General features: G+C 64.8%; 56 protein-coding genes (2 of these 56 running past the window's edge). 21 read left to right on the top strand and 35 right to left on the bottom strand.

Annotation, left to right across the window (positions count from 1 at the left end; genetic code table 11):
- Together CSW57_RS02545 and CSW57_RS02540 are read right to left on the bottom strand one after the other, a co-directional pair.
- A protein-coding gene (locus tag CSW57_RS02545; RefSeq protein ID WP_099381990.1) for a RecQ family ATP-dependent DNA helicase crosses the window boundary here: on the bottom strand, positions 1–692 show its start. It extends 1411 nt beyond the left edge of the window; 692 of the gene's 2103 nt are visible here — the first part of the coding sequence; its start codon is at positions 690–692; its stop codon lies beyond the left edge, outside the window.
- A gap of 54 nt (positions 693–746) precedes the next feature.
- The gene (locus tag CSW57_RS02540; RefSeq protein WP_099381311.1) at positions 747–959 is read right to left on the bottom strand and encodes a hypothetical protein; all 213 of its coding nucleotides are present in this window, start codon (positions 957–959) and stop codon (positions 747–749) included.
- 95 nt (positions 960–1054) lie between these two features.
- Between CSW57_RS02540 and CSW57_RS02535 the strand changes: the two genes are divergently transcribed.
- Positions 1055–1840: a DUF559 domain-containing protein gene (locus CSW57_RS02535; protein WP_189339112.1), complete on the top strand. Its 786-nt coding sequence runs from the start codon at positions 1055–1057 to the stop codon at positions 1838–1840.
- A gap of 128 nt (positions 1841–1968) precedes the next feature.
- Here the strand turns inward: CSW57_RS02535 and CSW57_RS02525 are convergent, their stop codons facing one another.
- The 3 genes from CSW57_RS02525 to CSW57_RS24380 form a co-directional block, all read right to left on the bottom strand.
- The gene (locus CSW57_RS02525) at positions 1969–2877 is read right to left on the bottom strand and encodes a DNA-3-methyladenine glycosylase family protein (protein WP_099381308.1); all 909 of its coding nucleotides are present in this window, start codon (positions 2875–2877) and stop codon (positions 1969–1971) included.
- Between the two features lie 7 nt (positions 2878–2884).
- Entirely contained in the window at positions 2885–4270 is a 1386-nt protein-coding gene (gene lpdA, locus CSW57_RS02520) for a dihydrolipoyl dehydrogenase (RefSeq protein WP_099381989.1), read from the bottom strand.
- A gap of 99 nt (positions 4271–4369) precedes the next feature.
- Entirely contained in the window at positions 4370–4534 is a 165-nt protein-coding gene (locus tag CSW57_RS24380; RefSeq protein WP_189339111.1) for a hypothetical protein, read from the bottom strand.
- 181 nt (positions 4535–4715) lie between these two features.
- Here CSW57_RS24380 and CSW57_RS02515 point away from each other — a divergent pair, with 181 nt between their 5' ends.
- Positions 4716–5918, top strand: coding sequence for an NADH:flavin oxidoreductase (locus CSW57_RS02515; RefSeq protein WP_099381307.1), 1203 nt, complete (start codon positions 4716–4718; stop codon positions 5916–5918).
- A 28-nt stretch (positions 5919–5946) separates the two neighbouring features.
- Positions 5947–8028: a prolyl oligopeptidase family serine peptidase gene (locus CSW57_RS02510; protein WP_099381306.1), complete on the top strand. Its 2082-nt coding sequence runs from the start codon at positions 5947–5949 to the stop codon at positions 8026–8028.
- Between the two features lie 15 nt (positions 8029–8043).
- Here CSW57_RS02510 and CSW57_RS02505 read toward each other — a convergent pair whose 3' ends face one another.
- The 5 genes from CSW57_RS02505 to CSW57_RS02485 form a co-directional block, all read right to left on the bottom strand.
- Positions 8044–9564, bottom strand: a complete 1521-nt coding sequence (locus CSW57_RS02505) for a DUF2079 domain-containing protein (RefSeq protein ID WP_099381305.1) — start codon at positions 9562–9564, stop codon at positions 8044–8046.
- Positions 9565–9660: 96 nt separating this feature from the next.
- The gene (dinB, locus tag CSW57_RS02500; RefSeq protein WP_099381304.1) at positions 9661–10872 is read right to left on the bottom strand and encodes a DNA polymerase IV; all 1212 of its coding nucleotides are present in this window, start codon (positions 10870–10872) and stop codon (positions 9661–9663) included.
- A gap of 54 nt (positions 10873–10926) precedes the next feature.
- Positions 10927–11751, bottom strand: a complete 825-nt coding sequence (locus CSW57_RS02495; protein ID WP_099381303.1) for a hypothetical protein — start codon at positions 11749–11751, stop codon at positions 10927–10929.
- 84 nt (positions 11752–11835) lie between these two features.
- Complete coding sequence (gene ppk2 / locus CSW57_RS02490; protein ID WP_189339110.1) at positions 11836–12804, bottom strand: polyphosphate kinase 2; 969 nt, start codon at positions 12802–12804, stop codon at positions 11836–11838.
- Between the two features lie 181 nt (positions 12805–12985).
- On the bottom strand, positions 12986–13504 hold the full coding sequence (locus CSW57_RS02485; RefSeq protein WP_223248994.1) for a DUF6764 family protein: 519 nt from the start codon (positions 13502–13504) through the stop codon (positions 12986–12988).
- A 286-nt stretch (positions 13505–13790) separates the two neighbouring features.
- Here CSW57_RS02485 and CSW57_RS02480 point away from each other — a divergent pair, with 286 nt between their 5' ends.
- Complete coding sequence (locus CSW57_RS02480; RefSeq protein WP_099381302.1) at positions 13791–14228, top strand: SRPBCC family protein; 438 nt, start codon at positions 13791–13793, stop codon at positions 14226–14228.
- Positions 14229–14239: 11 nt separating this feature from the next.
- Here CSW57_RS02480 and CSW57_RS02475 read toward each other — a convergent pair whose 3' ends face one another.
- Complete coding sequence (locus tag CSW57_RS02475) at positions 14240–14671, bottom strand: PPOX class F420-dependent oxidoreductase (RefSeq protein ID WP_099381301.1); 432 nt, start codon at positions 14669–14671, stop codon at positions 14240–14242.
- 174 nt (positions 14672–14845) lie between these two features.
- Between CSW57_RS02475 and CSW57_RS02470 the strand changes: the two genes are divergently transcribed.
- Complete coding sequence (locus CSW57_RS02470; RefSeq protein WP_099381300.1) at positions 14846–16438, top strand: FAD-dependent oxidoreductase; 1593 nt, start codon at positions 14846–14848, stop codon at positions 16436–16438.
- A complete protein-coding gene (locus CSW57_RS02465; RefSeq protein WP_099381299.1) occupies positions 16435–16782 on the top strand; it encodes a 4Fe-4S dicluster domain-containing protein in 348 nt (115 codons plus the stop codon). The genes CSW57_RS02470 and CSW57_RS02465 overlap by 4 nt, the downstream gene beginning before the upstream one ends.
- A 34-nt stretch (positions 16783–16816) precedes the next feature.
- On the opposite strand, the gene CSW57_RS02460 is transcribed toward CSW57_RS02465, so the two are convergent.
- From CSW57_RS02460 to CSW57_RS02450, 3 genes are all read right to left on the bottom strand, one after another.
- Positions 16817–17698 carry an aldo/keto reductase gene (locus tag CSW57_RS02460; protein WP_099381298.1) on the bottom strand — a complete coding sequence of 294 codons (882 nt, stop codon included), beginning with the start codon at positions 17696–17698 and terminating at the stop codon, positions 16817–16819.
- Between the two features lie 52 nt (positions 17699–17750).
- Positions 17751–18044, bottom strand: a complete 294-nt coding sequence (locus CSW57_RS02455) for a WhiB family transcriptional regulator (protein ID WP_223248993.1) — start codon at positions 18042–18044, stop codon at positions 17751–17753.
- Positions 18045–18158: 114 nt separating this feature from the next.
- Positions 18159–18425, bottom strand: a complete 267-nt coding sequence (locus CSW57_RS02450) for a hypothetical protein (protein WP_143696456.1) — start codon at positions 18423–18425, stop codon at positions 18159–18161.
- Positions 18426–18600: 175 nt separating this feature from the next.
- Between CSW57_RS02450 and CSW57_RS02445 the strand changes: the two genes are divergently transcribed.
- Positions 18601–19821, top strand: a complete 1221-nt coding sequence (locus CSW57_RS02445) for an LLM class flavin-dependent oxidoreductase (protein WP_099381296.1) — start codon at positions 18601–18603, stop codon at positions 19819–19821.
- Entirely contained in the window at positions 19818–21158 is a 1341-nt protein-coding gene (locus CSW57_RS02440) for an NtaA/DmoA family FMN-dependent monooxygenase (protein ID WP_099381295.1), read from the top strand. Before CSW57_RS02445 ends, CSW57_RS02440 begins: the two co-directional genes overlap by 4 nt.
- An 11-nt stretch (positions 21159–21169) precedes the next feature.
- Here the strand turns inward: CSW57_RS02440 and CSW57_RS02435 are convergent, their stop codons facing one another.
- Positions 21170–21841 (bottom strand): DUF4166 domain-containing protein, encoded by a 672-nt coding sequence (locus tag CSW57_RS02435; RefSeq protein WP_023957576.1) that lies wholly within the window; start codon positions 21839–21841, stop codon positions 21170–21172.
- A 145-nt stretch (positions 21842–21986) separates the two neighbouring features.
- Between CSW57_RS02435 and htpG the strand changes: the two genes are divergently transcribed.
- Both htpG and CSW57_RS02425 read left to right on the top strand, forming a co-directional pair.
- Positions 21987–23966 carry a molecular chaperone HtpG gene (htpG, locus tag CSW57_RS02430; protein WP_099381294.1) on the top strand — a complete coding sequence of 660 codons (1980 nt, stop codon included), beginning with the start codon at positions 21987–21989 and terminating at the stop codon, positions 23964–23966.
- 239 nt (positions 23967–24205) lie between these two features.
- Positions 24206–25369, top strand: coding sequence for an LLM class flavin-dependent oxidoreductase (locus tag CSW57_RS02425; RefSeq protein ID WP_099381293.1), 1164 nt, complete (start codon positions 24206–24208; stop codon positions 25367–25369).
- Between the two features lie 114 nt (positions 25370–25483).
- Here CSW57_RS02425 and CSW57_RS02420 read toward each other — a convergent pair whose 3' ends face one another.
- From CSW57_RS02420 to CSW57_RS02410, 3 genes are all read right to left on the bottom strand, one after another.
- On the bottom strand, positions 25484–26149 hold the full coding sequence (locus CSW57_RS02420; RefSeq protein ID WP_099381292.1) for a DsbA family oxidoreductase: 666 nt from the start codon (positions 26147–26149) through the stop codon (positions 25484–25486).
- A 57-nt stretch (positions 26150–26206) separates the two neighbouring features.
- The gene (locus tag CSW57_RS02415) at positions 26207–26602 is read right to left on the bottom strand and encodes a hypothetical protein (protein WP_099381291.1); all 396 of its coding nucleotides are present in this window, start codon (positions 26600–26602) and stop codon (positions 26207–26209) included.
- A gap of 113 nt (positions 26603–26715) precedes the next feature.
- Positions 26716–27612, bottom strand: coding sequence for an MSMEG_6728 family protein (locus CSW57_RS02410; RefSeq protein WP_099381290.1), 897 nt, complete (start codon positions 27610–27612; stop codon positions 26716–26718).
- A 224-nt stretch (positions 27613–27836) separates the two neighbouring features.
- Here CSW57_RS02410 and CSW57_RS02405 point away from each other — a divergent pair, with 224 nt between their 5' ends.
- Positions 27837–28661, top strand: a complete 825-nt coding sequence (locus CSW57_RS02405; protein WP_099381289.1) for a DUF559 domain-containing protein — start codon at positions 27837–27839, stop codon at positions 28659–28661.
- 232 nt (positions 28662–28893) lie between these two features.
- Here CSW57_RS02405 and groL read toward each other — a convergent pair whose 3' ends face one another.
- The 3 genes from groL to CSW57_RS02390 all read right to left on the bottom strand — a co-directional run bounded on the left by groL (position 28894) and on the right by CSW57_RS02390 (position 33427).
- A complete protein-coding gene (gene groL, locus CSW57_RS02400; protein ID WP_099381288.1) occupies positions 28894–30519 on the bottom strand; it encodes a chaperonin GroEL in 1626 nt (541 codons plus the stop codon).
- Positions 30520–30729: 210 nt separating this feature from the next.
- Positions 30730–32679: an acyl-CoA thioesterase/BAAT N-terminal domain-containing protein gene (locus CSW57_RS02395; protein ID WP_099381287.1), complete on the bottom strand. Its 1950-nt coding sequence runs from the start codon at positions 32677–32679 to the stop codon at positions 30730–30732.
- 175 nt (positions 32680–32854) lie between these two features.
- Positions 32855–33427 carry a TetR/AcrR family transcriptional regulator gene (locus tag CSW57_RS02390; RefSeq protein WP_099381286.1) on the bottom strand — a complete coding sequence of 191 codons (573 nt, stop codon included), beginning with the start codon at positions 33425–33427 and terminating at the stop codon, positions 32855–32857.
- 94 nt (positions 33428–33521) lie between these two features.
- Here CSW57_RS02390 and CSW57_RS02385 point away from each other — a divergent pair, with 94 nt between their 5' ends.
- On the top strand, positions 33522–34799 hold the full coding sequence (locus tag CSW57_RS02385; protein ID WP_099381285.1) for an MFS transporter: 1278 nt from the start codon (positions 33522–33524) through the stop codon (positions 34797–34799).
- Here CSW57_RS02385 and CSW57_RS02380 read toward each other — a convergent pair.
- Complete coding sequence (locus CSW57_RS02380; RefSeq protein ID WP_099381985.1) at positions 34762–35544, bottom strand: DNA-formamidopyrimidine glycosylase family protein; 783 nt, start codon at positions 35542–35544, stop codon at positions 34762–34764. The two genes, CSW57_RS02385 and CSW57_RS02380, sit on opposite strands and share 38 nt — an antisense overlap.
- Positions 35545–35668: 124 nt before the next feature.
- Here CSW57_RS02380 and CSW57_RS02375 point away from each other — a divergent pair, with 124 nt between their 5' ends.
- On the top strand, positions 35669–36838 hold the full coding sequence (locus CSW57_RS02375) for a benzoate/H(+) symporter BenE family transporter (RefSeq protein ID WP_099381284.1): 1170 nt from the start codon (positions 35669–35671) through the stop codon (positions 36836–36838).
- A gap of 128 nt (positions 36839–36966) precedes the next feature.
- On the opposite strand, the gene CSW57_RS02370 is transcribed toward CSW57_RS02375, so the two are convergent.
- The 4 genes from CSW57_RS02370 to CSW57_RS02355 form a co-directional block, all read right to left on the bottom strand.
- Positions 36967–37179 carry a heavy-metal-associated domain-containing protein gene (locus tag CSW57_RS02370; protein ID WP_099381283.1) on the bottom strand — a complete coding sequence of 71 codons (213 nt, stop codon included), beginning with the start codon at positions 37177–37179 and terminating at the stop codon, positions 36967–36969.
- Between the two features lie 164 nt (positions 37180–37343).
- Complete coding sequence (locus CSW57_RS02365; protein WP_099381282.1) at positions 37344–39695, bottom strand: heavy metal translocating P-type ATPase; 2352 nt, start codon at positions 39693–39695, stop codon at positions 37344–37346.
- Positions 39696–39728: 33 nt separating this feature from the next.
- A complete protein-coding gene (locus tag CSW57_RS02360; RefSeq protein WP_189339109.1) occupies positions 39729–40709 on the bottom strand; it encodes a hypothetical protein in 981 nt (326 codons plus the stop codon).
- 113 nt (positions 40710–40822) lie between these two features.
- A complete protein-coding gene (locus CSW57_RS02355) occupies positions 40823–41134 on the bottom strand; it encodes a metal-sensitive transcriptional regulator (protein ID WP_099381281.1) in 312 nt (103 codons plus the stop codon).
- A gap of 194 nt (positions 41135–41328) precedes the next feature.
- Here CSW57_RS02355 and CSW57_RS02350 point away from each other — a divergent pair, with 194 nt between their 5' ends.
- Together CSW57_RS02350 and CSW57_RS02345 are read left to right on the top strand one after the other, a co-directional pair.
- On the top strand, positions 41329–42777 hold the full coding sequence (locus CSW57_RS02350) for an MFS transporter (protein WP_099381280.1): 1449 nt from the start codon (positions 41329–41331) through the stop codon (positions 42775–42777).
- Positions 42778–43162: 385 nt separating this feature from the next.
- The gene (locus CSW57_RS02345) at positions 43163–43558 is read left to right on the top strand and encodes a hypothetical protein (RefSeq protein ID WP_143696455.1); all 396 of its coding nucleotides are present in this window, start codon (positions 43163–43165) and stop codon (positions 43556–43558) included.
- A gap of 63 nt (positions 43559–43621) precedes the next feature.
- On the opposite strand, the gene CSW57_RS02340 is transcribed toward CSW57_RS02345, so the two are convergent.
- Positions 43622–45220 (bottom strand): ABC-F family ATP-binding cassette domain-containing protein, encoded by a 1599-nt coding sequence (locus tag CSW57_RS02340; protein WP_099381278.1) that lies wholly within the window; start codon positions 45218–45220, stop codon positions 43622–43624.
- 211 nt (positions 45221–45431) lie between these two features.
- Between CSW57_RS02340 and CSW57_RS02335 the strand changes: the two genes are divergently transcribed.
- Positions 45432–45878 (top strand): GNAT family N-acetyltransferase, encoded by a 447-nt coding sequence (locus CSW57_RS02335; protein ID WP_099381277.1) that lies wholly within the window; start codon positions 45432–45434, stop codon positions 45876–45878.
- A 51-nt stretch (positions 45879–45929) separates the two neighbouring features.
- On the top strand, positions 45930–46256 hold the full coding sequence (locus tag CSW57_RS02330; RefSeq protein ID WP_099381276.1) for an HPr family phosphocarrier protein: 327 nt from the start codon (positions 45930–45932) through the stop codon (positions 46254–46256).
- A 50-nt stretch (positions 46257–46306) separates the two neighbouring features.
- Here CSW57_RS02330 and CSW57_RS02325 read toward each other — a convergent pair whose 3' ends face one another.
- The 7 genes from CSW57_RS02325 to CSW57_RS02295 form a co-directional block, all read right to left on the bottom strand.
- Positions 46307–47380 carry an MSMEG_0565 family glycosyltransferase gene (locus tag CSW57_RS02325; protein WP_223248992.1) on the bottom strand — a complete coding sequence of 358 codons (1074 nt, stop codon included), beginning with the start codon at positions 47378–47380 and terminating at the stop codon, positions 46307–46309.
- Between the two features lie 41 nt (positions 47381–47421).
- Complete coding sequence (locus CSW57_RS02320; protein WP_099381274.1) at positions 47422–48258, bottom strand: carbon-nitrogen hydrolase family protein; 837 nt, start codon at positions 48256–48258, stop codon at positions 47422–47424.
- 50 nt (positions 48259–48308) lie between these two features.
- Positions 48309–48620 (bottom strand): MSMEG_0570 family nitrogen starvation response protein, encoded by a 312-nt coding sequence (locus CSW57_RS02315; protein ID WP_099381273.1) that lies wholly within the window; start codon positions 48618–48620, stop codon positions 48309–48311.
- Between the two features lie 44 nt (positions 48621–48664).
- On the bottom strand, positions 48665–50074 hold the full coding sequence (locus CSW57_RS02310) for an MSMEG_0567/sll0787 family protein (protein ID WP_099381272.1): 1410 nt from the start codon (positions 50072–50074) through the stop codon (positions 48665–48667).
- Positions 50075–50076: 2 nt separating this feature from the next.
- Positions 50077–51132, bottom strand: a complete 1056-nt coding sequence (locus tag CSW57_RS02305; protein WP_099381271.1) for an MSMEG_0568 family radical SAM protein — start codon at positions 51130–51132, stop codon at positions 50077–50079.
- Positions 51133–51228: 96 nt separating this feature from the next.
- Positions 51229–51753: an MSMEG_0572/Sll0783 family nitrogen starvation response protein gene (locus CSW57_RS02300; protein WP_099381270.1), complete on the bottom strand. Its 525-nt coding sequence runs from the start codon at positions 51751–51753 to the stop codon at positions 51229–51231.
- A 271-nt stretch (positions 51754–52024) separates the two neighbouring features.
- Positions 52025–52705, bottom strand: coding sequence for a TetR/AcrR family transcriptional regulator (locus CSW57_RS02295; RefSeq protein ID WP_099381269.1), 681 nt, complete (start codon positions 52703–52705; stop codon positions 52025–52027).
- A gap of 188 nt (positions 52706–52893) precedes the next feature.
- Between CSW57_RS02295 and CSW57_RS02290 the strand changes: the two genes are divergently transcribed.
- The 3 genes from CSW57_RS02290 to CSW57_RS02280 all read left to right on the top strand — a co-directional run bounded on the left by CSW57_RS02290 (position 52894) and on the right by CSW57_RS02280 (position 55774).
- Positions 52894–54066 carry an acyl-CoA dehydrogenase family protein gene (locus CSW57_RS02290; protein WP_030169363.1) on the top strand — a complete coding sequence of 391 codons (1173 nt, stop codon included), beginning with the start codon at positions 52894–52896 and terminating at the stop codon, positions 54064–54066.
- Positions 54067–54149: 83 nt separating this feature from the next.
- A complete protein-coding gene (locus tag CSW57_RS02285; RefSeq protein WP_099381268.1) occupies positions 54150–55292 on the top strand; it encodes an acyl-CoA dehydrogenase family protein in 1143 nt (380 codons plus the stop codon).
- Between the two features lie 26 nt (positions 55293–55318).
- Entirely contained in the window at positions 55319–55774 is a 456-nt protein-coding gene (locus CSW57_RS02280) for an SRPBCC family protein (RefSeq protein ID WP_023957098.1), read from the top strand.
- Positions 55775–55778: 4 nt separating this feature from the next.
- On the opposite strand, the gene CSW57_RS02275 is transcribed toward CSW57_RS02280, so the two are convergent.
- Entirely contained in the window at positions 55779–56567 is a 789-nt protein-coding gene (locus CSW57_RS02275; RefSeq protein WP_099381267.1) for an HAD-IIA family hydrolase, read from the bottom strand.
- A 137-nt stretch (positions 56568–56704) separates the two neighbouring features.
- Here CSW57_RS02275 and CSW57_RS02270 point away from each other — a divergent pair, with 137 nt between their 5' ends.
- Positions 56705–57147: the start of a dipeptidase gene (locus CSW57_RS02270; protein WP_099381984.1), read on the top strand. Its footprint extends 919 nt past the window's final position; only the first 443 of its 1362 coding nucleotides appear in the window; the start codon lies at positions 56705–56707; its stop codon lies off the right edge, out of view.

The following is a 57147-nucleotide window of genomic DNA, read 5'->3' as shown; positions in this document are numbered from 1 at the left end:
GAGACCTTCACCACCGACAGGTGCAGCGACTCGCGGTCGAGGCCACCACGCAGCACCAGCGTGTCGCCGCCACCCACCCCGAGCTGGGCGGCCACGTCGTCGACCACCCGGTCGTTGGCGGTCGCGGTGGTGGCGAGCACCGGCACATCCGTACCCAGTTCGGCAACCAGTGTGCGGATCCGCCGGTAGTCAGGCCGGAAGTCGTGGCCCCAGTCCGACACACAATGCGCCTCGTCCACCACCACGAGCCCGGCATCGGCGGCGAGAGACGGGAGCACGTTGTCGCGGAAGTCCGGGTTGTTCAAGCGCTCCGGACTCACGAGGAGGACGTCGAGGTCACCCTCGGCCACCCGCTGGTGGATGTCGTCCCACTCGGTGACATTGCCCGAGTTGATGGTCGCGGCCTTGACGCCGGCCCGCTCTGCCGACGCGACCTGGTTGCGCATCAGAGCCAGCAGCGGCGAGACGATCACCGTGGCGCCCCGGCCCTCGGCGCGCAGAAGCTTGGCCGCGATGAAGTAGACAGCGGATTTTCCCCAGCCCGTGCGTTGCACCACAAGCGCGCGTCGCCGCTGCACGACCAGCGCCTCGATCGCGGTCCACTGGTCGTCGCGCAACGTCGCGGCCGAGCCTGCCAGTTGCTCGAGGATCTCTTGGGCCTGCGCACGCGTGGCTGTGGTTCCGGTTCCCATGGTCATCGCCCCATCGTGCCCTGGTTCTACGACAACGTCGCCATCGGCGCCAGATCATCCGCCGACCGGGCCGAAACGCCCGCCGACCGGGCCCAAAACACCGTCGACCGTGCCCAAACGCCCGTCGACCGGGCCGAAATTGCTGTTGACCGTGCCGAAACGCCCGTTGACCGGGCCCAAGGTCGCATCTAATGGTGACTCCTGAGCGATAGCCCGGAAGTCGTCACGGCATATCGAAGGAACCAGCACGCCGGCGATGACGTCCATGCGTAATGACACTCGGAGATCGACCATTCTGGGGACCGGATGCCGCTCGTGCGGGCGGGATCTCGAAGGCCCTCGTAGACAGAGAGTTTCGGCGGATGCATCGCGGTGTCCGGATCAGTCCGGCCAAGAAGATGGGCCCTTTGGACGGCATTCAGGGGGCGGTCCTTCGCGCAGGTCCAGGGGCCGTGGTCTTCGGTTTGTCGGCAGCATTTCTGCACGGCGTCACCTGGTACGACGACGAATCGCCGATCGAGATCTGCAGGAACTCGACCGGACAGGGACGTCATCGAGGTGGTGTTCGCGTACATCGCTCCGATCTGGCGCCCACCGACGTCACCACGATCGACGGACTGAGGGTTACTAACCCGATCCGGACTGCGTACGACCTGGGCCGACGGCCACCTAGATGGCGAGCCCTCGGCCATCTCGACGACATGGTCCAGTCAACCGGTCTCGACGTGAAGGCCCTGTGGCGTTACGTGGTCGACCATCCCGACACCCGAGGTATCCGACAGATTCGTGCGTTGATCCCACATATCGATCCGGCGTCCGAGTCACCTCCTGAGAGCTGGATGCGATTGCTCATCGTCGAAGGAGGATTGCCGCGGCCAGAATCGCAAATCGTCGTACACGACTCGGACGGGGTGGAGTTCGCACGTCTTGACCTGGGATATCGCCGATTCAAGCTCGGCATAGAGTTCGACGGCGCCGAGTTCCACAGTTCGGCCGAGCAGAAGCACCACGACGAACAGCGGGACCGCCGACTGGCCAGGTTGGGATGGACGATCATCCGGGTCACGGCAGAACGTCTACGCGAGTATCCCCAGGATCTCGTTGGTGAGATCGAAACCGCACTGCGTGCCTGCGGTGCTTACCGCTGACGGGAGCATCGGCACGGTCGACGGCAGTTTCGGCCCGGTCGACGGCAGTTTCGGCCCGGTCGACGGGAGTATCGGCACGGTCGACGGAAGTATCGGCACGGTCAACGGGAGTTTCGGCACGGTCGGGGCTACATGTTGCGGTAATCGCGTGTGTACATCCGCGGACCGCGACGGGCGGGCATCGGCATGTACAGCTCGATGAGCCGGATCACCCGGTAGCGATGTCCCGCATAGGGTTCGAGTAGTTCCAGCATGCGGTCGTCGTCGATCGCCGCACCGATGAGCGTGTGGCCGACCTGGGAGGGGATGTGATAGTCCCCGACCGGCACCGCGTCCGCGTCACCGACCGCGCGAACCCTCGTTTCGGCGGCCGTCCACGGCCCGACCCCTTGGAGCAGGTGGAGTTTGTCGGCCTTGCGTTCCACGTCATAACCTGCGGCCCGGACGATGGTCTTGCGCCGGGCCGGTTCGGCACCGCTGGCGTGCCACTCCCATTGTGGGATCTCGCGCCACACCTGCTGCGGCGGCGGCACCTTCATGCTCGGCGAGCCGGGCGCGGGTTCGCCGTACTTGCGCACGATGTACCGCCAGGCCCGCCAGGCTTCGCGGCCGGTCACCTTCTGCTCCAGAACGGCTGCGGCCAGCGCCTCCCACACCCGGTCGGTGCGGCCGATGCGCAGCCCCTGACCCTGATGTGCCAGCCCGGCGATCACATCGTGATGCGCGACGAACTCGTCGGCGTTGTCCTCGCTGCCCAGCATCTGGGGCATCTGGTCGAGCAACCACTCCGCGCCGGGTCCCCACGCTCTGCCCAATACCGAATTGCCCGACCGCGACACGGCCAGTGTGCCGGGCCCATCGGGCGTGTGAATCGCCCGCCAGATCGACCCGTTCGGCGCGTACTTGAACGACGGATCACTGCTACCGCGACGATGCAGACTCAACGTCGCACGAATGTTCAACGGCCCCCGCGGAATCCACTCGCGAGACAAATGCGTGGGGCCCGGCGAGATCTCGCCGGGCCCTACGATCGACATGAGATGTCTAGAGGTTGATCATGTGCCCGATGGCACCGTGGAAGGTTTCCTGCATCGCCTCGGACATCGTCGGGTGGGTGTGCACGTTCCGCGCCAACTCGGTCGCCGTCAGATCCCACTTCTGGGCCAGCGTGAGCTCGGGCAGCATCTCGGAGACGTTGTCGCCCACGAGGTGCCCGCCGATCAGCTCACCGTGGGTGTTGTCGGTGATGAGCTTGACGAAGCCGGTCGGCTCGCCGAGCCCCTGCGCCTTGCCGTTTGCCGTGAACGGGAAGGTGGACACCTTGACGTCGTAGCCTTCTTCTTTCGCCTGGTCCTCGGTCAGTCCGAACGACGCGACCTGCGGCTGGCAGAAGGTGGCGCGCGGCATCATCCGGTAGTCGTCGATGATCATCGTCTCGGCATCGCCGATGGTCTCTGCGGCCACGACACCCTGCGCTTCGGCGACATGCGCCAGCATCAGCTTGCCGGTGACGTCACCGATGGCGTAGATGCCGTCGACGTTGGTCCGCATGTGATCATCGATCGCGATGGCGCCGCGATCGGTCGTCTCAACCCCGGTCTTGTCGAGGCCGTAGCCGTCCAGACGGGGCGCGAAGCCCACCGACATCAGTACCTTGTCGACGGTGAGTTCTCCGTCTTTGTCCTTGGCGTCGGTGTACTTGACGACCACCTGCGAGCCCTGGTCGTCGATCGACTGCACCCGGGTGGAGGTGAGGATCTTGACACCGAGTTTCTTGTACGCCTTCGCCAGTTCCTTCGACGAGTCCTTGTCCTCGTTCGGCAGGACGCGGTCGAGGAACTCGACGATGGTGACGTCGACCCCGTAGTTCGCCATCACGTAGCCGAACTCCATACCGATGGCGCCGGCGCCGACGATGACGATCGAGTCGGGCAGCTCACGGGTGAGGATCTGGTCTTCGTAGGTGACCACGTTCTCCGACAGCTCGACGCCGGGAAGGAGTTTCACGGTGGCGCCCACCGAGATGATCACATTGTCGAACGTGATCTCACGGTCGCCGACCTTGATGGTCTTCGCGTCGGTGAACTCGCCGAACCCGTCGATCTCGGTGATCTTGTTCTTCTTCATCAAGAAGTGAACGCCCTTGACCATCTTGTCCGCGACCTGGCGGCTGCGGTCGAACGCAGCGCCGAAATCGAAGGTGACGTCGCCGGAGATCCCGAAGGTCTTGGCCTGATAATTGAAGACGTGCGCGAGCTCTGCGTTACGCAGCAACGCCTTGGATGGGATGCATCCGACGTTGAGGCACACCCCGCCCCAATATTTCTCTTCGATTACTGCGGTCTTCTGTCCGAGTTGCGCCAGCCGGATCGCGGCGACGTAACCTCCCGGACCTCCGCCGAGGACAACTGTGTCAAAGTGTTCAGCCACGACGTCCACCCTACGTCGCCGCACCTGCGGGCGCTGACGGATACCCCTAGTGGGAGCAGGTCTTCGTTCAGAGCGAACACGTCCGGTCACAGCGGGCGTTCAGCACGTCGGGATCCACAGCCAGCGGTCAGGACGCTTGGGCATGTCAGCGTCATCGGTGTCCGCGACCGCGTCGTCGACACCGGGGTCGAACGGGAGGTCGGTCACCGACCGGCGTCGCGCGTCGTCCCGCCCGTGCTGCCCGCGATCTCGCTGTGAACTCATCTGCATGCTCCTGCTGGGTGCGCGCGTGCGGCACATCGCCCTGTCCACGGCGCTTCGCCGACGCAACGAAATCGTCTCACCAAGGATTCGGTGCCGGGTCGTGCCCGGATTGAGATCAGCCGCCCACTCCAACTAGAACGTGTTCTTGTTTGCGATCCCAAACCGCGCTACCGTCCCAGGGGTGCAGCCCACACCGTTCGAACCAGCCTCGCTAGGTCCTCTGCGATTGAAGAATCGCCTGATCAAATGCGCCACCTTCGAGGGCGCCACGCCCGAGGCGCTGGTCACTCCCGAGTTGATCGAGTTCCACCGGGAAGTGGCAGCCGGCGGGGTGGCGATGACAACGGTCGCCTATTGCGCCGTGTCGCCCGAGGGCCGAACCGACCGCCACCAGATCTGGATGCGACCGGAAGCGATACCCGGGCTGCAGAAACTGACCGACGCGATCCACGCCGAAGGCGCCCTCGCCGCAGCTCAATTGGGTCACGCAGGACCCGTGGCCAACCCGATCTCGAATCAGGCCAAGGCCCTGGCGCCGTCACGGATTCCCGCGCCGATGGGCATCACACTGTGCCGCAAGGTCACCACCGACGACATCACATCGATGCTCGTGAAGTTCCGCCGCGCAGCCCGTATCGCCGTGGACAGCGGTTTCGACGGCCTCGAGATCCACTTCGGCCACAACTACCTGGCCAGCAGTTTTCTCAGCCCACTTCTGAACCGCCGCCACGACGAGTACGGCGGATCCCTGGTGAACCGCGCCAGGTTCTGCCGCGAGATCGCCGAGGCGGTACGCGATGAGGTCGGCGATGAGGCCGCGGTGTGGGCGAAGCTCAGCATGTATGACGGCTTTCCCGGGAGTCTGCAGGTCGATGAGGCCTGCCAGGTCGGCAGACTCCTCGAATCCGACGGGCACCTCGACGCCCTCGAACCGACCGCGGGCAGTTCACTTCTCAATCCGATGTATCTGTTCCACGGGGATGCTCCCCGCAAGGAGTTCGCTGCCTCGTTCAAGGGCGTGATGCGGTGGGGGCTCAAGGCGGTCGGGCCCTTCTTCCTCAAGGAGTACGACTACCACCCCGGCTATCTCCTGCCGCTCTCCCGACAACTACGTGAGGCCGTTTCCATGCCGCTGATCCTGCTCGGCGGGATCACCGACCGCACTTCTATGGACGCGGCCATGGCGGAAGGCTTCGAGTTCGTGGCGATGGGGCGGGCGCTGCTCCGCGAACCCGATCTGCCGCTGCGCATCGAAGCCGATCCGTCGACGGTGTCGCAGTGCATCCACTGCAATCTGTGTATGCCCACCATCTACTCCCACACCCGGTGTCCCATCCGGACGGGTGAACGGGTTGCCCACGGCGGCGTCGTGGCACCGGCCTGATCGTCACGCGAGCCGGGCGACGGACCGCATGTGCGGCAGACTGGGTCCGGTGAGCGACACCGATCCCTATCTATGGCTCGAAGATGTAACCGGCGAGAAAGCTCTGAAGTGGGTGCGCGAGCACAATCAGCCCACGATCGAGGCCCTCACCACCAGCAGTCGGTTCGCCGACCTGGAGGCCGCCGCGCTGGAGGTGCTCGACACCGACGACCGCATCGCCTACGTACGCCGCCGCGGCGAGCACCTCTACAACTTCTGGCGTGATGCGACGAATCCGAGGGGACTGTGGCGCCGGACGACCCTCGAGGGATACCGCACCGACTCACCCGAGTGGGACGTGCTCATCGACCTCGACACGGTCGCCGCCGACGAAGGCGAGAACTGGGTGTGGAAGGGCGCTCTCGTCCTACGGCCGGACCATCGCCGGGCCTTGATCCTGCTGTCCAGAGGGGGCGCCGACGCGTCGGTCGTCCGCGAGTTCGATCTGCGAACCCGCACCTGGATCACCGCCGATGACGGTGGTTTCGAGCTCCCGGAGAACAAATCCGACATCAGCTGGATCGACGAGGACACCGTCTACGTCGGCACAGACTTCGGCGATCAGCCCGACGGCGAGTCGTCCCTGACCAACTCGGGCTATCCGCGGGTGGTGAAGCGCTGGTCACGTGGCACCTCGCTCGAGCAAGCCGAGACGGTGTACACGGGCGCAACGAGTGATGTTGCCGTACAAGCGATGTACGACGACACGATCGGATTCGAACGACATTTCCTGATCAGGTCCACCGACTTCTTCAATCAGGAGTTCTACGAGCTCACCGACAGCGAGCCCACCCTGATCGACGTCCCCACCGACGCGCACACCAGTGTGCACCGCAACTGGTTGCTCGTGTTCACCCGCTCACCGTGGAACCTCGCGAACCCGGGCGTGCACAACCAGGACCAGAGCGAATCGACCTACGCCACCGGCACCTTGGTGGTGTTCGACTACCCGTCGTACCTTGCGGGCGACCGCACAGGAACAGTGCTCTTCGCACCCGACGACCACACCAGCCTGCAGAACTTCTCGTTCACCTCTGCACACCTGGTCTTGGTGACCCTGCGCGACGTGCAGACCGAACTACGTTTGCTGAGCGTGACCGACTGGTCGGTGTCCGAGCTGCCCGGTCTACCTGAACTGGCCACCATCTCCGTGCTCGACACCGACCCCGACCACAGCGACGAATTGTTCTTGTCGGCAAGCAGTTTCACCACCCCACCGAGCCTGCTGCACGGGTCGAGCACCGACGGAGTGGCCCCCATCAAGCAATCGCCCGAGTTGTTCGACGCGTCCACGGTGTCCGCATCGCAACACTTCGCGACGTCGGACGACGGCACGCAGATCCCTTACTTCGTGATCAAGCGGGACGATGTGTCGCAGGGCCCGACCCTGCTGTACGGATACGGCGGTTTCGAGAACTCGATGACACCCGCGTACGGCGCGATATCGGGTCGGAACTGGATCGCCCGTGGCGGTGTGTACGTGATCGCGAACATTCGCGGCGGCGGCGAATACGGTCCCACCTGGCACACTCAGGCCCAGCTCGCGGGCAGGCATCTTGTGTACGAGGATTTCGCTTCTGTGGCAGAGGATCTCGTCGACCGGGGACTCACCACCGCGGACAAACTCGCGGCACAGGGCGGTTCCAACGGCGGGCTGCTGATGGGCGTGATGCTCACCAGTTACCCAGAACTGTTCGGCGCCTTGGTCTGCCAGGTTCCACTTCTCGACATGCGGCGCTACCACCTTCTGCTGGCAGGAGCGTCATGGGTGGCCGAGTACGGCGACCCCGACGACCCCGAGCAGTGGGAGTTCATCTCCAAGTACTCGCCCTACCAGTTGTTGCGGGCCGATGCGACGTACCCGGCGCTTCTGATGACCACCTCCACCCGTGACGACCGGGTGCATCCAGGCCACGCACGTAAGTTCGTCGCACGCATGGAGGAGCTCGGCCATTCCGTGGACTACTACGAGAACATCGAAGGCGGGCACGGCGGCGCCGCCGACAACAAGCAGGCCGCGTTCAAGTCAGCCCTCGCCTACGAGTTCCTGTGGGAGAAATTGGGCGGATGAGTCGGGCCGGTCGGGTCAGCGAAGTCTGAGCAACACCACACCGTCATCGGCCGCCACGCGCACGTACTGCCCGCTGTCCTCGATCTTCTCGAGCGCCTTGTTGGTGTCGGCCTTGTTGGCCGGGAAAAGTCCGGAGATGTTGGTGTCCACCATGATCCATTGCGCGGTGGAACGATCACGCTTCTGCTTCGGGAACAGGGTCACCTCGTGATCGGCGACGAGATGCGGAGCCAGGTTGTTGGTGGTGGCCACGGATTGGCCGTCGGGGATCGTCGCGCCGAACTCGTCGACGGCCTGCGCTTGGTCGCCGCGTGAATAGAAGTCGCGTTCGGTGAGCCGGTCCAGGGGCCCGGCCCAGGCCAGGACCACCGCGATCGCGGCAGCCGCTGCAGCGAAGCCGACAACGGTACGTTGCGACATCGACCGCCCCCGCAATCTGATCAAGGCGTCGAGCATCGCGACGATCATGATGGGCATCAACGTCGCGTTGTAGTGGAAGCCGAAGCCCCAGTACAGGTGGTTCACGCTGAGGAAACGCCAGGCCAGAGTCGGCACTGCCACCAGGATGATCGGTGAGCGAACGGCCAGGAACAGTGTGATCACCAGTAGGAGAAATGCGGTGGAGGCACGCGCGTCACCCTGCGACACCCCGATGATGAATCCGCGTACACCCTCTGCCGGCGAGTCGGCGAACTTCGACTCGTAGGTGTAGTCGCCGCTTCCCATCGCCGGGATGATCACCTTGGCCGCGATCAGCGTCCAAGCCGCGCCCCAGATCGCGGTGCCGGCGGCCCATCGATAGGACACGCGGCCGAATCGCAGCGCGACGACGGCAGCGATCACCACAACCGTGACGCCGAGATCCTCTTTGCAGAAGACGAGTGGCAGGGCGTACAGCAGGGCAGCCCGCCAACGCTCTTCCACCACGGCGACGAGGCTGAACGCCAGCAGGGGCACCGCGAGCGCGATCTCGTGGAAGTCGAACGCCAGTGCCTGGGCGATCCCCCATGCCAGCCCGTAGGCGATCGCGGTGAAGACCCCGACAGCCATGCCGAGTCGTGTGGCCGCCAGCCGGACGATCGGTATCGCCGCGAGCGCGAACAGGAGCCCCTGCACGACCAGCAAGGTGACCGGCGTGGGGAACAGCCGATACAGCGGTCCGATCACAGCGATCCATGGCTGGAAATGATCTCCGAGGAGGTTGACGTCGGTGCCTTCGAGCGGCACGACGGGGGCGCGGAAGTGCCCGTAGGCCTTCACTGCCTGCGTGAAGATTCCCAGATCCCACCCGGTGGAGCCGAAACGCTCGTGGCGCTGGATCGAGTACAGGCAGTAGATCGCCGCCAACACGGCGAACGTGGCGAGCGCCAAGATCCACGGCGGCGTGCGGACCGCGATCAGTACGTCGGTGAGTCGCGTCCGCGCCGAACCACTCCCGACGGTGGAGGTCGACGAATCGGGAGCCGGTCCGTCCGACTGCCGCGGCGACACGTCCGTCGCAGCGCGGGTTGCGCGGACCTCGGTCACCTCATCCATGGGTCGCCTGCCAAGACATTCAGCAACCGTAACCCGAGATTCTGTGTTTGCGCTGACGGTCCCGATCCCTTTACGAGCTCTCCCGGCCGGCCGATATCAGTCGGGGAGCATCGGTGCAGCCATGCCCTGATCGCGTCCGATGAGAACTGCTCGCGTCACTGCCCCGGCACCGAAGCGGTCCCTGAGCCCGTCGATGGTGATGTCCAGTTTCTCCTGATGGTGCTCGTCGAACGGCAGCGCGAGCTGGATGGAGTCGTTGCTGTCGAGGTTCGTCAACGACAACCCGATCAGCGTGCAGCCCTTGTCCCGGATCAGCGGCATGGCTTCGTCGAGCAGCGCACGCGCCGCCGTCATGAGTACCTGGGTGCCGTCGGTGGGTTCGTACAGAGTTCGTGAACGCGTCACCCGGGTGAAATCGTCGAACCGCAGCCGCAGGATCACGGTGCGACACACGCGTTCTGCTTTACGCAGGCGTTTACCCAGCCGATCGACGATGCCCACCATGGACGCCTCTAGATCCTCCTGGGTTTTGGGTCGCCTACCCATCGCTCGCTGGGACCCGATCGACCGGCGACGACGCCCGACCTCGACCCGACGTGGATCGCGTGCCATCGCCAGCGCATACAGGTGTGAACCGGCGCCGCGACCGAGCAGCGACGCGAGAGTCGGCTGACCAACGGCCGCGAGGTCGCCCACGGTGGACAGGCCCGCGTCGCGAAGCTTGCGCGATGTCACCGCCCCGACACCCCAGAGCCGTTCGACCGGCAACGGGTGCAGGAACTCGAGTTCACCACCCGGCGGCACCTCGAGCAGTCCGTCCGGCTTTCCCACCGCACTGGCGACCTTCGCGAGAAACTTGGTACGCGCGATGCCGACAGTGATCGGCAGCCCGACCTCGATCCTCACCCGCTCGCGTAGTCGGGCGCCGATCTCGGCTGGCGAGCCACTCACCCGGTAGAGGCCGCCGACATCGAGGAACGCCTCATCGATCGAGATGCCCTCCACCAGCGGCGTGGTGTCCCGGAAGATGTCGAAGACTGCCTGACTGGCCTCGACGTAGCTCTCGAAACGAGGCCGCATCACCACAGCGTCCGGGCACATGGCGACCGCCTCGCGGCCGTTCATCGGCGTGCGCACCCCGCGTGCCTTGGCCTCGTAGCTGGCCGCGAGGACCACGCCTCCACCGCCCACGATGACCGGACGGCCGCGCAGCTCGGGGTGGTCGCGCTGCTCGACCGAGGCATAGAAGGAGTCGAGGTCGGCGTGCAGGATGCTGGCCAGCTCCCGCTGCTCTTCGGACACGAACACATGTTCGCATGCCGGTCTGACACCACGCGTGGAGTGCGTGCCGCGACGCGAGGGTCAGTAGCGGCGACGCTCCAGCGCAACCGAGATCAGCAGACCCACCGCACCGAGGGCGACGCCGGCGCCGACGGCGATCAGACCCACCTCCTGCATGTCACCGACGACCTTGTCGACGATGATGTCGGCGACCTCCCGGGCCGAGTCATCGGCGCCGGAGACCTCGTCGAGGGCCCGTCGTTGCACGCCCTCCCCGAGGAGCCAGGTCGCGATCCCGCCGAGGATCACCCCGAAGCCCACGGCCAAGAGCACAAAGCCCCGCCGTCGTGCGACCACGAGGGCGAGCACCGTGGCGACCACCGCGATGACCAACGAGCTGATCGCGAGCAGACCGATCTGGTTGCCCAGATTGTGGTACCGACCTGCCTCGAGTCCCGACTGGGCAGAATCGCTCAGCGGCACCAGGATCGGCCCCTTGATCTCGATGCCACCGAAACCCACGTCCGCGATGACACGGTTGACCATCGCCGTCAGGTCGAGAGACATCACCTCACCCTCGTTTTCGGGCGTGGCCTCCTCGAACAGCCAATCGTGCTGCTGGATCATCGCGTCGGCGAAGTCCTGCTCGAAGTTGTCGCTCTTGGTATAGGTGTCGGCGAGCGGGGCGATCAGGCCATCAGGGACCAGGGGCGCCTGCGACGACACCTGAGCGGTGATCTCGTCGGCGATGTACTGCTGCACGGTCGCGTTGTCGGCCAGCGGCGCCACGGTCTCCCGGAATCCGTCACGATCGACAACTCGCTCGTTCACGAAGAACGCGGGCACGGCGACGGCGGCCGCGACGATGGCGACCAGGCACAGCACGGCGGCAAGGAAGGAGCGCACCGGCCCAGGTTACAGATCGGGCGGCGTGAACCGCGGTAGGCAGGCCATGACCGTCATACGACCGCTCGCGAGTGCCATCGGTGTCTACTCCCCCAGCAGATCGCGTGCCCGGCCGACGATGAGCGGATCCGGCTCGCCGACGATGTTGGCGTCCTTGTCGTCGTAGTCGAACAGGCTCAGCACGTACCGCATCGCGTTGATGCGGGCCCGCTTCTTGTCATTGCTCTTGACGACGATCCACGGCGCTTCTTCGGTGTCGGTCTCCGCGAACATCTCTTCTTTGGCGGCGGTGTACTTGTCCCACTTGTCCAGGGACGCGATGTCCATCGGCGACAATTTCCACTGACGCACCGGGTCCACCTGACGAATCGCGAAGCGGGTGCGCTGTTCCAGCGGGGACACCGAGAACCAGAACTTCACCAGATCCATCCCGTCGTCGATCAGCATGGCCTCGAAGAGCGGGGCCTGCCGCAGGAACTGGGCGTGCTGTTCGTCGGTGCAGAACCCCATCACCCGCTCGACACCGGTGCGGTTGTACCAGGAGCGGTCGAACATGACGATCTCCCCGGCGGCGGGCAGATGCTGCACGTATCGCTGGAAGTACCACTGGGTCGATTCACGCTCGGACGGCTTCTCCAGCGCGACCACCCGGGCACCGCGTGGATTCAGATGCTCCATGAAGCGTTTGATGGTGCCGCCCTTGCCCGCCGCATCGCGCCCTTCGAAGACGAACACGTGCCGGCTGCTCGTGCGCTTGCTCCACTTCTGGAACTTCAGCAACTCGATCTGCAGCAGCCGCTTCTCCAGCTCGTACTCGTCGCGACTCATGCGCTCGTCGTACGGATAGTCCTCACGCCAGGTGTCGATGACGTTGCGCCCGGGAAGGGTCAGGAGGCGGGGATCGTCATCATCGCGGTCGTCGACGAGGAACTGGGTGGTGTCGGCGAGGTCGACGATCTTTTGGAGGGCCTCGCGGCCGGCGACGACGCTGAAGTCGGGACCGACGTCAGGGTGGTCCGGCCCGAAATCCGAGAGGCGCAGAATTTCATTCACCTCTCCAAACTAAACCGGACGCACCGCTGTCACATGGCCGAAGGGTGAACTGGCGGTGATGCGGTCACGGTCGACACCGGCCGGACGCCGATACCCAGACAGGGCAAAGGGCGACACCGTGATCGGCGCCGCCCTTCGCATGGAGGTGCGGGGGTTGATTTCTGCCCCCGCAGTGTGGGTTCTAAGAGGCCGGCCGCGGGGTGGAGAGCCAGATGCCGCCGGATCCGATGCAGGCCTGCCCAGTCGAGGTGTCGACCGCTGCGGCGAAGCTGCCCGAACATGTGGTGCCGTAAGGGCCCGAGTAGGCCGTACCGCCCCAGCCGGCAACCGCTATCGACGTACCGCCCGCACGAGCCTGGCTGACGGCCATCCCGCCGGGCCCGGTGGTGATCGAGTATCCCGTGCCACCCGTCACCGCACCGGACAGAGCCGACGTATTCGGTTGCAGGTTGTATGCATTGGCGTTTCCGCCGGTGTTCGACGATGCGACCGCTGTGCCGTTGCGGCTGTGGTCTTCAGCGTGCGCAAAGCTGCCGGGGCCGGCCTTCGCTCCACACGCGCCGTACCCGTCTGTCTGAATCACGTTGTGCCCGTTGGCCGCAGTACAGGTCAACGGATCGGCCGATGCTCCACCCGCCCCTGCAAGACCGGCCAGCGCGAGCGCCGCGGTACCGATCAGCCCGGCCACCCCCGCCCGCACCAAGCCACGAGGACGAACACGAAAGACATTGCTACTGAACAACATTGATCCCATCACGAACGAAACACACGTATCCAGTGCCCCCCGTCAAGGCATTGGCCGGCCGGTGCAGTGGTACCACGTCGGCCTTACCGAACAGACCATACTCCGGCCGGAGCGGACACAACCCCCGTTCTTGTGCATCGGTCTGATCACGAAAACTCCGTCGCCGTCAATGCCCACGTCGCCGCGACTCCCCCGCGCAAAAGCGAGGGGACGGCCCGCCGGCAGGTGTACTTTTTGGTCCATGCCTGTCAACGCGAAGACCGAATTCGACATCGACGCCCCTCCCGCCGTCGTCATGGAGATCTTGATGGACGTGGAGGCGCTACCGCAGTGGTCTGGCCCCCACAAAAAGGTGGAGATCCTGGAAGAACACGAGGACGGCGCACCCAAGAAGGTGAAGCTCGAACTGCAGGCGGTCGGCCTGACCGACCACCAGGTCCTCGACTACAGCTGGACCGAGAACACCTGCACCTGGGACCTGATCGAAGCCGATCAGCTGAGCTATCAGCACGGCCAGTACACGATCACCCCCAAAGGCGACAAAACCCATGTCGAGTTCGTGCTCGACGTGGAACTGAAGGTGAAGTTGCCAGGGCTGATCGTGAAGCAGGCTCAGAAGACGGCGCTCAACACCGCGCAGAAGGGACTCAAGGAGGAGGCCAAGCGCCGCCAGCGCTGACGCCCGCGCCGTCAGCCGATACGGCCGTACAGGTGCTCGGCGTAGAGCCGGATGACCAGTCGCTTGTCCTCCACCATGGCGCGGGCGAAGTCGTCCCAGTCGGGATGTTCGCCGAGTACGTCGCGGTAGAGGTCGATCAACTCCGACACGGTGTCGTCCTCGGTGGTCGCCGCTGCGACCGCGCTCAGTTCCACCCGCCCCTCGGCCACCGCGTAGTTCCAGCCGTCAGCGCTGCTCACGTGGATACTGGCGCGCGGGTCACGACGCAGGTTGGCGACCTTTGCCCGATCCGCGGTGACCGAGATGCGTACGCACTGCTCTCGGGGATCGAAGGAGTAGCTGACGGTGGAGAGTTGCGGGACCCCGCTGCGCCGGATGGTCGCCAGGGTCCCACGGGTGTGTTCGGTGATGAACTCGGACAGGGCAGCTCGGTCGGTGGGCACACCTCGACTATCGCCCCACGCGTTCGGTGCCGCAAGTACGCCGATCTCTGCGCCCGGTCCGTGATCAGGCCGGGACCAGAATCACCCTGACCGCAACGGTTCTGCCGTACCCCGTGCCGCCCTAACCTCCGATGTACACCCGCGTCGCCGTACGCCAGTCACATCAGGAGCCCGATGTCAGCACCACTAGAATTGTCCACCGACGTGCTCGTGATCGGCGGCGGCCCTGCCGCGGCGTGGGCGGCGCTGCACGCCCGGCAGGGTGGTGCCGAGGTGATTCTCGTGGACAAGGGATATTGCGGAACAAGCGGCGCCACAGCGCCTTCGGGCACCGGCGTCTGGTACGTGGCCCCCGATCCGGAGTTGCGCGGCGCAGCCAAGGCCAGCCGCGAAGCTCTGGGGGGATACCTCGCGGACCATTCCTGGATGGACCGCGTCCTCGACCAGACCTACCTGAACATGAACCGCCTGGCCACCGAGGGCCGTTATCCCTTCCCCATCGATCCCGAGACCGGCCGGGAGAACCGCACCGGTGTGCAAGGTCCCGAATACATGCGGCGGATGCGAGCCTGGATCACGCGAGCAGGCGTCACGATCCTCGACCACTCCCCGGCCCTGGAACTGCTGGTGGAACCCGACGGCTCGGTGCGCGGTGCGGCCGGGTACCAACGACATCACCATCGCGACTACTCGATCACCTCCGGCGCGGTGGTGCTGGCCAGCGGCGGTTGCGCATTCCTGTCCCGGGCGCTGGGCACAAACGTCGACACCGGCGACGGAACGCTGATGGCCGCAGAGGTGGGGGCCCAGCTCTCCGGGATGGAGTTCTCCAACGCATACGGCATCGCGGCAGCCGGGTCCACGGTGACCAAGACCGCCTACTACGGATACGCCACCTTCTTCCATGACGACGGGCGCGTACTCGAGGGCGCCGGGTCTTCCGGTGGACGCTCGGTGATCGCGCGAACGTTGCTCAGCGAGAAGGTGTTCGCTCAACTGGACCGCGCCGACGAAGACGTACAGCGCAGGATGCGTCTCGGTCAGCCCAACTTCTTCCTGCAGTTCGACCGTCGCGGCATCAATCCGTTCACCGACCGTTTCGAGGTGGACCTGATCGCGGAGGGCACCGTTCGCGGAACCGGAGGTGTTGATCTCGTCGACGACACCTGCGCCACCTCGGTGCGAGGGCTCTACGCGGCAGGTGACGCGGCGACCAGGGAACGCATCTGCGGAGGCTTCACCGGCGGCGGCAGCCACAATTCGGCATGGGCCATGTCGTCGGGAACCTGGGCGGGTTCCGCTGCGGCACAGCACGCCTTGGCCCAGTCCCCGATCGGTCAACACGATCTGATCGGGGCGGGTCGGGCCGGCCTGCGTCCCACGTCCCGCCCGTCGCTGCAGCCCGACGAGGTGATGGCGGCGGCGCGACAACAGTTGCTCCCGCTGCGCAAGAACTACCTGCGGCATGGAGATCGTCTGGTGGAAGCGGTGAACGAACTCGACACGCTGTGGGCCGGCCTGTCCGCCGACCTGGGTCCACTCGCCGGCCCCGACCGGGTGCGGGCCAGACAAGCAGCCGCCGTCACCGCGGTGGGCCGATGGATGTACCGATCTGCGTTGAGCCGCACCGAAACTCGGGGCATGAGCAAACGTGAGGACCATCCCGAACAGGATCCGGGCCAGCACCACCACATCCTGTCCGGCGGCCTGGACGAGGTGTGGACACGGCCGCGGGCAACCGCTCCGACGCTGGCCCACGCGTCATGATCGAACTCGTCCTGGCGGACAAGTGCATCGGGTGCGACAAGTGCATCGATGCGTGCCCCACCGACGTGTTCGATCGCGGGACCGACGGGATCCCACGCATCGCAAGGCAATCGGACTGCCAGACCTGCTTCATGTGCGAGGCGTATTGCCCCACCGACGCACTTTATGTGGCACCGTCGTCCGAACCGGTCGCCGATCGGACGACGCTGGCGGACGCGCCGCTCGGATCCTATCGAGCCGAGCTCGGCTGGGGTCACGGACGGACGCCGGGAAGTCGGGTGGCCATCGGTCCGGCCATCCCGCACGGAGCGCTGCCACCCAGGATCATCGCCGTCGGCGACTGACCATTGCCACACCGCTCAGTGCTGCGTCAGTTGATCATTCGGGAGCACCGACGTTGAACTCGTTGGGGTCTGCACCCACACGTACCCCATCGTTCAGCGTGGCGATGTCGCCGAGATCAGCGTCGGTGAGTTCGAAGTCGAACACGTCGATGTTCTGGGCGATCCGGTCGGGATTGACCGACTTGGGGATGACGACGAGACCGTTCTGCAGATGCCATCGGATCAGGATCTGAGCCGGCGACTTGCCGTGCTGCTCACCGATCCGGGCGATCAGCGGATCGGTCAACAGGGTGTTCGGTTTGGAGTCCTTACCCCAGCCCGAATTGCTGGTGCCCCCGAGTGGGCTCCACGATTCGACGACGATGCCATGCTGGTCCGCGACGTCGCGGATCTGATGCTGCGGTAGATGCGGATGCAGTTCCACCTGATCGACGGCCGGCAACGTTCCGCCCCGATCCACCAGCAGTTCGAGGTGGCGGGGTTCGAAGTTGCACACGCCGATCGCCTTTGCGCGACCGCTCTGCGCAATCTCCTCGAGCGCGTCCCACGTCCTGAGCAATCGGTCGTCGTCCAGCAGAGGCCAATGGATCAGGTAGAGATCCACGTAGTCCAGCCCGAGCCGCGACAAGCTCTGGTCGAACGCCTGCTTCGCCGGCTCGAATCCCTGGTCGGCGTTCCACAGTTTTGTGGTGACGAACAGTTCGGAACGATCGACGGACGCGGCTGCAAGAGCACGACCGACACCCTCTTCGTTCCCATACGCGGCCGCGGTGTCGATGTGGCGGTAACCGGCGTCGTCGATCGCAGACCGGACGGCCTGCTCGGTCTCCTCGTTGGACGCCTGCCACACCCCCAGGCCCAGCTGCGGAATGGACGTCCCCGAGTTGAGGTCGATGGTCGGAACATTTGTGGTCATGGAACAAGCGTAACGAGAAGCAACGGTACGGCCGTTCCATTTCGTGGCCGGCTCACGCCGAACGGGCGTCACGAGCGACGGTCGCGATCTCGTCGACCGTCATCCCTCCCCAGATGCCGTGTTTCTCGTCGAACTCCACGGCATGGTCGCGGCACTGCCGCACCACGGGGCAGCCGTGGCACAGTGCTTTGGCCTCGGCCTCGCGGCGCCTTCGGACTGCGGCGGGCTCTCGTCCGGACGGTGCGAAGAAGATCTCCCAGTCGATCCCCTGATCGCGGCAACGCCCGCGCACCCGCCAATCCCAGCCGCCCACACCCGATTCGGCGCCGAACGCAAACACTTCCACAACCCACTCCCCTTGGTTGATCGCTCTCTGCCGCCAAGCATTCATGACGACATGCGCCGAGCGGAGTGTTGTCGCCGACCGAGTCCGAACCATTGACATCGGTACGGCGGGCAGTCAAGCAGACTTACCGTGAGCGCTCAGGTCGCGATGGGAGTCGAGTTCTTCACGCAGACGGGCGAACCATCCGCACGACGTTCCCCCATAACGCCTGCTGTATTCGATTGCCCGCGCCGCGAGAGCCGAACGAGTGTGCCGATCATCGGGCCGACCTTCGACAGGCGCGCACAGGTGCATCGTCGGTATCGCCTGTGGCGCTTCGGGATGCGCGGCCGCAGCCGCCATCATGAGGTGATCGGCGGACATCAGACTGCTCATGGGCATGGCACGCTCCAATAGACGGTTGATACCCATTGAGCCGGTGATCGTCGCAGTTGGCGAGGGTTAGAGTCACGCTGATCGAGACTCCGCGGACAGGAATCTCTCTCGTGACAGGTCCGTTGGCAGGACAACACGCCAACAGCGAGTCCGCCCGCCGACCTTCACCGGAGAGTTCTGAATGCCGATCACCGACAAACTGCATCTCGCGATCGCCCTCGAGGGCGCGGGATGGCATCCGGCCGCCTGGCGCGAGCCCACGGCGAGACCCGCTGAACTGCTGACCGCGCGTTACTGGGCTGACCTGGTGGGCGTCGCTGAAGCCGGGCTGGTGGACTTCGTGACGATCGAGGACACGTTCGGTATCCGGCCGGCCGGACTCGATGCGCCCTCACCACGCACCGACCGAGTCAGCGGGAGGCTCGACTCGGTCCTGATCGCGTCACGGGTGTCACCGCTGTCGCGGCATGTCGGGTTGGTTCCTGCCGCCACCGTCACCCATACCGAGCCGTTCCATCTGTCGAAGGCGATCGCGACCCTCGACTACGTCAGCAGCGGCAGGGCCGGCGTCCGGGTGCAGGTGTCTGCCCGACCACACGAGGCTGCTCTGTTCGGCAGACGCACGTTCCCGGAGCTCGCGGTCGCCGATGCCGGCGACCCGGCGACCGCCGAGCTGGTGGCCGACCTCTTCGAGGAGGCGGGTGACTACGCCGAGGTGCTCCGTAGGCTCTGGGACAGTTGGGAAGACGACGCGGAGGTCCGCGACAAGGCCACCGGACGCTTCGTCGACCGTGACAAATTGCACTACATCGATTTCGAAGGCCGGTTCTTCTCGGTGCGAGGACCGTCCATCACGCCTCGACCACCGCAAGGTCAGCCCATCATCACTGCCCTGGCGCACCAGAACATCCCGTATCAGTTCGTCGGAACGTCTGCTGACATCGGCTTCATCACCCCGGCTGACGTCGCTGACGCCGAGGCGAGCATCGCCATCATCCGTACCGCGCAGGATCAGGCCGGCCGCGCCGACGAGATCGTCCACGTGTTCGCCGACCTCGTGGTCTTCCTCGGTGTCACGACAACCGCAGCTGAAGCACACAAAGCACGACTCGATGATCGAGCGGGCATCCAGTACACGAGCGACGCAGAGGTATTCGTCGGAACTGCCGAGGCCCTCGCCGATCGACTCGCCGAACTGTCCGATGCCGGTATCACCGGCTTCCGATTGCGGCCCGGCTCGATACCTGGCGATCTGGAGGCCATCACCCGGGACCTCGTCCCCGAATTACAACGTCGCGGCCTGTTCCGCACCCACTACGAATCGAGCACTCTGCGAGGCCATCTCGGCCTCCCCCGTCCGGTGAACCGATTCCAGACCACAGCGGAGTTGATCAACCGATGACCAAACAGGTGCATCTGGCCGCGCACTTCCCGGGCGTCAACAACACGACGGTGTGGAGCGATCCCGAAGCGGGCAGTCACATCGAGTTCGAGTCGTTTGTGCACTTCGCACGCACCGCCGAGCGCGCCAAGTTCGACTTCCTGTTCCTCGCCGAGGGACTTCGCCTACGTGAGCAGAACGGGCTGATCTACGACCTCGACGTGGTCGGGCGGCCGGACACCTTCACCGTGCTCGCAGCTCTCGCCGCCGTCACCGAACACCTCGGGCTGACCGGCACCATCAACTCCACGTTCAACGAACCGTATGAGGTGGCCCGCCAGTTCGCGAGCCTGGATCACCTCACCGCCGGTCGGGCCGCATGGAACGTGGTGACCTCCTGGGACGAGTTCACCGGCGAGAACTTCCGCCGAGGCGGCTACCTCCCGAAGGAGCAGCGCTATCACCGGGCCAGGCAGTTCCTCGAAGTCGCCACGGAGCTCTGGGATTCGTGGCAGGACGACGACATCGTGGCCGACAAGGAGTCGGGGACGTACCTGCGGCGCCCTGAGGCAGGCTCGTTTGCGCACCGCGACGACCAGTTCGACATCGCCGGGCAGTTCAACGTTCCCCGCAGTCCACAGGGCCGCCCGGCCATCTTTCAGGCCGGTGACTCGGACGAGGGCCGCGAGTTCGCGGCAGCGAAGGCCGACGCCATCTTCTCCAGGCACTCCACACTGGTCGACGGCCAGGCGTTCTACAAGGACGTCAAAGGCCGACTGGCCACCTATGGCAGACGCAGTGAAGACCTGCTGATCCTGCCGGCAGCGACGTTTGTTCTCGGCGACACCGACGCCGACGCCGCCGACCGCGCACACGAGATCCGGTTGCAACAGGTCAGTGGCCAGACCGCGATCAAGTTCCTCGAGCAGCTGTGGAATCGCGACCTGTCCGACCACGACCCAGACGGCCCACTGCCGTCGATCGATCCCCTGCCGGGCGAGAACACGGTCGCCAAGGGTCGGGCCAGCGTGCGTATCCACCGGGATCCGCGCGACGTGGCGAACGAATGGCGAGCACGGGCCGAGGCGGACAACCTCACCACACGCGAGCTGATCGTCGAGGTGACCGGCCGGCAGTCGTTCATCGGGTCGCCGGATACGGTCGCGCGCACCATCAACGAATTCGTCCAGGAAGATGCAAGCGACGGCTTCATCCTCGTTCCGCACATCACCCCGGGCGGGCTCGACGAGTTCGCCGACAAGGTGGTCCCGCTGCTGCAGGAACGCGGCGTCCACCGAACCGACTACGAAGGTTCCACCCTGCGCGACCACCTGGGACTCACGCGTCCGGAGAGCTGAACAAGCGTCGGTCAGTGTTCGCGTTCTTCGAGGCGCAGTGGCCAGGCCTCGTCCGGGATGTCACGAAGGTGGCAGGGCTCGTCGCGCGCGGTGAACCAACCGCGGTAGTGGATGAGCTCACCGAGGACCGGGTTGCGCACCGACGCGTCCACCCGGAACCGGTTGTGCCGTTCGTCCCAGCCCTCGATGTACCTCATCCGCGCAGCCAGTAGGCCGCGCATGCCCACCTTCGGGCCGGCGAGCAGCCGCATCGGGCCACTCTCGAAGACCAGAGAACCGCGGGCGTCGGCGTGTGCCTCGAGCGGCCAGAGCAGTTCCGGGCCGTCGCCGAAGTAGTCGACCAGTCCCTCGCGGCCGTCGACGAGCAGCGAGTTCAGACCATGCGAGCCGGTTGTGTAGTCGAACGACCGAAGCACCGCGAGGCATTCACGCCCGAGCTCGTCCTGATAGCAGTAGTTGTGCATCGTGAACGGGACGAGCCTGCTGGTCTTGGTGGGCATCGCGTTGCGTTTACGCATGTGGAACAACATCGCGGGCAGCATCGCCGAACAGTAGACCGACTCGAGCATCCCACCGGCCACCTGCGACAGTTGCGAGGTGGAATCGATCCCATACCGCCATTGCATGTTGGGATGCAGGTTCTCGAATTCCCGACCGAGAACATTCTGGATGACCGAACTCACCGATACCGACCGTTCCCCGTACCAGACATGAGGTCTGAATGTACTACGAGCGGCCTGCCTAAAATGTTTGGTCGGACCCCGCGACCGAATACTGCCGGCAACACCCGGTAACAACCGATATCTGCCACAACCGAAGGAGCATCACGTGAGCGCTCAAGTCGAAGAGATGGAGTTCGCCACCGAGACGCGGCAACTCCTGGATCTGATGATCCACTCGATCTACTCGAACAAGGATTCATTTCTCCGCGAGCTGGTGTCCAACGCCAGCGATGCCCTCGACAAGCTGCGCCTGGAGTCGTACCGGAACAAGGATCTCGAGGTCGACACCTCCGACCTCCACATCGAGATCTCACTTGATCCCGACGCCCGGACATTCACCATCACCGACAACGGGATCGGCATGTCTCGTGATGAGGTCGTCGACCTCATCGGCACGCTCGCGAAGTCGGGTACGGCCGATGTCCGCCGCAAGCTGAAAGAGGCAAAAGAGGCCGAGGCTGCGGGCTCGGGCGCTGCCGAGGAGCTCATCGGCCAGTTCGGCATCGGCTTCTACTCGACGTTCATGGTGGCCGACAAGGTCACCCTGCTGACCCGCAAGGCCGGCGAGACCTCCGCGACGCGGTGGGAATCGGCAGGCGCGGGTACGTACACGATCGAGGACGTCGCCGAAGCACCGCAGGGCACCTCGGTGACGCTGCACCTCAAGCCTGAGGACGCCGAGGACGATCTGCACGACTACACCTCGGTGCCCAAGATCCGTCAGCTGGTCAAGAAGTACTCCGACTTCATCTCCTGGCCGATCCGCATGGACGTGACCACTCCGGTGCCACCGAAGGCCCCGAGTGACGACGACGCGGATGACGCAGCCGCCGACGGCGACGAGCCGACCGAGACCACCACCACGGAGGTGCTCAACTCGCAGAAGGCGCTCTGGACCCGACCCCGGTCGGAGGTGACCGACGAGGAGTACGCGGACTTCTACCGGCACATCAGCCACGCGTGGGACGAGCCTCTCGAGATCATCCCGATGAAGGCCGAAGGCACCTTCGAGTACCAGGCCCTGCTCTTCATCCCGTCCACGGCACCGTTCGACCTGTTCATGCGCGAACGCCGCACCGGCGTCCAGCTCTACGTCAAGCGCGTGTTCATCATGGACGACTGCGAAGAGCTGATGCCCGAGTACCTGCGTTTCGTCAAGGGGCTCGTCGATGCACAAGACCTGTCTCTCAACGTCTCTCGCGAGATCCTGCAGCAGGACCGGCAGATCAAGGCCATCCGGCGGCGGTTGACCAAGAAAGTTCTCTCGACGGTCAAGGACATGCGGGCCAATGACCGCGAGAAGTACGACACCGTGTGGTCGCAGTTCGGCCGGGTCCTCAAAGAGGGCTTGCTCCAGGACGCAGACAACCGGGACGCGCTCCTGGCGATCTGTTCGTTCAGCTCCACCCATTCGGTCGACACCGCCACAACGCTGGCCGAGTACGTCGAACGGATGAAAGACGACCAGAGCCAAATCTTCTATGCCACAGGCGAATCACGCGAGCAGCTGGAGAACTCGCCGCATCTCGAGGCGTTCAAGAAGAAGGGTATCGAGGTGCTGCTGCTCACCGACCCGATCGACGAGATGTGGGTCGGCCAGATCTTCGATTTCGAGGGCAAACCCCTGCAGTCCGTGGCCAAGGGCGAAGTCGATCTGTCCGACACAGCCGACAAGGAAGACGACGACAAAGACAACAAGCAGTTCGACGAGTTGCTCACCTGGTTGACCGGCGTCCTCATCGACGACGTCAGTCAGGTGCGGTTGTCGAGCCGGCTCACCGATTCGGCGGCCTGCATCGTCGGTGAGGCGCAGAGCCTTTCGCCTGCCCTCGAACGGATGTACCGGGAATCGGGGTACCCGATGCCCGACAGCAAGCGCATCCTCGAACTCAACCCTGATCACGCCCTCACCAAGGGACTCCAGGAGGCCTTCGCGGCTCGCGGCGACGACGAGTCGCTTCGACAGACGGCCGAATTGCTCTATGGCGCAGCATTGCTGGCCGAAGGTGGTACCCCGAAGCAGCCGGCTGCCTTCAGCAAGACGTTGGCCAACCTGCTCACCAAGACGGTGTCAGCCGCCGAATAGGCATCGATGATCCCGCCGAGCGTGCAGCTCCGGCACGCTCGGCGGGATCACCTCGAGTTTTAACCAACGGCCCGAATGTGCCGTCCTACAACCGAAATAGTTGTTCCGCCAGGTTAATGTCCCGCGAGATTGTAAGTCGTCTCGCGGTGAGGACGCCGGTATCGTCGACAGTGGCTCGACCACCAGATCAAGAGTTGCTCGGCCGATCTGTGAGCAGCCATCGACCTCAGGAGCACCTCATGGGCACTGCCGTTCCGCTGTCCGTCCTGGACCTCCTGCCGCGTTCGAGCGGATCGGACAACACCACTGCGCTGCGGAACACCATCGACCTGGCTCAGCAGGCCGAGAGATTCGGCTATGCCCGCTATTGGTTCGCCGAACACCATCTGAACCCCGGTGTCCTGGGGTCATCACCAGCGGTCGAGATCGCGCTCGTCGCAGGATCGACATCGACGATCCGATTGGGCTCGGCCGGTGTGCAATTCGGACACCGCTCCCCACTGGCAACAGTGGAGGAGTTCGGGCTCATCGACGCCCTCCACCCCGGCCGACTCGATCTGGGGATCGGACGCTCGCCCTCGCGGCCGGCCCCCACATCCGGAACGAGGAACGAAAGTGCGGCCAAGGCCTATCTGGCCGGACGTGGCGGCGCCGAACACGACGAGGACAGCCACACACCGAACGGCTTGCTGCTGCCCAAACAGTACGACGTGTCCTCCGGCTACTCGAAGAAGGCTCTCGGGCATGTGCTGAACCTGCTTCAGCAACCGGGGGCATACCCCCCCGACTACGACGAACAGGTCTCGACCGTCCTCGCGTTGCTCGACGGCACCTACGTGAGCTCGGATGGGCTATCCGCCCACGCATCTCCCGGCGAGGGTGCCGATGTGCAGGTCTGGATTCTCGGTGCGTCCGGCGGCTCGAGCGCCACGGTCGCCGGGGCGAAAGGGCTGCGATTTGTTGCCAGCTACCACCACAGCCCGAGCACGGTGATCGACGCTGTCGAGGCCTACCGTGCAGCGTTTCAACCGTCGGCTGGCGTACCCGAACCGTACGTCGCCGTCTCTGTTGATGCTGTTGTCGCCGAAACGGACGATGAAGCGGTCGAGCTCGCCAGCGGTTACGCGCCGTGGGTTCGCAGCATTCGACGCGGCGAAGGGGCGATCGCCTATCCCACCCCGGCCGAGGCCGCGGCAATCGAATGGACCGAAGACGACCGCGATCTCGTGCGGGACCGTGTACTGACCCAATTCGTGGGATCTCCGGCCACTGTCGCGGACAAACTCGAACAACTCCGCGACGCCACCGACGCCTCCGAGCTGTCGATCACCACCATCACGCACGATCACGCCGCGCGGGTGCGGTCTTACGAGCTGTTGTCCAAGGAGTGGTTCGGACGGTGATCGCTCGTGCCGTCCTCGCTGCCGCTCAACACATTTCGCGGGACCGCGCAGTAGCCGTCGACACAGACTCCGGCATCGACCTCACCGACGAGTTCGAAGGGCCGGCCCATGTGGTCAGGCATCGGCGGTCACGTCTTTCGCTTCGTCCCGTGCACGCTCGAGCACCGAGGTGAAGGTTTCAGGAGCCTGGGCACCGGACACGCCGTAGCGGCCGTCGATCACGAAGAACGGGACCCCGTTGATGCCGTATTCACGCGCCTGCGCGATGTCGGCGTCCACTGCTGAGACGTAATCGCCTGCCGCCAGGGCATTCTCGATGGCGCCGCGGTCGAGACCCACATCGGCGCCCAGCTCGGCGAGTTCCTCGTCGCGCCCCAGGTGGCGCCCCTCGCTGAAGTAGGCGGCGAACAGTCGCTCGGCCATCTCCAGCTGCTTGCCCTGCTGCTTGGCGTAGTGCAGCAGCTCGTGCGCCTTGCGGGTGTTCGTGTGCAGCAGTGCATCGAAGTTGTACCGCAGCCCGACCTCATCCGCGATGGCGCTGACCTGGTCGAGCATCTGGCGCACCTGCCCGGCCGGCATCCCCTTGTGCCGCACGAGGAAGTCGATCTCGGAGCCGTCGAAGTCCACCGGAGTATCCGGGGCCAGCTCGAAGCTGTGGTAGGTCACCTCGACGTCGTCGCGGCCGGGGAAGTCGGCGAGCCCGGCCTCGAACTTGCGTTTGCCGATGTAGCACCACGGGCACGCGATGTCGGACCAGATATCCACGGTGATCGAAGCCATGTGACGTCCAACAGCCCGGTGTCGATCGGCATTCCCAGCGTCACGTAGACCGGCGTGTCAGGAGGGCACGACGCTGCCGGCCAATCCGGCTCCGAGTGCGAAGGTGAAGATCTGCAGGATCAGGCCTACTACCGGAACCCAGAACGCCACCCGGCGCCGGACCATCAAAATGGTCGTCGCGATGATCGACATCACCACAACCGCCAGACCTCCACCATCTGCGACGACGTACGCCCACAGCAGATTGTCCGTGTCACACCGATCGGCGTAGCAGCTGTCGGTGGCCATGACGAAGAAGAGGCTCATGTACACGCTGCCCGCGAGGACGAGCACTTGCAGAGCCAGCAAGCAAAGCGTGGCGATGATGTCGGCGACCAGGCCTGGACTGCGGGGTGGAGTCGCCGGAATCGGGGTGGGGCGCGGGTACGTCATGGCGGGAGGGCCGTAGGTCATGACGTTGAGAGTAGAACCGCGCACCGAGGCCACGGCAGCGTGAAACTACTCAAAGCCGGTTTCCTGGTGTCACCTCCCGGGGCGTGATCAGGGATGACACGAACCGGGTTTTGTCATCGAGTGGCGACCGGCACGGGGAACAGCGCCCGCGGATTCTGGAGCAGCGCCGGCGGCACGACATCGCTGCGGGCAAGTACTCCTTCCCACTGGACGCGTCTGCGATGCGGAACGAGAGTCGTTGTACTGCGGGAGAATTGATAATCTCCCGTCAGCCTTCCTACCTGCAGATCCGGCGTGTCCGGAATCGGCACCGCGATCTCGTCGCCCACGGACAGGTCACCGACAAACGAGGCCAGGACGCGTAGATCCTTGCCCGGCCGACGTCCCGGAGCCCGTTCCTTCAGCAGCGTGCGGAGATCGCCGCCTGCCGCCGCGATGACGTCGATACCGGATTCGGTCCCGAAACCGACGATGCCGCGGCGCCTGAACTCTTCGTTCTGCTCTGCAGATGACGGCCGCACCACCCAGACCGTGCGGTCACCGGTGCGCAGCTGCGTCGGGACTTCTGGAGGGTCGGGCCAGAAGTACGGCATGTCGCCATCCACTTCCCCGAACACGGGGACATAGAACTCCGGGTCCTTCCGGACCAATGCGGCGCGGTGACTGAGGTAGAGGCGTTCGTCGTCCCACCACGGTGGCATCAGGCCATCAGCCACCAGCTCCGATTGGGGGCACCCGACCACTTCTGGCGCGAACTCCGCGATCTGCCCTGCGGTGGTGTCGGCCCGCCCGCCGGCGGTCCACACATCGACGAAGGTCAGTCCGTAGCAAACCAGGGCCGGGGTGTGTCCACGCCACATCTGAACCGCCGGATGACTCCCCCACCCGTAGTCGAAGAGTTCGAGCGCCCGCAGGATCTGCAGTGTTTCGACCCGTTGCTTCCCCAACCGCGGCACGTCCAGCACCGCGGCCGAGCGCGCGAAGTCCGGATACGGCAAGAAGGTCTGCATGGAGTTCGCATACCCCCTCGTGGCGATTTGATGCGGGCGGGCGGTGGGGAGGTGCGGGCCTGGTCGCACACAAGTCGCTGTCGGATGGCCGGATGTGACGTCAGGGATCAACCTGTGTGCACTCAGGCCCGCCTCTACCACTTTTCGCGACGAGACGTCGCCGGCCATCCACAGGCTGTGGATAGCCAGATGCGCGAATTATGTTTTGCGGCAACCATGCTCGAATGGGGGAAGTACGAACACGTGTGCAGCTCTTGGCCGGAGGGATGACCAAACGCGAAGTGTCGCGTCTGAATCGAATATTGCCTGAGGTGTACTCGACGTCCGAGCCGGGATATTTCGAACTTTGTACGGCAGTCACCTTGTGGAAGCCGACTGCCGTTCTCAGTCACACCACGGCTGCGTGGTTGTGGGGATTGCTGAAAGACGAGCCCATGACTGTCGAGGCCACCGTTTCGCCGAGCGTCTCGGTCCGCGGGCCGAGCTGGGTGCGGTTGCATCGGCGACCCGGTGTACATACGGTGCGCCGCAAAGGGCTGCCGGTGGTGCCGATCGAGCACTGCCTCATCGACGTCGCCACCACGCTTGATCAGGAGGCCCTCGAGGCTCTGTTCGACGCGGCAATCGGAACGCGGGTGAACTGGCGCGCGGTCGCTCAGCTGTGTGAGCAATCGACCGGACGCCATGGGATCGTCGCCGTTCGCGAGCAACTGCGCACGTGCTGTCCGCTCACGCGGTCCGAGGCAGAGAGATTGGTGGCGCGGGCGCTCAGTGCGCGCAACTTTCCACTCGAGATCAACGCGCGGGTCGGGCGGTTCTACGGTGACCTGGTGTGTCGGCGCGGACGGGTCATCATCGAAATCGACGGACGCGAATTCCATACGGACTCCGAGACTTTCAACAAGGACAGAAAGCGCCAGAACGAGCTCATCGACCAAGACTGGCGAATTCTTCGCTATTCGGCCGCGACAGCGATCGCCAACCTCGACGAAGTCGTCGACGACATCATCCGCGTCGTGCGTAAACGTCGCCGAAGCAGACGGGCCTGAGTGCACACAGGTACCCCGCATTCGTCGCATCCAGCCTCCCGACAGCAACTTGTGTGCAACCACGCGCGCCCCACGGCCTAAGTGCACACAGGTTGGTCCCTGACGTCACATCCGGCCACCTCGACCCGACTTCTGTGCAACCAGGCACACCAGACACACCAAGCACAAACGAAACCGGCCCACCCCCGAAGGAGTGGGCCGGTCGCGTGAACGGTTGAGCGAGAAGCGTGGACTAGAAGCCCATGCCGCCCATCTCGTCGCCGCCCGGCATGGCCGGTGCAGCGTTCTTCTCGGGCTTGTCGGCAACGACGGCCTCGGTGGTGAGGAACAGAGCCGCGATCGAGGCTGCGTTCTGCAGCGCCGAGCGGGTGACCTTCACCGGGTCGTTGATGCCACGGGCCAGCAGGTCCTCGTACACACCGGTTGCGGCGTTGAGGCCGGTTCCCAGCGGGCTGTTGCGGACCTTGTCGGCGACAACACCGGGCTCGAGGCCTGCGTTGATCGCGATCTGCTTGGCCGGAGCCTCCAGGGCGACGCGGACGATGTTGGCGCCAGTCGCCTCGTCGCCTTCCAGGGTGAGTCCGTCGATGGCGGGCTCGGACTGCAGAAGAGCCACGCCGCCACCGGCGACGATGCCCTCTTCGACAGCAGCCTTGGCGTTGCGCACGGCATCTTCGATGCGGTGCTTGCGCTCCTTGAGCTCGACCTCGGTGGCAGCACCGGCCTTGATGACAGCAACGCCGCCGGCCAGCTTGGCCAGACGTTCCTGCAGCTTCTCACGGTCGTAATCGGAGTCGCTGTTCTCGATCTCGGCGCGGATCTGCGACACACGACCGGCGATGGCGTCGGAGTCGCCCGAGCCCTCGACGATGGTGGTCTCGTCCTTGGTGACAACGACCTTGCGGGCGGTGCCGAGGAGTTCGACGCCGGCGCTCTCGAGCGACAGGCCGACCTCTTCGCTGATGACCTCGCCACCGGTGAGGATGGCGATGTCGGCCAGCATGGCCTTGCGACGGTCACCGAAGCCCGGAGCCTTGACGGCAACAGACTTGAAGGTGCCACGGATCTTGTTGACCACCAGGGTGGAAAGGGCTTCGCCCTCGACGTCCTCGGCGATGATCAGCAGCGGCTTGCCGGCCTGGATGACCTTCTCCAGCAGCGGCAGCAGGTCCTTGACGGTCGACACCTTGCCGGAGACCAGCAGGATGTACGGATCTTCGAGGACGGCTTCCTGGCGATCTGCGTCGGTCACGAAGTAACCGGAGATGTAGCCCTTGTCGAAGCGCATGCCCTCGGTGAGCTCGAGGCTCAGGCCGAAAGTCTGTGCCTCTTCGACGGTGATGACGCCTTCTTTGCCGACCTTGTCCATGGCCTCGGCGATGAGCTCACCGATGGCCGGGTCACCGGCGGAGATACCAGCGGTAGCAGCGATCTGCTCCTTGGTGTCGATCTCCTTGGCGGACTTCAGCAGCGACTCGGTGACGGCCTCGACGGCCTTCTCGATGCCGCGCTTGAGGCCCAGCGGGTTCGCGCCGGCAGCGACGTTGCGCAGACCTTCACGGACGAGTGCCTGTGCCAAAACGGTGGCGGTGGTGGTGCCGTCGCCCGCGACGTCGTCGGTCTTCTTGGCGACCTCTTTGACCAGCTCTGCGCCGATCTTCTCGTAGGGATCCTCGAGCTCGATCTCCTTGGCGATGGAGACGCCGTCGTTCGTGATGGTGGGGGCGCCCCACTTCTTTTCCAGCACGACGTTGCGACCCTTGGGTCCCAACGTCACCTTTACGGTGTCGGCGAGGGCGTTGAGGCCCCGCTCGAGGCCGCGACGGGCCTCTTCGTCAAATGCGATGATCTTGGCCATTACGAAGTGATCCTCCGATAGGGGGTGACACTGAAGTTCGTTGGCCGGATTCGGTGCCCGCGACGGACGACCGGTCGTGTCTAGGACCGATCTCACCGTCCCGACCTGGCACTCACGGTTGGTGAGTGCCAGCTCCCGTTTTAGCACTCACAGGTGCCGAGTGCAAGGTGGACCGTCCCCAGACCAAGCAACTTCACCGTAGGCGGAACGTCAGACGAAGACCCCGCTGAGGAAGCCGAGAACAGCCGTCGTCGCTGCCCGTTGTCCCTGGCCCTGACCGGCGGCGGTGCCTCCGAAGTCGATGCCTGTGCTCCACTGCGCGGTGCCCGGGAACATCCCGAGTCGAATCAGATGGCCCGCATTCTCCAGCCGCACGTGCTGGTCCAGCGGATGGTTGCGGGCGGCGAGCAATTCATCGGCCATTCGCTCGGAGGGCCACAGATGGTCATCGGTTCCGGAGATACAGAGCAGGGGCACGTCGATGACCTCGCTCCGTAGTCGGGCCGGTGAGCTGGTGACGGGTCCGAGCTCGTCGAGACCTGCGGCGTACGCGTCGTGCAGCTTGAGCAGACTCGGGCGGCCGTGTGCGATGTCTCGATGGACCCGCCACGCATTGCGGATGAGCTGAGGCATCAGGGAACCGGTCGGTAGAGGTGCCCATGGGACGGCCTGCCCACCCGATGTCCAGGTGGGGGTGTCTGGTATCTCGCCGTCGGGTCCGATGGCCTGCCACGACACCGAGCTCGGACTGATCAACACGAGACCGCTCACCGGCAGCTGCGTGACCGTGGCCGCGGCGAGCAGTCCTTCGGCACCCCTCGAGATGCCCATCGCCGTGATCCGCGCGCTGTCGATCCCGGGCAGCGACGTCAACGTGGCGACCGCGTCGGCGAACCGCTCGAGGGGGATGTGGGCCAGCGGCGCCTCGGCGTGTGCCGTCGACTCGTCGACCCAGGAGTAGGCCAGCGCTGCGAAGCCGTTGGAGGCGAGCGTCGCGATGGTCGCGCGCTGCGAGTCGACCCCGCCTTCGGACCCGCCGAAGCAGGCAACCGCGGGCCAGCCCGCGTCGGGCGCGGTGCCACCCGGCGTCGCCAGGAGAGCCGCTCGTCCGCCGATCTGTAGCTCGCGCACGTCGACGCCGACCTCGGACGGGAATCTCGACACCGTCCGCCGGGCCGACCTTCCGGTGGAGGTCGCCTCGATGGTCACGTGCCAGGGACCGACCGGGGGAACGAACAGGTCCGGCGCCGTGGAGTCGGAGATGTCGGGCCGCATCGCCCACAGTGGTGCGTCCGGATCGGCGACCGACCAGTCCCCCTCGATCGGGACATCCCGCGCGACATCGACGGTGCCGTCGGCCGATGACGTGAGGGCTGCCTGTGCGCGCCATCGGCGACCGAACAGGTCGGTCCCACTGGCGTCGATCTCTACGCGGACACCGGGTTCGGCACCGGTGAGCTGCACGCCGAAACTCTCGTCGTGCCGGGACGAGCTCGGCGCGGTGATCGCCAGACCGTCCGTGGTGTCGGGAGCGGGCGACGGCTGATCCACGATCGTCTCCGCACCTGCGTCCCGGTCGGACACCTCCACCGAACGCGTCTCGAACCAGTTCGGGAACACCGACGACACCACCCCGGCAATGCCGAGCAAGGTGAAGGGCGCCACCCAATAACAGATGATCGAGAGTGCGTCGCCGTCGTCCTTGATCGTCGCGTCGCCGTCGACGAGCGGAGGGACGATCGAGAGCAAGGTCATTGCACCGAAGGCCGCCACCCACATCCACGTCATGGCGTTGGTGATGTAGCGGAATCCGTCGGTGGTGGCAGTCTTCGCATCCACCGAGTCCTCGGCGTACTCACGGACGAACGGCCGGCCGAGCAGGACACCACCGAGAGCGATGAGAAACAGGCCGAGATTCGACAGCGGCTGCAGCCAGCGCTCGAGGACGTTGTCGTCGAGCGTGAGGGCGGCGATCACCAGCAGCACGAAGACGACGATCGTGCCGACCTCGAGAGAGCGGAAGGGCTCGCCACGCCAGCGCTGGAAGACCTGACCTGCGATGGTCAGTGCGAAGGCAACGAGTACCGCCGTCAGGAAACCCGCGTTACCCACCAGAACCCAGAACAGAATCCAGGGCGCGAACCCGATCACAAATCCCACGTTGCTTCCCCTACCTGTTCGGTTGCCGCTCCCACCGCAGCGATCAGTCGGGTCGGATTCGTCGCGGTCTCGCGGTCACCGAACGAACCCGCCGCCACAGTGCCTCGGAGAAATAAACACTAAGCCAATGAGGCGCCCTGAGCCCGGTTTTCAGCGCGGAGGCGGCACGCTTGCCTCAGGCCTCACCCATCGCGAGCACGTCTTCGACCAGCCGATCGGCGTAGGCGCGGTCAGCCGGGAGACCGAAGACCACGTGGTGGTAGAGCGGAGCGACGATGTGGTCGAGAGCCCGTCGCGCCGACGGCACCTTCTCCCCGCGGCTTCGTGCGCGTTCGATCATCGACTGCAGTTGGGCGTCACGGGTGTCCCAGCAAGGACATGTACCTATCTCCTTGCGGGCCCCGACCATCGCTCGCAGGTACGTCGTCCGCTCGGGGCGGGTGATGTCGTCGACGATCACCGTCGCCCAGGCGCGAAGGTCTCCGGCGATGCTGCCGGTGTCGGGGAGCGGTTCGTTCTTGGTCAGTGCCGCAACGGCGACCTCTTCGAGCAGAGCGTCCATCACGCCCCAGCGCCGGTAGATGCTCGTGGGGTTCACCCCGGCGCGTTCGGCGACCTGGGGAATCGTCATGGTCTCGCGGTATCCCTGGCTCACGAGTTCACCGACGGCGGCGTAGACAGCGGACTGCACGCGAGCACTCCGACCGCCAGGTCGGCGTGGAGCTGTTGATCGTGCGGGTGCGCTCATGCGACCATTATTGCAAATCGGGTGGCTTTAATCCGCCAGATGGTGCTACCGTCTCCAAAAGCAAACATCGTTGCTTTAACCGTTGGGAGATGTCATGCACCGACCCACCCTGGGTTCGAAGGCAGCATTTCGGCTGATCATCGTCACCACCATCGCCGTGATGTTCGGTGCCGCCGCTCCCTCGCCGCTGTATCCGGTTTATCAAGAGCTGTGGGGCTTTTCGTCGTTCACGCTGACCGTGATCTTCGCCGTCTACGTCATTGCGCTGCTCGCGGGTTTGCTGACCGTCGGATCACTGTCCGATCACGTGGGCAGGCGACCGGTGATCCTCGGTGCGCTAGCGGTCCTTACCGGTTCGATGCTGATGTTCGCCTTTGCTGACGGCGTTCCGATGCTGATCGCCGCCAGAGTTCTGCAGGGTCTTGCTGCCGGGGCCATCACCGGCACACTGAGCGCTGCCCTGGTCGATCTGCAGCCCACCCCACGGGCGGGTTCGATCGCCAGCTCCGCTTCTCCTCCAGGCGGATTGGCCCTCGGCGCCGTCGGGGCGGGGATTCTCGTGCAATACGCGCCGATGCCTCGCGAGTTGGTGTTCCTGTTGTTGGTCGCCACGTTTGTGCTCGTGGCAGCGGCCGTCGTGTTCGTCCCGGAGACGTCACCTCGCACCGGCTTCACCTCCCGCCGCCATCTGTGGAAGGTTGTGCGCCCCAACGCGAGTCTGCCGCCCGCCGTGCGCGGAGCTTTTCTGGCTGCGACCCCGGCCATGTTCGCCACGTGGTCCCTTGGTGGCCTTTATCTTTCGCTGGGTTCGTCGATCGTCGCGAGCATCCTCGGCCTGGAGAATCACATGGTGGCCGGCCTGATGATCGGGGCGTTCTTCGGGTCGGGTGCACTCGGCTCGGCCGTCGCATCGGGGTGGGGCGCCCACCGCAAACTGGCCGTCGGTCTGAGCACGCTCGGTACCGGACTGATCGTCAGCCTTGTCGCGACGCTGACGGCCAACGTGCCGGCCTATGCCACAGGTTCGGTGGTCGCCGGGTTCGGCTTCGGCGCAACGTTTGTCGGCGTGATGGCTACACTGATCGCGGTCACCGACCCCGCCGCCCGAGGCCAGGTGTTCTCCACCCTGTTCATCGTGAGTTACACCGCATTCAGCATTCCGGCCGTCGTCGCCGGGTTCGCCGTGATCCATGTCGGCCTGCGACCCACTGCTGTCGGCTATGGCCTCTTCGTCCTGGCGATGGTGATTCTGGCTGCAGGCGCGGCGATCTGGCGTGCACGGACCGAGCGGCAGACGTCTTCGCCACTCGTGCTTGCAATCGACGGCGAACTCGTCACGGCGGCGGCTGACACGTCGGACACCAGTAGATGACGCGGTCGAGGTCGGCGTTCCCACCGAGATCTCCCCGTTCGATCGTGGTGCCGCAGCGACGGCAGGATCGCCCGGCGCGCCCGTAGACCCAGAATCGCTCGCCATTGCGATCCACGTTGGTGACCCGGTTCGCCCGCGTGCGGTTGTATTCGAGTAGCTGCTTGGCGAGGTCAACCCACTCGGCCAAGTCGCCCGCTTCACCCGTGGGAACCGCCGGATGTACCCGCCTCAGAAAACACATCTCCACGCGAAAGACGTTGCCGATGCCGGCCAGGTTGCGCTGATCGAGTAGCGCCAGCCCGATCGGCCGTGTGAGGTCGGCGGCCAGGTGGTCGACGGCAGTTTGTGCATTCCAATCGGGCCCCAGCAGGTCGGGGCCCAGGTGGCCCACCGCCTCGTCCTCGTGGTCGCGCCGCAAGATCTCCAGTTTGCCCAGTTCGAAACCGACGGCCTGCACCTTTTCGGTCTCGAGGATGATCCTCGCCTTGAACCCGGGCCGGCGCCAGCGCGCACCTTTGGCGTAGATGTCCCAGCGACCCTCCATCTTCAGATGTGAATGTACGGTGCGGTCACCGACACGGATGAGCAGATGTTTGCCGCGGGCGATCACTTCATCCACCGTTCTGCCACTGAGATCCACGGTTGCGTATCGCGGCACCCGAACATCGCAGCGCGTCAACACTTTTCCGGCGAGTGCGCGATGCAGCCGGCCGGCTGCCTGATGGACGGTGTCACCTTCGGGCATGAATCCATTGATACCCCATCCCACGGCCGGGCCAGGGTGAACGGCCGCGCAAGGCGGCGCATCCTACGATGGGGCTACCCAGTCCCCGCCGGATCGAGAGGCACGCGTGTCCTACGGACAACCGATGATCGCCGGTGTCGTCACCGCACTTGTCGGTTTCACCAGCTCGTTTGCCGTGGTGCTAACCGGATTGCGGGCGGTCGGTGCGTCTTCCGAGCAAGCCGCCTCCGGGCTGTTCGCCCTGTGTCTGGTGATGTCGATCGGGATCGCGTTCCTGTCCCTGCGATATCGGATGCCGATCACGCTCGCATGGTCGACGCCGGGGGCGGCACTGCTCGCCGGCACGGCAGCCCCGGACGGAGGCTTCGCTGCGGCGATCGGGGCCTTCGTCCTCGTCGGGGTGATGGTGGTGGCGACCGGACTGTGGCCGCGGCTCGGCTCGTTTGTACAGGCGATTCCGGTGTCCATCGCCCAAGCAATGCTCGCGGGCATCGTGCTGCCCCTGTGTCTGGAGCCCGTGCGCGCTTTCGCCGGCGAACCGCTGGCGATTGCGCCGGTGGTGGTGGTGTGGCTGGTGCTCACCCGCTACGCCAAACGCTGGGCCGTGCCGGCAGCGTTTGCGACGGCCGCGGCGGTGATCGCAGTGGTCCTGGCGACCTCGGACAAGTCCGTGTCTGCCGACTCGCTCATCCCACGATTGCAGTTCGTACAGCCCGAATGGACGTGGCAGGCAGCCGTCGGTATCGCGATACCGCTCTACATCGTCACGATGGCCTCCCAGAACCTCCCCGGCACGGCGGTGATGGCCAGCTTCGGCTACAAGATCCCCTGGCGCGCTGCAATGCTCACGACAGGCATCGGTACCGCTGTCGCCGCGCCGGCAGGCGCGCACGCAGCCAATCTGGCGGCAATCAGCGCCGCCTTGTCCGCCGCACCGAGCGCAGATCCCGATCCCCGCCGGCGATGGATCGCCGCCGCCACCGGCAGCCCGATGTACCTGATCCTCGGCGTCGGCTCCGCGGCCATCACGGCGTTGGTTGCCGTGGCACCCGCCGGTGTGGTGGAAACCGTTGCCGGACTGGCGCTCCTGGACACCCTGGCCGTCGCTCTGGCGACCAGTCTCCGGGACGAGAACTCGCGAACTGCGGCAGTACTGACGTTTGTGGTTGCGGCCGCGGGCTTTTCGGTCCTGGGCATCGGCTCGGCATTTTGGGCACTTGTCGCAGGATTGGTGGTCTACGGCACGCTGCGACCCCAAGCTGAGGTGACCTCTCCCCCGGCCACAACATCGTGAGCCGTCCAATGGGCGGGCACGTGACAAGGTTGCCTGATGGTCCCTCTGCATCTCGCCTGTCGCCGGGTGCCAGCCCGATGGCCTAAGCCTGGAAAACAGGCGAGATGCTTGGGAGTGCCGGCCTGGGTTCAGTTCTCGGCGAGCCGATACCCTGCGTTTTCGACTGCATGTTGGACGTCGGCGTCGTTGATCGGGTTATCGCTGGTGAGTGTGATTACCCCGGTGGTCAGGTCGAGGTCGAGGTTGCTGATTCCGGGGAGTTGCTCGACGGTGCTGGCGACTTTGCGGGCGCAGCTTTGGCATGTCATTCCGCTGACGAGGTAGGTACGTGTGGTGGGCATGAAACGCCTTTCGTTGACGGGATTAACCCAGGCTGGGTGTTGCGTGGGCGGTTGGGTGATGCTGCCTACGCTCAGATCAGTTGCGCAGTAGAGCGGTGGCAGGGTTTTCCGGCGTTCGAACGAGCAGCGTGAGCTGTTCAATCAGAAGCGCGGGAAGCTGTGTGTCAGGCGTTGACTGACGACTGTTCGACGCTGACGTCTGCAGCAACGGGTGGTGGCTCCTGGTTAATGGCTTTGAAGTTGCGCAAACGCAGACTGTTGGAGACCACGAACACCGAGGAGAGCGCCATGGCGGCACCGGCGAGCATCGGGTTGAGCAGTCCAGCGGCAGCCAGTGGTAGCGCTGCAACGTTGTAGGCGAACGCCCAGAACAGATTTCCCTTGATGGTGGCGAGTGTTTTGCGGGCCAGGCGGATCGCGTCCGCTGCAGCACGCAGGTCGCCGCGGACGAGGGTGAGGTCGGACGCTTCGATTGCCACGTCTGTGCCGGTGCCCATTGCTAGGCCGAGGTCAGCTTGGGCCAGGGCGGCAGCATCATTGACGCCGTCACCGACCATGGCCACGACTTTGCCCTCATTCTGGAGACGTTCGATTACCGCCACTTTGTCTGCTGGCATGACGTCCGCGATCACGGCGTCGGGGCCGGGGTCGATTCCGACTGCCGCAGCAACCGACGCCGCGACGGTGGCGTTGTCGCCGGTGAGCAGGATTGGAGTCAGTCCGAGGTCGCGTAACTGCCGGATCGCTTCGGCGCTGGTGGGTTTGATCGCATCCGCTACGACCAGGACCCCTCGTGCTTTGCCGTCCCAGCCGACCGCGACTGCAGTCTGCCCGTTCTCCGCGGCAGCGGTCATCGCCGCTTCCAGGTTCGGGGGCAGGTGTTGGGACCATTCGGCGAGCAATTGGGGTCGGCCGACCAGTACTGCGTGGGTGGATTCACCGTCGGTGATGATGCCCTGGACGCCAAGTCCTTCTATGTTGGCGAAGTCCTCGACGGCGGGCAGTGTTCCGACCTGGTCGACCGCACCTGCGGCGATGGCGTGTGCGATCGGGTGCTCGGAGGCGTTCTCGAGGGCTCCTGCATACCGCAGTAGATTCCTGCGATTCTCACCGTTCGCAGGAATGACCTTGGTCAGGGTCATGTGGCCGGTGGTGACGGTTCCGGTCTTGTCGAGGACCACGGTGTCCACGCGTCGAGTTGTTTCGAGTACCTCGGGTCCCTTGATGAGGATGCCCAGTTGAGCGCCCCGTCCGGTGCCGACCATGAGGGCGGTCGGTGTTGCCAGCCCCAACGCGCAGGGGCAGGCAACGATGAGTACGGCGACGGAGGCAGTGAACGCGGCGGCAATGCTGCCGCCCGTCCCGGCCCAGAACCCGAACGTCGCGATGGCCAGGACGATCACTATGGGCACGAAAATGCCAGAGATCTTGTCTGCCAACCGTTGTGCCTGGGCCTTGCCATTCTGTGCGCCCTCTACCAGCCGAGCCATCTGCGCGAGTTGGGTATCGGCACCGACACGAGTGGCTTCGATCACGAGTCGGCCACCAGCGTTGACGGTGGCGCCGACGACCGTGTCTCCCGCCGCGACCTCGACGGGTACCGATTCGCCGGTGACCATCGATGCATCGACCGCCGATGTTCCTTCGACGATTGTGCCGTCGGTGGCGATCTTCTCCCCCGGCCGGACGACGAATCTGTCTCCGACGACGAGGTCGTCGATGCTCATTCGCTTTTCATATCCGTTGCGTAGGACCGAGACTTCCTTGGCGCCGAGTTGTAACAGCGCTTGTAGTGCCGCGCCGGCGCGTCGCTTGGACCGGGCCTCGAAGTAGCGGCCGAGCAAGATAAACGTGACGACTCCCGCGCCGACCTCGAGGTAGATGTTTGCCGCACCGTCACTGCGGGCGGTGGTGAGCTCAAATGGGTGCGTCATGCCAGGTTCGCCGGCTGTGCCGAAGAACAACGCGTAGAGCGACCATGACAGGGCTGCGCCGGTGCCCATGGAGATGAGCGTGTCCATCGTGGCGGTGGCGTGTTTGAAGTTGGTCCAGGTGGCTTTGTGGAACGGCAATCCGGCCCACACGATAACCGGCGCAGCCAGGGTGAGCGAGAGCCACTGCCAGTAGGTGAACTGTAGGGCCGGAACCATTGCGAGGGCGATCACCGGGATCGTGAGGACGGCCGAGACGATCACCCGAGTACGCAGCGCCCGGATGGACGCGTCTTGACCATGTTCGGCGACGTCGTCTTGGTCCTCGGTTGTTGTCGTGGCCTTGGGCACGTGCGCGCTGTAGCCGGCGGACTTGACTGCATCGATCAACGCCTCGGTTTCGATGCCCTCGGCGTAGGTGACCTTTGCCTTCTCGGTCGCATAGTTGACGGTGGCATTCACGCCGTCCAGCTTGTTCAGTTTGCGTTCAATGCGATTCGCACACGACGCGCACGTCATGCCACCGATCGCAAGCTCGACGTGACTACCAATATCGGTTGGTGTGGTCTTCCCCGTCGTGGTCATTCAAGCACCTTTCTCCTCAGGGCCGGGCAGGTGTCAGTGCTGGTGGCCATCGAGCTGCCCAGGATTTGGTGTTACAGACGTGTGTGTAGGTGTCGGCACTGCCGCGGCGTGTTGCTGGGCCGCGGCCTGCGCGGAAAACTCAGCGGTGCGGACCACACCGTCATGCCGAAAGTCGAGGAATAACCGATACATGCCCGGTGATGGTGCGGTGGCGACGAAGGTGATGTCGGGTCCCGGTTTCGTCACGCCATCATCAGGCTCACCGTCGGGGTGAACATGGAGGTAGGCCAGGTCGCCGACGCGCAACGCGACCAGGTGGCCATACGCGGCCAGATACGGTTGCAGATCCGTTACCGGCTGCCCTGTCCTGGTCACGGTCAGTGTGAGTTCGCTTGGCGCACCGGGGATTAAATTACCGTCGAGGTTAACCGTGTACTCGCCGACCTGTGCGGTTTGGGCGGGCGCTGGAATCGGCTGTGGTTCGTATCCGCCGGCAACGAAGGCGTCGATACCCAGCGTCATCGTCCGTTCGTGCCCTGCTGGGCGGAAGTCGGCGTAGAACCTCCACACCCCCGCAGTCAGGTCCAACGTGGTCGTCCATCTACCTTGGGCGTCCATTGTTGGGTGCACGTGCTGGAACCCCGTGCTGTCCCGTCGGACAGCGATGAAATGCAGGTCCTTGTCGTGGGTGCTCTCATAGCGCGTGACCAGCTGGTCGTCGGGTCCGGTGATGCCGAACGTTACTTCGGTTGTGCCGCTGGACAAGACCGTGGAATCAAGCTCGAGTGTGTACCCGTGCTCGGAAACCATGAGGCCGCCCGGTTGAGCCGCGGCGTTCCCCCCGTGCCCTGATGGGCCGTGTGCTGTGGTGTCTTTCATGTCGCTTCCGCCTTCGTGGTGAGTGTTGTTGGCGTTCTGTCCGATTGGTCCGATGGCGTTGCCTACGCCGAAGGACAGTGCGAGTACCGCAGCCGTTGCTACAGCGAACCCGCCTAGTTTGAAAGGGGTATCCATAATGTTCCGGGCTCCTGCTTATCTACGTTTGAGGCCGGCAACGGCGTAGGTGGAGGTGGAGGTGTTCATGGTGACGTGCTCCCAATGGGAGGTTACGAACGATCCTGCGCGAGTCAAGATTTGACGAGTCGAGCGATCGCATCCGAGGCTTCCCTGAGCTTGTGCCCGGCGTCCGGTCCGCCAACAGCCGCTGCCCGAACGACACAGTGAGCCAGGTGCTCATCTAGTAAACCGAGTGATACCGACTGCAGGGCCTTGGTCAGTGCGGCGATCTGCGTGAGGACGTCAATGCAGTACTGCTCCTCCTCCACCATCCGGTGTACTCCCCTGGCTTGGCCCTCGATGCGGCGCAAGCGCTTGAGGTAGTCGTCCTTGCCGTGCAGATATCCGCGCTCGCTGTCCTGGTATTGGTCTTGGTCGTTCATATCTGTTGTCCCTCTGCCATGTTCGGTCCTCAGCTGCCAGCCCGAGCGGCTGCAATTGGTACCCCCATGGGGTACCTGTTGTAGAGTACACCATACCCCTATAGGGTATGGATTCTGAACGGGTCAGCATTCCTGCGCTACCAAGAAACCCGGTCAGGCCACGGTCGTATACCCCCTACTAGTACGGAGTACAAATGTCATCGCCAACCGCACCATCTGCGGGCACCGCCCGGTGGTGGGCACTCGCACTGATTGCCACCGCGCAGTTCATGGTCATCATGGACACCTCCATCATCGGAGTCGCGCTACCTGAAATGCAGGCCGACCTCGGCTTCACCCAGCACAACCTGTCGTGGGTCTTCAATGCCTACGTCGTCGCTTTCGGCGGGTTGCTGCTGCTCGGCGGCAGACTGTCCGACTTGTTCGGTGCTCGACGTATGTTCGCCACCGGGTGGGTCATTTTGTTGCTGGGTTCCTTCGTCGCCGGCATTGCCGGCAACGTCGGTGTCGAGCTCACCGGCCGCGTCGTCCAGGGCATGGGCGCAGCTCTCATCGCACCATCAGCACTGACCCTGCTGATGATGCTGTTCGGGTCCAACCCCAAAGAACTCACCAAAGCGTTGGCGCTTTATGGCGCCGCTGCTCCCGCCGGCGGCACTGCTGGTGTATTTCTCGGTGGCGTACTCACCGAATACGCCTCATGGCCCTGGGTCTTTTACATCAACATCCCCATTGCGGTCATCGCACTCCTGGCCACTCGGGCCCTGATGCCCAGCGGCGCCATGGGCGGGGGCGGATCGATCGATCTGTTCGGTGCGCTCACAGTGACTCTCGGTCTGGCGGCTGCGGTCTATGGCATCGTTCGCGCCCCTGAGTCCGGCTGGAACTCAAGCGAAACATGGGTGGCCCTCGGTATCGCCGCCCTGCTCCTGATCGCCTTCTTCGTCTCCCAAGCCAAAACGCGTGACCCACTCATGCGACTATCGATCTTCCGAACCCCCAACCTGGGGGCGGCCAACCTCGCCCAGCTACTACTCGGCGCCGCGTGGATCCCGATGTGGTTCTTCCTCAACCTCTATCTGCAGCAAGTGCTCGGCTACAACGCCTTCCCATCCGGAGCAGCACTTCTGCCCATGACCGGCCTCATCATGCTGGGCATGATCGTTCTCGCACCCAAAGTCATCGGCACGTTGGGACTCAAAGTGCCGATCGTGGTCGGGCTGCTGATACTGGCCCTGGGTCTGGGCTGGCTCTCACTCGCACGCCCCAACGGCAACTACTGGATCGACGTCCTGCCCGCATCGCTGGTCGCCGCGCTCGGCATGTCCCTTGCGTTCATCCCCTCGCTGAGTACGGCCATCTCCGCAGCACGACCCGAAGAAGGCGGCCTGGCCTCCGGCATCGTCAACACCAGCTATCAGGTCGGTTCCGCACTAGGACTCGCCGCAATGACCGCAGTCGCCGCCGCGTACGGAGCTGACCAACTCGGAAACAAGGCAGCACTCACCGACGGATTTTCCGCAGCGTTCCTGGGCGCAGCCGCTATCGCACTAGCTGGTGCAGCCCTAGCACTCGTCACCATCCGCACACCGAAACCCAACGCCGGTGCAGCCCCTGCCGACGCCGCCACAAGCGCAACCTGACCGCGACCCGGGTCTGGCAGGGCGTACTACCCAAACGCTCTGCCAGACCGGGGAACAACACACGCCCTGAGTCCCCGAGAAAGGCCCCTCCATGCCGTTCGTCACAGCCATCGGCCGCAGTGTGATCACCGTCAGCACGTCCACCACCGCACGCCGCATTGTCAAGTGCCTCATCGGCTGCGCACTCACCGCAATCACCACCCCACCCACAACACCAGCACACTGCACGCCCCCCAGGAACTAAGCGGCAGCGGGGTCGACGGAGACTCAGGACCGCAGGCTTACTCGCACCTGAAGGTTCCGCGATTCGGGCACGGCAGACGAATCCCGGTAATTCCCTCACCTACGTGTTGAAAATACCTGCGCCAGGGTGCAGTCTGCCGGCATGGCCCGATCTCTCGGTTCCGAAGCCGCCGACGCCCTCGTCCATCAACTGGGGAACGACATCGTGGGTGATCAGTTCTACCGATCCGAACCGTGGGATCAGCTTGCGCTTGTAATCAACCTCGATCGCCGCAAGCAGATGTTCGGCTACGTGTATTCGGCCGGGGACTGGGAAGCCGCGAGCCCCGACGGCATAGAACCGTTGGCGACCGCGCACAAGCTGCAACAGGCCATGCGTCCGCCCGACGCACCGCCCTGGAAGAAGTGTCTGGTGACAATCGATCGCGGAACCGCCACGATCGACATCGTCTTTGACTACGAAGGGACCGAATGGGTTCCCGATGTGGCCGATCCCGAACGTCTCGCTGCGAGTCTCAAACCGTTGCCGCGGAGCTGATCTCGGGCGTACTGGCAGTTGCTCGCCTGTACCACACCCCTCGGGCGTCGTGCCCAGGACCGGTCACACCCCAACCGAGGTGACGTCGCCCGACCGCAACGACAACGACCGGGTGACCCCGAGCCGGGACAAGAAGTCTTCGTCGTGACTGACCACGAGTAGCCCCCCATGAAAGCCCGACAACGCCTCGACGAGCTGGTCGACGCTGTCCATGTCGAGATTGTTGGTCGGCTCGTCCATCACCAGCAATTGAATGGGTGGTGACGCAAGGAGCAACCGCGCCAGGGCAACCCGGAAGCGCTCGCCCCCGGACAGGTCGCCGATCAGCCGTTCCACCGCGTCCCCGCGGAGGAGGAATTGGGCGAGGCGCCCGCGGATCGTTTCCGGATCGACGCCCGGGACGGCGGCGCTGACCGTGTCGAGGACGCTCTCGGACGGGTCGAGGTCGTCGAGACGCTGTGCCAGATAACCGACCCGATCCGTGTGAGCCACCATGTGCGCATCGCCGACGGCCGGCTCGACTCCCCACATCGTCCGCAGGAGCGTTGTCTTGCCTGCTCCATTGGGCCCGGTGATGGCGACACGTTCGGGACCTTGGATGACAATGGTTCCGGTAGCCGAACGTATCTCGGCCAGGCGCCGGCCGGCGGGCACATCCGGATCAGGCAGTTCGATGCGGATGTGGCGATCATCGCGGATGGACTCATTCGCCGTGTCAATGGCCTCGCGGGCTTCGCGAACCTTGTCGGCGGCCTGTGTCCGAACGCGGCCGGCGGTGTTCTCGGCGGCGCGTTTGCGTTTGCCCAACAGTATCTTCGGCAGGTTCCCGTCCGTGGCGTCTTTCCGGCCGGACCGGGCCCGGCGGGCGAGTTTGATTTCGGCCTCGACTCGTTGTCGCTGTTCGGTTTTCAGTTTCTGTTCGGCCACCCGCAGATCCCGGTGGGCCGCCTCCTGTCGATGTCGGACGTATTCGCGGTACTCACTGAGCGGGCCGCCGAACAGGGTGATCCAGTTCTCCCGCAACTCAGCGGTGGTGTCCATCAGCTCGAGCAACGCCGGGTCATGTGAGACCACCAACAGCGTGCCGGGCCAGGCGCGCACCATGTCGTACATACGCCGGCGGGCATCACGGTCGAGGTTGTTGGTCGGCTCGTCCAACAGAGTGATGGGTGCAGCCGCCAACCACAGACCGGCGATGGCAACGAGCATCGATTCGCCGCCTGACAACGTGCCCACCTCGCGGCCCAGTTCGATGCCTTGCAGGCCCGCTTGGTGCAGCGCATGTTCGGCACGGGTGTCGATGTCCCAGGCATCGCCCACGACGTCGAAGAGTTCAGGGGAGGTGTCTCCGGCCTCGATCGCCCTGAGTGCATCGACCCGGTCACCGATGCCCAGCAGATCGGCGACCGTACTGTGCACCTGCAGTGTCAGAGTTTGTGGCAGATAGGAGGTTTCACCGACCACGTCGATCGATCCCGACGTGGGTGTCATCTGCCCGGCGATGAGCCCGAGCAACGTCGACTTGCCGCTGCCGTTTGCACCGATGAGTCCGGTGCGGCCACGCCCGAAGGTTGCTGTGACGTCGGACAGGGCGGGCGTGCCGTCGGGCCAGTCGAAAGAGATCTCACGTAGGACAACGGCTGATTCGGTGTTCGGGCGCATGTGGCTCCCAGGGGTGAGTGGTGGAAGACGCACCAACTCGATGACCGCTTGATGGCAGCGGTCGAGACAGGTCGGCGCGCTAGGACGCGGGGCCGTCGACTGTCTTCACTGCATTCCTCACTGCCGGGAACAGAACGTGATCGAGTGTGCGGGACGTTGGCGAGCGGCGCAACTGCTTTTCTGGCCTCTCCGGTGTTGGCAGACTGTTCTCATGACGACGATCCGTCCGGCCCGGCCCGACGATGCCGACGCGTTGACGCAGTTGATCGCGGTGTCCTTCGAGCCCTACATCGAGCGGATCGGCGCACGACCCGGGCCCATGTCGACCGACTACACGTCGTTGATCGGACAAGGCTCGGTGTGGGTGGCCGACCGTGACGGCGATGCCATGGGCACCATCGCGTTGACGGCGAAGGACGACCACCTGTTGCTCGACAATCTCGCGGTCTCGCCATCGGCACGCGGACTGGGTGTGGGTTCGCAGCTGCTGGAGTTTGCGGCCGACCACGCGCGCTCGTGTGGACTCGGTGAATTACGGCTCCACACGAACGTGGCAATGACCGAGAACCTGCAGTACTACCCACGGCGGGGTTTCCGGGAGACCCACCGGGCCACCGTGGACGGGTTCGAGAGGGTCTACTTTTCCCGGACACTGTGACCGTCGGTGGTTACCCTCGATGGGGTAACTGCCAGCCACGGAAAGTGCCCGATGTATCTACAGGACTTCGAATCAGCCGGAACGCTGACATTCGACGCTGCTGAGAAGATCTCCTGGAAGACCTCGGAGTTCGACACCAAGATCATGCTGGTGGTCGATCGACGCCGGGTGAATGCTAATTGTCTGGCCCTGTGCTGGGACGAGCTCGACATCCATCGAGGCACACCGGTCGCGATCACTGTCGGCGAAGGGCCTACCCACAACGACGCCGAGGAACGCCGGGCACTGGTCGCGATGGTCGACTACTTCCAATCCATGACCGTTCCCGAATCACCGAAGAGTCGCCGACGACGCCGGTTCTCCTTCGGCGGGCGCTGACCGGGGCAGGCCGGCACCGATCCGCGCAGACGGTCTGGCATGGTCGACCGTCAGCCGTGTCGTCGATAGAACTCGAGGTGTTGTCTGGCCGCATGCGCCCAGGTCAAGCCGGCCGCAAGAGTGCGGCCACGGGCCACGCGGCTCGGATCGGGTGTGAGCGCGGCGCTCAGCTCCGATGCCAGATCGGCAGGGGTGGCGGCGTAGCGAACCGTGTCGCCGAACACTTCGTGGAGCACTGGTAGGTCGCGCGTGACCACAGGGGTCCCGGCCGCGAGCGCTTCCATCGCCGCCAGCCCGAACCCCTCCTTGGTGGAAGGGAAGGCGAAGACCGACGCCTCGGCCACCAGTGCGGGCAACTCGCTGTCGTCGACAGGGCCGAGCACGATCGGTGAGGTGCCCAGGTCCGCCATCCGCTGGTCGAACTCCGCGCGGTAACCCCGGTAGTCGAACAGGGTCTCTCCGCCGGCGAACACGAGTTTCAGATCGGGGTGCTCGCGAACCATCAGCGCATGGGCGTCGAGCAGGTCGATGCTGCCCTTGCGCGGCTCGATGCCCCCGACCGCGAGCACGTACCGGCCCAGCCGCGATCGCCAGCGGGCGCGCCCGGCCACGGCTTCGGACGAGTCACCTGCGGCCGCCGCGAACCGGGCGGACTGAACCCCGTTCGGGATGACAACCGGCCGGTATCCCCACCCTTCGTGAACCTCCCGTGCGACCGCTGCCGACACACAGATCCGCGCGTAGGGTTCGACGATCGCCTTTTCGTGGCACGCCGCGAGAACCGGGGTGGTGAACTGGTCGAGATGGTGAATGGTGCGGATGCACCGTCCGACCGCATTCGCGCTGATGCAGTCCTGCGCGTGCACGATATCGGCTGCGTCACGGTCGAATTCGGCCCGCAGCACCTCGATCGACCGCACGATCCGGTCGGTGACGGTGTCGCCGTCGCGATCGGCGAAGCGCGCCAGGCGAACCGTGACAGCCGGATCCACCGGCCGGAAGAACCCTGGATCGCCACCCCTGGCCAATGACCAGACCGTGACCTCCGCGCCGGCATGCGCCAGTGCCTCCGCGAGATTGAGGGTGTGCACAACACCACCGCGAGGCTTGGTCGAGTAGGTCACGAGGGAGATTCTCGGCGGTCGCTCGCCGGCCCATGCCGCCGTCACGACTCGTCCCGCCAGTAGGTGTCCACCCGACGTTCTCGGAGATGATGAAGCACACGGCGCGCCCGGTCGACCTCCGCATCGATGTCGATGTCGCACACAGCCATTCCTCCTTTCGCCCACGTCTTGGCGAGCACTTCCCCGCCGGGACCGACAACCTTCGCCTGGCCGAGGAACCGCAACTTACCCATCACTCCTGTTTGATTCGACGAGACCAGCACCACCTGATTCTCGGCGGCCCGCGCCGCGTCGTACAGATCGAACAGACGAGATTGCCGGTCGTTGGGAAGCCGTGAGGCACGGTCGGTCACGCTGGCGGGCCAGGCCGACAGCGCGGTGATGATCCGGGCACCGTCGAGCGCCAAGGTGCGCGCGGCCTCGGGAAACGTCTTGTCGTAGTCGATCAGCATCCCGATCCGGCCGACGGGAGTGTCGAACGCACCGAAGTGATCGCCTGCGGAGTAGGCCAGCGATTCACCCGCAGGCTGATGAACTTTGCGGTGCACACCGAGTACGCCGTCGCCGGACAGGCATGCGGCCGCGTTGTAGCGTTGCCCGTCAACATCTTCGGTGTAACCGACGCACACCGTCATCGGTCCTGCGGCCTCAGCGATTCGAGCCATCTCCGGTCCTTCGATGGCCACCGCAGGAGGGAGGTGATCCACATCCGGTGCCCGGAGATCACCGATGTAGCCGCCGAGTGACGCGTCGGGCAGCACAAGCAGATCGACGTTGTCTCGAGAGGCCGCTTCGATGATGCCGACGATCTTGCTCACCGCACGTTCGACGTCCCGACCGAAGTGGGCTGCCAGTGCGGCAACACGGATGGGTGGCATGGGAGAAGACTAGTGAACCGCGGCAGATGTGGGCGCGATGCTCGCCGAAGTCATCGCCCGGCGGTCTTGGGCTCGATGAGATCAGCACCGGTCATCGCGAGCACCTCGACGGCACCTTCGGGCATCCGGTGCGACACCGCGCGGATCTCCGACATCTGCGCGGCAGCCGACGTGCATGCGAACCCGAACTTCGCACGTACCCGGTCACTCGCCTCGGTGAGGGCCCGTGTGGTGCGGCTGACGAACTCCGGTACGGGGTAACGCCCACCCACCTCGAGGTGGTCGTGCATCACCAAAGACGGCGAATAGCATTGCTGTTCGGTTCCGTTCGGCCAGCGCACGGTGAAGGTCATCTCAGGCATGGGTCAGGACCTCGGCTCGATGTGTCGGTGGTTCGTACTCTGACTCATGCTGCTCCCAACCCGGTCACAGTGCTGTGCACGGCGCTCGTGACGGCACCGTCCGGCCAGCGCAAACCGACACCTGGGGTGTCGGTCAACCGACCACACGTCGCCGAGATCGCCGGTCCGGCATCGGGTATGGCCCGTCCGGGATCATCGGCGGTGATCATCGCGAAGCCGGGGAACGCGGTGACCCATTCCCCCACCGTGACACCTGCCGGCCGCGGTATGGCGGCGACGTCGAGTATCGCTCCTGTGCCGCTGGCCTCGGCGAGCATTCCCGTGGTGCCGACCAGACCCGCCATACTGACGTCCTTGGCCGCGGCCGGCGCGGCTCCCCGGATGAAGGTGCCCATCCGCTCGAGTTCGTCCGGCCGACGAGAGGACGTCGAATCCCATTGTTGCCCTGCGTAACCGGGGCGCCATCCGCCGCCCACATCGGCAGTGAGACGTAGGGTGTGTCCCACCCTCCCCCCGCCGGCCGGCACCGGCGAGCCTGTCCGGCCCAGAGCGGTCACCGACAACGACGCCGGCACCCCTGACTGGGTGTGACCACCGAGTACCGGGACATTCCACGCCTCAGCGGCTTTCGCCATTCCCCGGATGATGCGCGTCAGCTGTGAGCGGGTCGGCGCCCCCACCGCATCGAGCAGTCCGACGGGCGTGGCACCCATCGCCGACAGATCGTTGAGGTTGACGAGAACTGCGCACCAGCCGGCCCATTCAGGGTCTCGCTCCACCATCGACGGGATGATGGCGTCGCATGCGGCGATCATGTCGGTGCCGGGCACGGGGCTGCCGTCATCTCCTCGGAAGCCTGCGGGGCCCAGGCCGGAAGCATGACCGGACAACGGCGCCAGCACGTCGGCGAGCATCGCCTTCGTCCCCGCGACCAGGCGCTCGATCTTGTTGATCGGCCAGCGCATTGCCGCATGCGCGGTACCTGCTACGTCCACCTCCCCGGTGTGGTCCCACCCGAGTGATGCGAACATCGAGCGGTAACGCACCTGCACCGCCGCATCGAACCGCAAGACGCCTGCATTCTCGGCGTAGGCGCACGCCGCGCGTACCAGCGCAGGCCCCACCCCGCGTGCCTGATCGGTGGGAAGTACCACCAGCCTGCTTCCCGTCCACCAGCCGATGTCGTCGCCGGTGGCCGGGGCCAAACGCACGCCGCCGAGTACTGTTCCGTCGTCGGCCACCGCACACAACACCACCGTGCGCGGATCGTCGTCGAGGTCATCGCGATCGGTATGGGTGAAGAGTTCTTGTGTACGCACGAACGCGTCGTGACGCAAAGCTCGATACGACGCCAATTGTGCCGCCGAGTCGGCAGGTTGGATCATGAACCCACCGGGGGCGATGACGCGCCGCGGACCGGTGAGAATGGACAGATCCCTGGTTTCGGTACGCATCGTCAACCACCCACATTCTGTAGAACACTGCAGGCGCCACAGGCCGCACAGCCCGCCTTCTGGTCCGAACCTGCCATGCCGGCAGCCGTGAGTTCCTTGGCAACCCGCCGGGTGACGGCTTCGACCACATCCGCCCGCGGAGCCTGCGCGAAGTCCACATCGACCGCAAGTGAACCCGGGTGTGGACGGAACGGCACCACAAAGGGATACACGCCCATCTCGATCAATTCGCGTGCGCCGTCGACCAGTTCGTCGGGATCCTCACCGAGTCCGATGAGGAGGTACGTGGACACCTGATTACGGCCGAACACCCGCACCGCCTCGGCCCATGCGGCCCGGTACTCGCCGATGGACACCGTGGCCTTGCCCGGCATCCATCGTGCGCGGACCGCGTCGTCCAGGGACTCGATGTGGATGCCGATCGACTCCGCGCCGGCTTCACGCAGTTCCGTGAGCGTCGCCAGGTCGCCCGGAGGTTCACACTGCACCTGGATGGGCAGTTGCGGGACAACTGCTTTGACCGCTCGCACACACCGCGCCAGATGCTTGGCACCACGGTCTTTCGCCGCAGACGTGCCGGTGGTCATCACCATCTGCTTCACCCCGTCCAGGCGCACCGCCGCTTCGGCGACCTCGGCGAGCTCGGCCGGCTTCTTCACGGCCACGGTGGCTCCCGCACGCAGTGATTCCTCGATGGTGCAGAAGCGACACCGCTGCGCCGGGTCATAGCGGATGCAGGTCTGCATGACCGTGCTCGCCAGGACGTCGCGGCCATGCAATTTGGCGATCTTCTCGTACTCCGTGCCCGAATCGGTGCGTAGGTCGTAGAACGCCGGTCGATCGATGGCCGACACATCCAGCCCCAGGTCTTCTGACGAACCATCCAGCAGGATTTGGTCACCCTCAAGGACATACGGACTCAACGGGTTCCGCGGAATCGCTGCGTTGATCCCGTTGATGACGAGATGACCGTCGTCGCTCGGACCCGCACCAGCCGAACGCCTGACCGGCAACGAACCACGGACTCCGAGCAACGCAAGATCCACGCGCGCCGACAACGCTGATTCCGGTCGAGCTCCGCTACGCTCCGTCTCCACAGAAACTGGTCGAGCTCCGCTACGCTCCGTCTCCGATTCAGGCATATCGGAGTGCCCTCAGACCATGTACGTGGAGTTGATGATGGCACCCTTACGGGCGTAATGAATCAACGCATCCTGCACATCAAGCGGATGAGCCGGAATCACACCCTCGATCAGATCTTCCTCACGACCACCATGAAGTGCCAAACCGAACCGACAGCAGTACACCGTCCCACCCTCACCGATGAACGTCCCCAACGAATCATTGATGTTCTGCTCGCCCGGAAAACCCGAATCGCCCGTCGTCGGGAAACCGCGCGTGGCCAGGCAATTGATCGCGCCAGGACCATAGAAATACAACGCCGACTCAAACCCCTTGCGCAACGCCCGCGTCGCCTGCAACACCGCCACAAAACTCACCGACGACTCATGCGCAATCCCGTGAACCAACGTGAAATACGACTCCCCACCCTCAGCCTGATAGTCCGGGAACAACTTCGTCCCCCCATAAATGTTGCTGCCCTTCGGCAACGACGGATGCGGGATCTCAGCCACAGACTTCTTGATATTCTCGGCAATCAACTGATCTATATCGGACACGGGTCCTCCTGGAGGGCGAAGATAGATGCCGCCTCGGCCGCATTGCCGATGAGCGAGAGCCGAGGTGGGCTACGTGTTCCAGTACAGAAGTCGCCTGTTTCCCGGTGGTTATCCAGGGAATAACACTGTGCTGCAGGAGTCTCACCGCTGTAACGAGCCGGTAATCACCGCTGTCGCACGGGCGTCAGACCCCGATGGCCAGGGACATCCCGCACAGGGGATCCCGCATTTCGTGGGGCCCGCAAACCCGTTCACATCGGTGCGCGCGCTGTCACTGCGCGTGGAGACCACTCGCGATGCGGTCGATGTTCTCCATGTGAACAGGTGCGAGATGTTTGAGGCCCGCGTGTGCAAGCGCAGTGGCAAAGAGTCCGACCTCGTGGGGCGGGAGATCGAGGGCGAGGGCCTGCCGGCCGCCGTGGATGGCGATGCCGGCCAGCATCGAGGCGAGGAGCTCGGCGCTCTGCTCGGGCGCGGGAAGAGCCCGCAACGTGTAGTAGGCACGGATGCGCATGGCGATCTGCCCCGAGATGCTCAGCACGAGCTCGTCGCGGATCTCCGCATTGGGCCCGGAGGTGACATCACCGAAGAGCAGCCCGAAGCCGGCAGGATGCTCTGACGCGTAGCGGAAGAAGGCCACCATGTCAGCCTTGACCTGCTCCTCCATCGACAATGCCGAGGCGGACTCGTATGCCGCGAACAACCACTCGCGAAGTTTGTCGGCCTCCCGGACCAGGCACGCCCGGTAGAGCTGCTCTTTGCTGCCGAAGTGCGAGTAGAGCGTCGGCTTGGTGGCATCGGCCTGCTGCGCGATGGCCTCCATGGAGGTTGCGTGATAGCCGTTGGCGTGGAACACATCTCGCGCTGCGTCGAGGAGTAGTTCGTCGCTCGGCCGGTTTCCGTTGCTGCGACGGGACGGCGCAGCACCCGATCGTTGCCGAACTTTGGCCATGGTAGCGATTTTACGTCACCGCCGCGCCTTCCAGTCCGCACGCTTCGCCCTTGGCACGGCACCGTTCATCAGCTAGAATCGGCTTTGTTTGACCGACGAGTAAAACTCTGTGGCGCCGCGATAAAAAATCGCGTTGGAGCATGTCGGAGTTCCTTACGCACGCACACGATCGGGAGTATCAAGGAACAATGCACCTCAAACTGAGCGACGACGAAGTTGCCTTCCGCGAGGAAATGCGGACCTTCTTCACCACCGAGATCCCCAAGGAGATCCGCGAGCGGACCGCCGCGGGCACGCTGAACTTCCCCGACGACATGATCACGGTTCAGCGGATCCTGAACGAGCACGGTCTGGCAGTGCCGAAGTGGCCTTCCGAATGGGGCGGCCGCGACTGGACTCCCGTGCAGAAACACATCTGGCAGAACGAGATGAACCTCGCCTCGGTGCCTGAGCCCCTTGCGTTCAACACCGACATGGTCGGCCCGGTGATCGCCAACTTCGGCTCGCAGGAGATCAAAGAGCGTTTCCTCCCGGCCACAGCCAATCTCGACATCTGGTGGTGCCAGGGCTTCTCCGAGCCCGAGGCGGGATCCGACCTGGCATCGCTCAAGACCCGTGCGGTTCGCGACGGCGACCACTACGTGGTCAACGGTCAGAAGACCTGGACCACCATGGCCCAGTACGCCGACTGGATCTTCGCGCTGGTGCGCACCAACCCCGATGCTCCGAAACGCCAGGCGGGGATCAGCTTCCTGCTCATCGACATGAAGACCGAGGGCATCACCGTCAGGCCGATCCAACTGGTCGACGGCGGCTTCGAGGTGAACGAGGTCTTCTTCGAGAACGTCCGGGTGCCGGTGGAGAACCTGGTCGGCGAAGAGAACGCGGGCTGGGGATACGCGAAGTTCCTGCTCGGCAACGAACGAACAGGTGTCACCCGGGTGGGCATCACCAAGAACCGCCTCGCGCTGGCCAAGGAGCTGGCCGCGAAGACACCCGTCGGTGACGGCACCCTGCTGGAGGATCCCCTGTTCGCCGCGCGCCTGGCCGAACTCGAAAACGAGTTGCTCGCACTGGAATTGACACAGTTGCGGGTGGTGGCATCGTCGGCAGACGGCAAGCCCGATCCAGTCTCCTCGGTCTTGAAGCTCCGCGGTAGCGAGCTACAGCAGGCGTCCACCGAGATCCTGGCCGACCTCGCGGGAGTCGACTCACTGGCTGTGGACGCGGCGGACATCGGCTCCCCGCACTGGGCGCAAGAGACCGTTCCGACGTACCTCAACCACCGCAAGGTCTCGATCTACAGTGGCTCGTCCGAGGTTCAGCGAACCATCATCGCGTCCTCCATCCTCGGCCTCTGACACGACCTCCCCATCTACGGACTTCATCCCTGATGCCGACGTCGAGCGCCCCCGGCACCAACTAACGAAGGATTGCCTTCACCATGGATTTTGAACTCAATGAGGAACAGACGATGCTGCGCGACACCGCGCATGACGTCCTGACCAAGTTCTACGACATCGAGAAGTTGCGCGAGGTCACCGCCACCGACCTCGGCTGGAGCCGAGACGTGTGGAAGTCGTTGGCGGAGATCGGCATTCTCGGTCTCCCGTTCAGCGAGGACGACGGTGGTATGGGCGCCGGACCCGAAGAGGTCGCGGCCGTGCTCGGCGAGATCGGCCGGAGCCTTGCTCCCGAGCCCGTGCTCGACGCGGTGTACGTGCCCGGCGGACTCATCGCCGAGACCGGCACCGCGGAACAACGCGCCCAGTACCTGCCACAACTCGCCTCCGGCGAACTCCTCGCGGCATTCGCGCACACCGAACCGGGCGACCGGTGGCCGAGCGCGGCTGTCAGTACCACCGCGACGGCATCGGGTGACGGCTACGTCCTCACCGGCCGTAAGAATCCTGTGCTGCACGGTGATTGCGCCGATGTGCTGGTGGTGACCGCGCGTGTCGACGCTCAGGGGCAAGGGCAGGGCGAGATCGGCTTGTTCGTCGTCGACGCCACCGCAGACGGAGTGTCGCGCACCGCGTTCAAGACCCACGACATGCGGCGTGGTGCCCAGGTGGAACTGCAGGACGCTCCCGCCACCCGACTGGCCGAGGGTGATGTGGCCGCGGCGCTGGTGCGCTCGGAAGTGGTCACCCAGGTCGCGCTGTGCGCCGAGGCAGTCGGCGCCATGGAGGAATCGCTGCGTTTCACCACCGAATACCTCAAGCAGCGCAAGCAATTCGGCGTACCACTGGCTAAGTTCCAGACCCTGACCCAGCGTGCCGCCGACATGTACGTACTCCTCGAGCAGGCCCGCAGTATGAGCCTCTACGCCACGGTCACCCTGGCCGACGGCGACGTCAACCCGATCGTCGCGTCGCGGGCCAAACTGCAGATCTGCCGCTCCGCCCGCAAGATCGGCCAGGAGGCCATCCAGATGCACGGCGGTATCGGCATCACCGCCGAGTACCCGGTCGGGCACTACGTGAGCCGGCTACTCGCCATCGAACACACCCTCGGCGGTGCGTCCGAACATCTCCGAACACTGTCGAATCAGATCGCGGACTATGACAAGATCCTGATCGGATAGTGACAACGTTCATTGACAGGAGTTCCATGGCTGCCCCACTGCTCGAAGCGTCCACTCACATCAAGGCCACACCTGAACAGGTGTGGAAAGTGGTGTCCGACCTGAAGCGGATGGGCGAGTGGAGTCCGCAATGCCGCAAGGTCGTGGTCCGCGGGGGCGGCCCCGTCACTCTCGGCACCAAGACTGTCAACGTGAACAAACGCGGTCTGCTGGTTTGGCCGACCACCGCAAAGGTGGTCCGGTTCGAACCGAACAAAGAGATCGCATACAAGATCAACGAGAACAACAGCGTGTGGAGCTTCACCATCACCCCCACCGAGGACGGCGTGGAACTCACCGAACGTCGTGAGGCACCCAACGGCACCACCAAGGTGTCGTCGACGCTGATCAACTTGGCATTCGGCGGCGAGAAGTCGTTCGACGCCGAACTCACCGACGGGATGCAGCAGACGCTGGGCAAGATCAAGGCGTCGGTGCGCTAACGCACTACAGCTTCTTCAGCAGGGCGGGCAGGTCCGCGATCGAGTCGATGACGTGATCGGGGACCTGCCCGAACTCGTCTTTGACCAGGGCGTCGAGCTGTTCGGGCAGAAACTTGCCAGTCCGAACCAACACGCCGGTGATCGCGGTCTTCTGGGCGCCCAGCACATCGCTGTACATGTCGTCGCCCACCATCACCACCCCGGCCGGATCACCCACGCCGAGCATCTCCACGGCCGAACGAAAGCCCAGCGGCGATGGCTTGCCGATCGCGCGGATCTTCTTGCCGGTGGCCTTCTGAAGGCCTTCGAGGTACACCCCGGTGTCGATCTTCGGTCCGCTGCTGGTCGACCACGTGAGCGACCGGTGCATGGCGATGGTCGGTACGCCTTCGATCATCCAGCCCAGGGCTCTCGACATCAGCTCGTGGGTGAAGGACGGGCCCGCGCCCCCGAAAACCACCACCTCGGGGTCGTCGTCGACGAGATCCACCCCAGCCATGTCCTCGGTCACCGCCCCCTCATTGAGCACCACCACCCGTTTGCCCGGGTGTTTGGTGCGCAGATACTCGGCCGTCAGCACGGCGGCAGTGACGATCTCGTCATCACGCACCTTGAATCCCACGGCGGTGAGCGCGTCGGCGATCTGCGCTCGCGACTTGGATGTGGTGTTGGTCAGGAACATTCGCGGCAGACCGGTATCGGCGATCTCCTCGAGGGCTTCGACGGCACCGGGCAGGGCTTTCCACGAGGTGACGAGCACCCCGTCGATGTCGAGCAGCAACCCTTCGGCCATACCTGAGAAACCTAGTCCTGCCAACGGTCGATCGCACGCGGGAGCCGACAGGTCCGACAATTCTCACAGCGCCGCCCGATCATGCCGAACTCGACTTTTCTGGCGGTCGTGGTGGTCCTTCCGGCATGCTTGGCACCATGGCCGACCAGCTCTCGACGCAGTACTCGACCCTGTCCAAACGTGTGACCGGCCTTATGTCGCGCGCTCACTCCGACCTCGCCGACCTCGTGTCGTTGCCGTCTGTGCACATCGACCCCGACAAGCGGGACGACTGCCGGGCCAGCGCTGCCTGGGTTCGTGGCGCTTTCGCCGACGCCGGGATCGAGACGCAGGTGTACGACACCGTCGACGGCAGTCAGGCTGTGATCGGTCATCGCCCCGGCCCGCCAGGATCGCCGACCGTCTTGCTGTACTCCCACCACGACGTGCAGCCGGCCGGCCCCGAAGACCTCTGGAACTCGCCGCCGTTTGCACTCACCACTCACGACGGTCGCTGGTTCGGGCGAGGTGCGGCGGACTGCAAGGGCAACGTCGTCGCCATCCTCACCGCGCTGCGCTCATTTGCGGCGCTGCCGGCGTT

Source organism: Williamsia muralis (assembly GCF_002735905.1).
GTDB lineage: Bacteria > Actinomycetota > Actinomycetes > Mycobacteriales > Mycobacteriaceae > Williamsia > Williamsia muralis_A.
This window is presented reverse-complemented; position numbering and strand designations above follow the sequence as displayed.

Bases quoted from the DNA above. Each gene is read 5' to 3' on its own strand.
- CSW57_RS02540 (WP_099381311.1), bottom strand. From the start codon at position 959: ATGGACGTCATCGCCGGCGTGCTGGTTCCTTCGATATGCCGTGACGAC.
- CSW57_RS02535 (WP_189339112.1), top strand. From the start codon at position 1,055: ATGCATCGCGGTGTCCGGATCAGTCCGGCCAAGAAGATGGGCCCTTTG.
- CSW57_RS02525 (WP_099381308.1), bottom strand. From the start codon at position 2,877: ATGTCGATCGTAGGGCCCGGCGAGATCTCGCCGGGCCCCACGCATTTG.
- CSW57_RS24380 (WP_189339111.1), bottom strand. From the start codon at position 4,534: ATGAGTTCACAGCGAGATCGCGGGCAGCACGGGCGGGACGACGCGCGA.
- CSW57_RS02510 (WP_099381306.1), top strand. From the start codon at position 5,947: ATGTGCGGCAGACTGGGTCCGGTGAGCGACACCGATCCCTATCTATGG.
- CSW57_RS02505 (WP_099381305.1), bottom strand. From the start codon at position 9,564: ATGGATGAGGTGACCGAGGTCCGCGCAACCCGCGCTGCGACGGACGTG.
- CSW57_RS02480 (WP_099381302.1), top strand. From the start codon at position 13,791: ATGCCTGTCAACGCGAAGACCGAATTCGACATCGACGCCCCTCCCGCC.
- CSW57_RS02470 (WP_099381300.1), top strand. From the start codon at position 14,846: ATGTCAGCACCACTAGAATTGTCCACCGACGTGCTCGTGATCGGCGGC.
- CSW57_RS02465 (WP_099381299.1), top strand. From the start codon at position 16,435: ATGATCGAACTCGTCCTGGCGGACAAGTGCATCGGGTGCGACAAGTGC.
- CSW57_RS02460 (WP_099381298.1), bottom strand. From the start codon at position 17,698: ATGACCACAAATGTTCCGACCATCGACCTCAACTCGGGGACGTCCATT.
- CSW57_RS02450 (WP_143696456.1), bottom strand. From the start codon at position 18,425: ATGCCCATGAGCAGTCTGATGTCCGCCGATCACCTCATGATGGCGGCT.
- CSW57_RS02445 (WP_099381296.1), top strand. From the start codon at position 18,601: ATGCCGATCACCGACAAACTGCATCTCGCGATCGCCCTCGAGGGCGCG.
- CSW57_RS02440 (WP_099381295.1), top strand. From the start codon at position 19,818: ATGACCAAACAGGTGCATCTGGCCGCGCACTTCCCGGGCGTCAACAAC.
- CSW57_RS02425 (WP_099381293.1), top strand. From the start codon at position 24,206: ATGGGCACTGCCGTTCCGCTGTCCGTCCTGGACCTCCTGCCGCGTTCG.
- CSW57_RS02420 (WP_099381292.1), bottom strand. From the start codon at position 26,149: ATGGCTTCGATCACCGTGGATATCTGGTCCGACATCGCGTGCCCGTGG.
- CSW57_RS02415 (WP_099381291.1), bottom strand. From the start codon at position 26,602: ATGACCTACGGCCCTCCCGCCATGACGTACCCGCGCCCCACCCCGATT.
- CSW57_RS02410 (WP_099381290.1), bottom strand. From the start codon at position 27,612: ATGCAGACCTTCTTGCCGTATCCGGACTTCGCGCGCTCGGCCGCGGTG.
- CSW57_RS02405 (WP_099381289.1), top strand. From the start codon at position 27,837: ATGGGGGAAGTACGAACACGTGTGCAGCTCTTGGCCGGAGGGATGACC.
- groL (WP_099381288.1), bottom strand. From the start codon at position 30,519: ATGGCCAAGATCATCGCATTTGACGAAGAGGCCCGTCGCGGCCTCGAG.
- CSW57_RS02390 (WP_099381286.1), bottom strand. From the start codon at position 33,427: ATGAGCGCACCCGCACGATCAACAGCTCCACGCCGACCTGGCGGTCGG.
- CSW57_RS02385 (WP_099381285.1), top strand. From the start codon at position 33,522: ATGCACCGACCCACCCTGGGTTCGAAGGCAGCATTTCGGCTGATCATC.
- CSW57_RS02380 (WP_099381985.1), bottom strand. From the start codon at position 35,544: ATGCCCGAAGGTGACACCGTCCATCAGGCAGCCGGCCGGCTGCATCGC.
- CSW57_RS02375 (WP_099381284.1), top strand. From the start codon at position 35,669: ATGATCGCCGGTGTCGTCACCGCACTTGTCGGTTTCACCAGCTCGTTT.
- CSW57_RS02370 (WP_099381283.1), bottom strand. From the start codon at position 37,179: ATGCCCACCACACGTACCTACCTCGTCAGCGGAATGACATGCCAAAGC.
- CSW57_RS02365 (WP_099381282.1), bottom strand. From the start codon at position 39,695: ATGACCACGACGGGGAAGACCACACCAACCGATATTGGTAGTCACGTC.
- CSW57_RS02360 (WP_189339109.1), bottom strand. From the start codon at position 40,709: ATGGATACCCCTTTCAAACTAGGCGGGTTCGCTGTAGCAACGGCTGCG.
- CSW57_RS02355 (WP_099381281.1), bottom strand. From the start codon at position 41,134: ATGAACGACCAAGACCAATACCAGGACAGCGAGCGCGGATATCTGCAC.
- CSW57_RS02350 (WP_099381280.1), top strand. From the start codon at position 41,329: ATGTCATCGCCAACCGCACCATCTGCGGGCACCGCCCGGTGGTGGGCA.
- CSW57_RS02345 (WP_143696455.1), top strand. From the start codon at position 43,163: ATGGCCCGATCTCTCGGTTCCGAAGCCGCCGACGCCCTCGTCCATCAA.
- CSW57_RS02340 (WP_099381278.1), bottom strand. From the start codon at position 45,220: ATGCGCCCGAACACCGAATCAGCCGTTGTCCTACGTGAGATCTCTTTC.
- CSW57_RS02335 (WP_099381277.1), top strand. From the start codon at position 45,432: ATGACGACGATCCGTCCGGCCCGGCCCGACGATGCCGACGCGTTGACG.
- CSW57_RS02330 (WP_099381276.1), top strand. From the start codon at position 45,930: ATGTATCTACAGGACTTCGAATCAGCCGGAACGCTGACATTCGACGCT.
- CSW57_RS02320 (WP_099381274.1), bottom strand. From the start codon at position 48,258: ATGCCACCCATCCGTGTTGCCGCACTGGCAGCCCACTTCGGTCGGGAC.
- CSW57_RS02315 (WP_099381273.1), bottom strand. From the start codon at position 48,620: ATGCCTGAGATGACCTTCACCGTGCGCTGGCCGAACGGAACCGAACAG.
- CSW57_RS02310 (WP_099381272.1), bottom strand. From the start codon at position 50,074: ATGCGTACCGAAACCAGGGATCTGTCCATTCTCACCGGTCCGCGGCGC.
- CSW57_RS02295 (WP_099381269.1), bottom strand. From the start codon at position 52,705: ATGGCCAAAGTTCGGCAACGATCGGGTGCTGCGCCGTCCCGTCGCAGC.
- CSW57_RS02290 (WP_030169363.1), top strand. From the start codon at position 52,894: ATGCACCTCAAACTGAGCGACGACGAAGTTGCCTTCCGCGAGGAAATG.
- CSW57_RS02285 (WP_099381268.1), top strand. From the start codon at position 54,150: ATGGATTTTGAACTCAATGAGGAACAGACGATGCTGCGCGACACCGCG.
- CSW57_RS02280 (WP_023957098.1), top strand. From the start codon at position 55,319: ATGGCTGCCCCACTGCTCGAAGCGTCCACTCACATCAAGGCCACACCT.
- CSW57_RS02275 (WP_099381267.1), bottom strand. From the start codon at position 56,567: ATGGCCGAAGGGTTGCTGCTCGACATCGACGGGGTGCTCGTCACCTCG.